The sequence below is a fragment of the Sporosarcina sp. ACRSL genome (assembly GCF_022346605.1).
Lineage (GTDB): Bacteria > Bacillota > Bacilli > Bacillales_A > Planococcaceae > Sporosarcina.
Genome location: NZ_JAKRNT010000010.1, coordinates 115,344 through 173,014, shown reverse-complemented (window position 1 = coordinate 173,014; position 57,671 = coordinate 115,344). Strand labels below are relative to the sequence as shown.

The following is a 57,671-nucleotide window of genomic DNA, read 5'->3' as shown; positions in this document are numbered from 1 at the left end:
CATTTACGGGCACAACGAGGCGGGGAAGACGACGATTCAGCAATTCATATTGCATACGATTTTCGGATTCCCGCAAAAGAATAGTTCGCTGCTGCGATATGAACCAAAATCAGGTGGAAAATTTGGCGGACAAGTTCATTTATTTGATGAGCTGTACGGAAATTGCATCATTGAACGGGTGCAAGGAAAATCGTCAGGCGATGTCACTGTCTATTTTGATGGAACACAAGGCGGGGAAGAGGCAGTCAAAACGTTAATGAGACAATACGACCGGTCTTCCTTCGAGGCGGTTTTCTCTTTTTCACTTCTTCAATTGCAAGGATTTGAGAAAATGGATGAAACCGAATTGAGTCGCACGCTCCTATCTTCCGGGACAACGGGTGTCGACACATTAATGCGTGTCGAAAAAAAGTTGGAGAAGGAAATGGGGGAGCTCTTCAAAAAGACGGGCCGCAATCCGGAAATGAACGTCAGAGTTATAGAATTGAAGGAAATGGAGAAAGAGCTGAAAAACGAACAGGAACGGATTTCGGCGTATTCCCCGAAAATGGACAGGATCCGTGAAATCGAAAAAGAGTACACGGATGCTAAAACAGTGCACGACTCATTGCGTGAACAACATCGGACATTGGAATTGGCGCTTCAATTATTTCCTTTGAAAGAGAGGAAACAGAAGCTCTTCAGCAAACTAGAAGAGGTACGGACAACCGCTTTTCCGTCAGACGGTATTCGTCGTTATGAAACTGTAACTGGAAGACTTATTGAACTAGAAGCAAAGGCACGAAGTCTGGAAGCCGAAATAACGATGATGATCGAAAAGATGCCAAGTCATCCCGTCCCGGAAAAAATTGCCGACATTGAACGGATGTTGGCACTCGAGCTAGAATGGCATGACTGGCGGTCGACAGTGAGCTCGATTCGTGAAAATCGGACTCAATTAAATATGAAGAAGTTACGCCTGCTAGACCGTTTAGGGCTGGATGAGAGTGATGCGATTTTACAATCGGACGTCTCCATTCATCAGGAAGAATATTTATATAGTCAATTAAAAGAATTAGCTGAAATGGAGCAGCAGATTAGTTATTTGGATCGGCAACTTTCCCAATTGGAATATGAGCTCCGGAATATCCGGAATGAACAAATTTCATTGCAAAAGAATGGTCCAAGTGTAGAGGAAAGGAAACAAGCGGATGAATGGCCAGCAATCCGCAGCCAATTAGCCGAAGCGAAAGCGTACCTCCGCTTAAGCAAGTCAAATCAGAATAAAGGAAACTCGCAATTGTTTATGATACTCCTCATTGTGGCAGCAGTTGCTATCATTGCGGGGGTAGTCGTGAACCAATGGATCGTATCTGGAATTGGTGTATTTGTTGCAATCATTGCAATTGTCACTTCCAAAGGTCAGAAGGACAAAGGTCAACCATTTCATGACGCGGAAATGGAGCGATTCGTCGAAACGTATGCCGGACAGGAAGCGATGATGGAAGCGCTCATGAATAAAGTACATGACTATGACCAGAAGGAAAGCCGATTGGCGGATGCAGCTTTAACGGTCCAACGGCAAATGGGGGAGAGGGAAGAAGAGTATGGGACAATGGCACAAGAGAAGGAACGTTTAGACAAGTCATTGACAACATTCTTTTTCCAATATGGCTTACGTAAAATCCCGAACTCCGGTATTCTGCATGAGTTTTTTGGCATGGCACGCTCGTTACAGGAAATGGAGCGCGAGTTGGAAGAGATGGATCGGCAATCCGAATTGATACAGGAAAAAATCCGCGTTAGATACGAAGAGGTGCAACAGCTTATCGAAGCGAATGTTCCTGAACAATCGATCTACGAGGCATTACGAGAAGAATATCTTTCTAGGAAAGAAAAGTTGCGATCGGTGACAACGTTGACCGCTCGGATAGAGGAATTCCAAATGCAGAAACAGGAAGCGGAACAGGTCGTCTCTTCATTGCAAGACCAACGAAATGAGTTGTTTACGGAAGCCGGAGTGGAAACAGAAGAGCAGTATTACGAAGCATACAAGAACTTTCAGGAAACGCAGCGACTGTCGAGTCAAATCGATGATATCGACTCCCAGTTAGCTGTGCATGGTCGTGTCGAGTATGATTCCGATCGTTCAGAAGAGGAGCTTCGGGAAGAAATCCGTTTATCGGAGAGCAATCTATCCGAAATCGAAAACAAGATGAATTCGCTTGTCAAAGAAAAAACAACCTTGGTTATCGAAACGGAGAAGCTGATGACGGATGATTCCTACCAACGAAAGCAGCAGATATTCGAAATGAAGAAAGCTGAGTTTGCGGAGCTTGCGAAACAATGGTCGATCCGCCAAGCGATTGTAGAAGCGATTAAAAACATGATGGAGGAGCTGAAGGAGAAAAAGCTGCCAGAAGTGCTGACGAATGCGGAAAAACTGTTCAGTGAATTGACCGGGGGCGCTTATGTGTCACTTGCCATCTCGGAGAATGGTTTATTCCAGGCGATCGCTCGAAACGGCAAGCGTTATCCGATTATTGAATTGAGCCAGGCCACGAAAGAGCAGGCATACATTGCATTGCGCCTGTCGTTGGCGATCGCAAAACAAAAGTCGGCTCCATTTCCTCTATTATTGGACGATCCTTTTGTCCACTTTGACGAAACGAGATATTCACGTATGTTGGCAATCGTGGAACGGCTCAGCGAAAATCATCAGTTCATCTATTTCACATGCCATGATAATATAGTAGAATACTGGGCAAATGCAACGATACTAAACGTTTCCAACATTGGAAGCGCCAAGGGGGCCATGACAAGGTGAAAAAAATAATGGAACATCAAGTCGGGGAGCCGGTTGATCTTTACTTACTCATTAAACAATCGACGAAGGGCATTACCCAACAGGGCAGCCCTTTCATGACACTTATTTTGCAAGATAAAAGCGGTGACATTGAGGCGAAGCTTTGGGATACGGGAGAAGAACAGGAGCGCCTGTATGCGGCTTCAACTATAGTCAAAGTTGGCGGTGAAGTACACGAATACAGAGGGAAAAACCAGCTGCGCATTAAGAGCATCCGTCCGGCGAAAGAAGAGGAAGGCGTGACAATTTCCGATCTCGTCCCATCTTCCGCGAAAAGCAAAGAAGTGCTCTTTGAAGAGTTGCTGCAATATCTGTTTGAAATGAAGAATCCAAGTATCCAGCGAATTACAAGACATCTTCTAAAGAAACATCAATCAGATATCCTCGTATACCCGGCAGCCACTCGGAATCATCATGATTATGTGTCCGGGTTGCTCGATCATGTCGTTTCCATGCTGAAGCTTGGCAAGGCCATTGCCGAATTATATCCTTCATTGAACAAGGATTTGCTCTATGCAGGCATCATATTGCATGATGTCGGAAAGGTCGTAGAACTATCCGGTCCTATCGGTACGCAATATACGATAGAGGGGAACTTACTTGGCCATATTACGATCATGGTGAATGAAATATCGAAAGCCGCAGACGAACTTGATATCCATGGGGAGGAAGTGATGCTTCTTCAGCATATGGTCCTGTCCCACCATGGAAAAGAAGAGTGGGGAAGCCCGAAACGGCCAATGCTCATGGAGGCGGAAGTTCTTCATTACATCGATAATATCGATGCTAAAATGAATATGCTCGACCGGGCATTGTCCAAAACGGCAAATGGTGAATTCACGGAGAGGATTTTCCCTCTTGATAATCGATCATTCTACAAACCAAATATTGAATAACGAAAAGGGCTGCCGCAAATCGACGATCCATCGATTTGCAAGCAGCCCTTTTACTATTATTTTTCTTCTTTATCAGCTTCTGCTGGTAAATATACGTCCAAAGCAGTTTTAAACTCTTCCACTTTGATGTCGACGTCAGCAGCTTTAATCAGTTCTTGGAGCTTCTCACCGAACTGAATACGTGTCAAATTATCTTCAATTTCCGCTTTTATTTCCTCTTCGGTTTTATCTGTTTCAGCAGGGCGTGTATCGAGCAATTCGATAACGTGGTAACCGAAGCTTGTCTTCACAGGTTCGCTAATTTCACCTTTTTTAAGGGAGTACGTTGCATCTTCAAATTCTTGCACCATCTTACCTGGCCCGAACCATCCAAGGTCGCCGCCTGTTTGCTGTGCAACAGGCTCAGTGGAATATTCCTTCGCCAATTCAGCGAAATCTCCACCTTCATTCAATTTTGTCAAGACTTCTTGTGCAGTATCCTCTTCTTTAACGACGATATGACGAGCATGGACTTCCGTTTTTGCACGTTCCACACCTTTTGCGACATCCTCTTCAGATACTTTCAGTGACTCGATCATTTTCTTCTGAAGCAATTCGGCTTTCACATTCTTTTCAAAGAATCTTTCAGTAATTCCTTGTTGTTGGAGGTAGAGTGGGAAACTTTCTCCAAAAGGCTCTTTCCGAGCTTTGATTTCCTCTTCTAATTCCTTATCTGAAACCTTGTATTCCGTTTCTAACGCACGTTGAAGAAGCATGTTTTCGACAACTTGTACGCCAATGGCATCCTTCATTTCTTCATATAGGTCTTCTTTAGTAATATTTCCGGCTTTTGTAGTAGCGATGATTTCTTCGTCAGCCGCTTTTTGATCATTGTTACAAGCTGCGAGCGCTAATACGGAGGCCGCGATCGTCAATGCAAGAATTGTTTTTTTCATGAGCGTTTTCTCTCCTAACTTTTCTGTACAACAGTTGATACTATACCATAAAAACGATGAGAAAACAAAAAGGTTCCTTACCAAGTGCCTAAAACGTTAAAGAAGGCCAGCATACGATACAAAGAGAGAGGAGGTGCTCCAATGAGTGGATATGGTGGATTTGCAGGCGCTTCTGGATTCGCCTTGATTGTTGTGTTATTCATCTTGTTGATCATCGTCGGAGCTGCATTCTTGTACTAAACCGAAAAAAGCAGCAAAAGTCCAACTCCCTATTGCAGGGGGTTGGACTTTTTTCCTTTATTTACACGTTCAATAGCACTTCAAGATAGAACGAAAGAATAAGGATGGTGATCAATATATTGACCGTACGATATATTTTGGGTTGCTTTTCTTCTGGAATTTCCCGTGATTGACATAATGCATATGTCATTTTATTGATTTGGAATAAATAAAACAATGAGAACATGACTGTAACAATAAGGATCAAATTAATTCCTCCCCTTTTAACCTTACTCCATCATAACAGACTTAAGGGGAAAATGACATTATTTATCTTCAACTGCTTGCAATTCGGGCATCTCTTCTGATTCTTCCTGAGCAAGTCTTAAGGATGCTAAATCGCTATCAAAAGATTCATCGATCCTCTTGAAACCGAGCTCGAAAATTTCCATGAAGTCTTCTCCGTAAATATTCCGTATGACTGACATGACTTCCAAGAATTCCGGAAACTTTCCGTAGATGCTTTTCATTGGAAGCGAGCCTTCAAGGATGCCGTGCTCGGTGTCATAGTAGTTTTCATTCATGTCGTGAAGGAGTTCGATCCCTTCTTCGGTGACTGATACGTATGTATTGCGACGGTCGTCGTCTTTCTTGAAGAATTGCAAGTAGCCTCGCTCTTCCAGTTTCTTTGAGAAATTGAAAGCTGTTGATACATGCATAACACCGAATTTTGCGACATCCGATATCGTTGCTCCTTGCAGGTGATAGGCAATCCAAAGAATGTGGTGTTCATTAATATTTAAGTCATAAGGTTTTATCCACATCTGCCAATCTTTTTCAACTGCTTTCCAAAGAGCTTTTGACATCTGGGCAACGCGTTGACTATAAATCATTGCTTCTTTTTGGGAAAACTTTAGCTCAGCCATGAAATACCTCCAACTTCAAATAGTTATCTTTTTTCATTATAGCAGGAAAGCTTCAAATAAAAAAGTTGAAATTCCAAAAATACTATATATTCATAACCTGGTGTCATTTATTATTGCATAAATGGGTAGATATTCCAATCCAATATTTGCAATAAGAAAGTTAATTGTTCAATAAACGTTGAATTTCCTAACCGATTCGGAAATAGAGGGCAGTTAAGTTGAAGCAGGAGTATTGAACAGAAAGGTAGAAGATGTATGGACAACAATTAAGGAGTTGGTTATGTGAATATACCTTTGCTAAGAGCCGAAGGAATTATCGTTACTAAAGACAAAACAGAAGTTCTTGTGCAATGTGATGTAGATGAAAGTTTTTACCGTCTTCCAGGTGGAAGTATTGAATTCGGTGAAACAGCCGTGGATGCGATTAAAAGGGAGTTGATTGAGGAATATGATTTATCGTTGGATATTGGAAAACTTGCTTGCGTGAGTGAAAGTATTATTCAGTATGATGGGAAGAAAAGACATGACTGTACTTTAATCCATTGGTGTTCAATCGATGAAAAGAATAAGAAAACCTATGTACATAAAGAGAATTCAAAAATAAAACTTATTTGGCGTACAATTTCTCAATTAAGAGAAAGACCATTTTATCCAGAGGGAATCTTGCATATTATTGTTTCAGAAAACAATAATATTAAACATATCAGAAGAGAAAAAGAGTATGATTAAATGGTTAGATATTCCAATCTAGTGCTTGTTATAACAAAGTTAATTGTTCTATAAACGTTGATTTCCGTTTCAGGCGGACGCTTTCCGGGGGGCGGGCGGTGAGCCTCCTCGTCCGCGACGCTGCGCTATCGCTACCTGCGGGGTCTCACCTGTCCCGCTAATCCCCCAGGAGTCGCCGCCTTACACTCCAATCAACTAGTATTTTATAAGAATAAAAACATTCGAGGATTGGAAAAGATCAGAGTAGACAATCATGTGAGTGTTTCATTAGAAGAAAGGATCTAAGATGGTATATATCGAAGTGTTTACTCCATTCTAAGTAGGCACATTAATCAATGAATTAATATGCCTACTTCGTTATGGGATGGAGGTAATTTAGTGTTTCTTAAAAAAGTCTCTTGTATGTTAATTGTTTTTATTATTCTTTTGAATTTTATTGATCGTGGAGTAATTGCTTCAGATGGTGAAATTACGCTAAAAGAAGCGATTGATATCGGATTCCAGCGAGCAAAAGAATGGAATGTAAACGTAGCACTTACTAGTGTAAACAGTGTGGATGAAAAGATGGGAGGCTCGAGAGGAAAAACAGGGAAACGTTTTAGCTGGTTTATGATCTTTATAGTTCCAGGGACAGATGATTATGTACTAATCGGTATCTCAGAAAAGAAAATTACAGTGTTTAGACCGAGTAAGCAATCTCCGGGTCCAACAATACCCTACGATGATATCAAGTTGGATAGCTCTGATGTTCTCCAATTAGCAAAGGAGAAATACGGACTACAGCAAGGAAAGGATTGGGCTACAGGGTATCATTTTACACTTGATAATATCGATGGTATCCCCTTGCTAACCGTAGTTGGAAATGATCGAGATAACCGTTTTGCTCGAATTTCATTCAATGCCAAAACTGGAGATGTGGTCAGTGCTATTCATAAATTACCATACGGCGGTGGATTACTATCCAAACGTAAAGGAACCGATAACCTGACCAAAAAAGGGATGGCGATTACGGGAGTTGTCGCTGGTAAAAACAAATTAGTCGTTTTGGGAGACAAAAAGCCAACACAATTTAGTACAACCAAGCAACCTTTTATTGAAATGAGCAATAACAATGGGGAGTCATGGACAGAACTGAAAGCTAATAATTATGTAACACATGCGTGGTTTGATATGAATGAGCAGTTATATGTAGCAACAGAAAAAGAATTATGGACAGGTATTACATCAAAAAGAAAAGGAAGGAATATCCTTTCGTTAGAACATACGATTGAGCGCGTCGATTATTCTATCAACAATCATATAGCTGTCCTATCAAGCGGAAAAATTTATTATTCAACAAATCAAGGGAAGAGCTGGGAACAAGCAACTGTTCCTAAACCATTTTATGAGATTCAAATTTCGGATAATGGTGATTTGGTAGCGCTCACGGAAGATAGGAAGATCATTCAAAAGATAAATGATGATTGGAATGAGATGGCCCTGCCAAATCATAATGATCTACCTGATGATATGAAAGTGATTCATAATAGGCTATTCATTACCACACAAAGTGGAATTTGGATCCGAAATCTTCAAGAGGAAAATTGGAGAAAAATTCAAGTTGATGAAAGGATAGTGAAGTTTATTAAAAAAAGTGAGAATTTATTCGGATACACACATAGAGGGGAGTCTATTTATTCCGTCAACACGAAAGATGAAAGAAAACCTGAAAAAGTGTTTGATGCAGTTGATTCCATCGTTATGGATGTGGATATCATGGGAGATACGTTATGGATTGCAACTATACCAAATTATTCGTGGGAGGAAATGACGATTCAGCAAAGGTGATAAAAGCTGCTTACTTTTTATTAAACCTTCGAGTTAACACTTAAACAGTGCTTACCCGGGGGTTTTTGATTGGTAATATTATAAAGAAAACATTATATATAGAAGCTAAGTTGCTTGGAGTGCAGGCGCCGACTCCTGCGGGAATAGCATGAGCCTTGAGACCCCGCAGGTAGCGAAGCGGACGAGGAGGCTCAAGCCATGCCCGCGGAAAGCGAGCGCCAGAACGGAAAGCAATGTTTTTATTACAGGAAAAAGACAAACTCAACATATTTTGAGTTTGTCTATAGACATATTCTTTATTTCTGCTGTGCCGCAATGGTTTGTTCGAGTTCAGCGAGCGAGTTTTGGATCGCGGAAAGTTCCTTTTCGAGTTTGAGTCTGTTACTTTCCGTAGAGATTTGCCATTGTTCAATCGATCCTTTAATTCCATTAACGGCTTCCGGAACCAATTCTTTCGCTTCCTTCGTCATATGTGTAATTGAATTTTTCAACTCGGAAATTTTTCCTTTAACGTCATTCAATTTATGCTTCATGTCGGTTGAAGCGCTTTTAACGGACGAGCGGATTTCGCTGCCTGTTTGTGGAGTGGAGAATAACACAGTGACAGCGGCCGTCACTGATCCTGCAATGAGTCCTGCTAGAAACGTAGATGCTTTCATGAAATGCACTCCTTTCATTTTGAATAGTATTCCTTTTCATATATTAATTAAAACATGGCAAACAGTTCTGGGCAAATGAAAAAAGCTTTCCCCCCTAAGGGAAAAGCTTTTGTTATTAGTTGGATAATGCTGTTTTGAATGAGGTACGCTTCAACATTGTCTTGATGATCGGGTAGATGATGAAAAATGCAATCCCGTTCATCGCAACTGCAGGAAGGACGACTGTTACGAACAACAAGCCAAATGGGACTTTCGCGCCCATGACGAAAATGGCGACAGATAGAAAGATTGTTCCGGATAACAGAGTTCCACAGCAAGCAATAATTGTTGAAGTGATCAAATGATTCGCGGCTTTTTGAAGCAGGACGATAACCGCATAGATGGCAAACGCCGTAATGAATTTATCGATAATATTCGGGATGAATCCTCCGGGGAAGCTTGTGAAGATCCCTGAAATGACTCCCGTCGTCGCGCCGAGCAAAAAGACGCTCTTAACATCTGGGAATAAAAAGATTCCGATGAACATCATCGTCAGCATGAAGTCAGGCTTCATACCTTCCCCATAACCAGGGATAACTAAGTATAATGCTGCGCCGACAGCTACTAAAAGCGCCATCAACATAAGATTTCTTGTATTCAATTCTCATCTCTCCTCAACTAGGCTCTATTTTGGCTCTCCTGACGTATCCTCGTGATCGTCAGCGAAAACTTATGAAAAGTATACAGCTAATAGTATGAACTGGCAAGGGGTTATTCATTTCCGAATCGTTTTCGAATCTGTTGTGCGATTTCTTTGATCCGATCTTGAGTAAATTCTTCAACCTTTGGATTCCAATTCGAATGATATCCATCCGTTTCATCATATCTTGGAATGAAATGCATATGGAAATGGAAGACGGCTTGGCCGGCAGGTGCTCCGTTGTTTTGCAGCAAATTCATCCCCGCAGGCTTAAATTCCTCTTTTAAGACGTTCGCAATTTTCGGAGCGACCGAAAATAGGTGGGAAGCCTCTTCTTCGGTAAATTCATAAAGGTTTTCCAAATGTTTTTTTGGAATAAGCAATAGATGCCCTTTCGTCACAGGCATGATGTCCATAAGGGCGATGACGTGCTCATCCTCATAGATTTTCTCGCTAGGAAGGGTTCCTTCAATAATTCTACAATACACACATGATGTCATTTGCGTTCATCCTTTCCGCTTCTTCTTATTGTGTAAATGGGAGAACTACTCATTAATGACACAAGTGTAGCATAATTTCTTGTAACACGTGAAAGATGGACAAAGCATTTACGTTCACAATTTGGTAAAATGAAAGCAAGAATGGAGGATGGTTATGGCAATTCTTGAAGTAAAAGAAGTGACAGGTGGATATACACGTAGACCCGTTCTACATGAGCTCTCATTTGAAATCGGCAAAGGTGAGTTAGTCGGTTTAATTGGCTTGAACGGAGCCGGGAAAAGTACAACGATTAAACATATTATCGGCCTCATGAATCCACATCAAGGCGAAATTGTCGTGAATGGCGTTACATTTCGTGAAAACCCTGAAGTGTATCGTAAAGCGTTCACATATATTCCGGAAACACCGATTTTATATGAAGAACTCACATTGAAAGAGCATCTTGAGCTCACAGCGATGGCGTATGGACTAGACCGTGATGCGTATGAAGCGCGTGCTGAAATACTATTAAAAGAATTCATGATGGAGAAGCGTTTGAATTGGTTTCCGTCGCATTTTTCAAAAGGGATGCGGCAAAAGGTCATGATCTTATGCGCATTTTTAGTGGAACCTTCCTTATATATTATCGATGAACCGTTTGTCGGTCTTGACCCAATCGGCATCCGATCGTTACTCGATCAAATATCCGAAAGGAAAGCGGATGGTGCTTCTATTTTGATGTCCACCCATGTCCTTTCCACTGCTGAAAAATATTGTGACCGGATTATTGTGCTACATGAGGGACGTGTGAGGGCGCAAGGCACGATGGATGACTTGAGGAAAGCGTTCAACATGCCAAACGCCTCATTGGACGAACTCTATATTTCGATGACCGAGGATAATGATCATGAACAGCTTGCGTGAAATATGGGGAAATCGGTTTGTTCATTACATGACGGAACTGCAAAAGTACATGAAATTCGTCTTTACCGGCCATTTGGCAATCGTTCTCCTCTTCACGATCGGTGCGGGTGGTTATGCATATAGTGAATGGTTGAAAGAAGTTCCATCAGATTTTCCTTCTGCTATCATTGCGGCTGTTGTCATCGGTGCTGCGTTATGTATAGGGACACCCGTGACGTTAATGAAACCTGCGGATATCGTCTTTTTCCTTCCGCTTGAGAAAAAGCTCGATGACTATATGAGGCGTTCTTTACGCTATACTTTCTTCTCGCAGTTACCAGTACCGTTATTATTATATATTGTGTTCCTTCCTTTATTATCGGCTACGGGAGCAGGAGGCAAACAACAACTCATTTTGACTGCCGTCGTCATTTTTCTTGTAAAATGGTTGTATGTCGAATCCGAATTCCATTACCGTCGTGCCAATGAAGGGAAAGGGATATGGAAAGATTGGATTGTCCGGTTCGTGTTAGCGGCATTACTTTTATATGTAATGCTAGCGGGCAGCCCTTATTTCGTTCCGCTTATCGGCTTATTAATGGCTGTCTACTATTTATATTGGAAGAAAAGAAGTGCAGCAAATCCATTTCCATACGAGCATTTCATTACAGTCGAACAAAATCGGATGATGCGTTTCTACCGGTTTGCCAATTATTTCACCGACGTTCCTCATTTGAAAGGATCGGTGAGCCGCCGTGCATGGCTCGGATTCCTGATGCGTTCTGCACAATTCGGACAAACGTCACCGCAGCGCTATTTATTGCGAAGAACGCTTGTCAGGACGGATGATATTTTTTGGCTTTGGGTCAGATTGACAGGTTTGTCAGTTATTGGGGTCGCCCTCATTCCGTTCCCGATTGTCGTTTATATTTTTATCGGAGCGTTAGCGTTCGCTTCATCAATCCAATTGGTCCATGCATTACGGGCGGGCGATGATTTCCGAATGGATATGCTTTTCCCGGAAATGGACAATACGAGAGTGCCTGCCATCCGCAAAACGGTCAGCGGCGTTCAATTGCTTCAGGCAATTTTTGTCTTGGCGACAGGTCTTCTCACGATCGGAATTGCAATAACACCTGTCATTTTGTCGGTTATTGTACTCATCGTTTCTGAAGTGACATTACGTGTTTCGAATGGAAAAACAGAAGAAGCTTGAACAATGAACTGAAAAAATAAAAATAGAATATTCTCAAAAACCTTGCAACTGCTCCTGGAATTTATGTATAATGGAAAAAAGGCATCAGGGGTGAGGGAGATGGAAAACAATTATTCATATGCCGAGTTTTTAAAAGCCGTGGGAAAAAATAGTACTTCGCTTCAAGCGGAGAGATTATTAAATGATATTTATATGGATCTATTCCTGAACCATATTCATCGAGAGCAAACGAAAAAACGTCTCTTGAAGCTAATCGATCTCGCACTTGATGAAAAGGACGAGTACGCCTTCAATGAGTTGACGGATGAATTAATGAAGCTAGAAGAAAATTGATCAAATGCAAGCGGGCTGCCCGCTAGTCGTTCCTACGATTAGCTGTGTAGACCCGCTTTTTATTTTTATTTTTTATTCGTTGCTGAGTTGTATGGACTTAGTTGATTGAAAAAAGCCGTCACGAAGAACGGCGTTTGCGAGCACAAGCGCAGCGTTGCGAGCAGGCTATGGCAGGATGCCTTAATTTCTGCAAAGAACGCAGAAATACGGCAAATCGAACTCTTCGTGGTTCAATTGGCTGAAGCGACGCCCGCGGAAAGCGTCCGACTGTAGCGTAAATCAACGGTTTTTATTATATGAAAAACTTTTTAAAACATACGTTCTCTTATTTCTTTGGTCTTTGCACTGTCTATGTTAAAATAAAGATAATTCATTAGGGGAGGGGCTCTTATGGTTCAGAAATTCGATTTACGTGCTCCCTACGTTCCGTTAGGCGACCAGCCTACAGCCATTTCAAAACTTGTAGAAGGCATCAAAGAAGGCAAAAAGCATCAGACACTTTTAGGTGCGACAGGAACAGGGAAGACGTTCACTGTATCGAACGTCGTTAAGGAAATTAATAAACCGACACTCGTCATTGCACATAACAAAACACTCGCTGGCCAATTGTATAGCGAGTTTAAAGAGTTTTTCCCAAATAATGCGGTCGAGTATTTCGTCAGTTTCTACGATTACTATCAACCGGAAGCATATGTTCCGCACACGGACACTTATATAGAAAAGGACGCGACGATCAACGATGAGATCGATAAGCTGCGTCACTCGGCAACGTCAGCTTTATTTGAAAGGAACGATGTGCTCATCGTAGCGTCCGTCTCTTGCATTTACGGCCTCGGTTCGCCTGAGGAGTACGGCAAGCACGTCGTCTCTCTTCGGACTGGGATGGAAATTGGCAGGAATGAACTTCTCCGCCGATTCGTCGACGTCCAATACTCAAGAAACGATATCAATTTCATTCGGGGTACTTTCCGGGTGAGAGGGGATGTCGTCGAAATATTCCCGGCTTCACAAGACGAGCATTGCATCCGTATTGAATTTTTTGGCGATGAAATCGACCGAATCCGGGAAGTGGATGCACTGACAGGAGAAATTTTAGGTGAACGTGAACATGTCGCAATCTTCCCGGCATCCCACTTCGTCACAGGAGAAGAGAAAATGGTGAAGGCAATTGCCAACATCGAAGCGGAATTGGAAGAACGGTTAGCCGTATTGCGTAAGGAAGATAAACTTTTGGAAGCACAACGGTTGGAGCAACGCACCCGGTACGATTTGGAGATGATGCGGGAAATGGGCTTCTGTTCCGGAATCGAAAACTATTCAAGGCATTTGACATTACGGCCAGCAGGAGCAACTCCATACACATTGCTAGACTATTTCCCGGATGATTTTCTCATCGTCATTGATGAAAGCCACGTTACATTGCCGCAAATCCGCGGGATGTACAACGGTGACCAAGCACGGAAACAAGTGTTAGTCGACCATGGTTTCCGTCTGCCATCCGCTTTGGATAATAGGCCACTGATGTTCGAGGAGTTTGAGAGATATGCAAACCAAGCAATCTACGTCTCCGCAACTCCAGGTCCGTATGAAATTGAGCATACACCTGAGATGGTGGAACAGATTATTAGACCGACTGGGTTGCTTGATCCAATTATCGAGGTAAGGCCAATTGAAGGGCAAATCGATGATTTAATCGAGGAAATCAATGAGCGTACGAAACGGAATGAACGGGTATTGATTACTACGTTGACGAAAAAGATGTCCGAAGACTTGACGGACTATTTGAAGGACATCGGCGTCAAAGTTCAATATTTGCATTCTGAAGTAAAAACACTAGAGCGGATTGAAATCATCCGGGAACTCCGTTTAGGTACTTATGATGTTCTTGTCGGCATCAACTTGTTAAGGGAAGGGCTCGATATTCCTGAAGTATCGCTCGTTGCCATATTAGATGCGGATAAAGAAGGATTCCTCCGTTCTGAACGATCGCTTATCCAAACGATTGGCCGGGCGGCTCGTAACTCAGAAGGAAAAGTGATCATGTATGCAGACCGTTATACGGATTCGATGAAAAAGGCGATCGATGAAACTGCAAGACGCCGGGAAATCCAGATTGCCTACAATGAAAAGCATGGCATCACGCCGACGACGATCAAAAAAGAAGTACGCGATGTCATCAGGGCAACTCAAGTTGCCGAGGATGAAAGATCTGCAGTTGAAAAAGTGACGAAGGGCAAGAAGTTGTCGCAAGCTGATAAAGTGAAATTGCTCGCGACTCTCGAAAAGGAAATGAAAGAGGCGGCCAAAGCGCTTGATTTCGAAAGAGCGGCCGAATTGCGTGATACGATATTAGAATTGAAAGCTGAAGGGTGAACATGCGATGAAAAACAAGGAAATCGTCATTCAAGGGGCAAGGGTTCATAATTTGAAAGATGTCAATATCCGCATTCCTCGTGACAAGCTCGTCGTTATGACGGGTTTGTCGGGATCGGGGAAATCGTCCCTCGCGTTCGATACGATTTATGCGGAAGGGCAAAGGCGCTATGTCGAATCACTTTCCGCTTATGCGAGGCAGTTTTTAGGCCAGATGGACAAGCCGGATGTGGATGTGATTGAAGGACTGTCGCCCGCGATTTCCATCGATCAGAAGACGACAAGCCGCAATCCGCGTTCCACGGTCGGAACGGTAACGGAAATCTATGATTACTTACGGTTGCTATTTGCACGGGTCGGAAAGCCGATATGTCCGAATCACGGTATTGAAATTTCATCTCAGACGATCGAGCAGATGGTTGATCGGATCATGCAGCTACCGGAACGCTCCCGAATTCAAATACTAGCACCTGTCATCTCCGGCAGGAAAGGGACGCATGCGAAGCTGATCGAGGACATTAAAAAGCAAGGGTATGTCCGGATCCGTGTCAATGGGGACGTGATCGATCTCGATGATAATATTGAGTTGAATAAAAACAAGAAACACACGATAGAAGTTGTGATTGACCGGATCGTTGTGAAAGAGGGGATTGAAGCTCGGCTGAGCGATTCCCTGGAGTCGGCACTTCGATTGGCAGAAGGAAATGTGATTGTCGATGTAATCGATGTCGAAGAGTTATTGTTCAGTGAGCATCACGCCTGTCCGGCATGTGGATTTTCCATCGGTGAGCTGGAACCGCGTATGTTCTCGTTCAACAGTCCTTTCGGGGCTTGTCCCGATTGTGATGGTCTTGGTACCAAACTTGAGGTCGACCCGGATCTAGTCATTCCGGACAAATCTCTTTCATTAAATGAAGACGCGATTGCACCATGGATCCCGACGAGCTCTCAATACTATCCGGAGCTATTGAAAACGATTTGCAAGCATTTCAAAATACCGATGGATGTGCCGGTGAGCGATTTGTCGGATGAGGATCTTCATATTATCCTTTACGGTTCAAAAGAAGAAAAAATCCTTTTCAAATATACGAATGAGTTTGGAAATACACGTTCGAACAACATCTATTTTGAAGGTGTACTTGCAAACGTTGAGCGCCGGTTCAAAGAGACATCTTCCGATTATATTCGCGAACAGATGGAAAAATATATGGCGAGCCGAGCTTGTCCGACTTGTGATGGTTACCGTTTGAAAGAAGAAACGCTCGCTGTTAAAGTTAACAGCACGCATATCGGAGAAGTGACTTCATTATCCATTACGGAAGCGGATCGCTATTTCAAAAGTCTCGTCCTTTCTGAAAAAGATGCGGAAATCGCAAAGCTCATTTTGCGGGAAATCAGCGAAAGACTAGGATTCCTCGTCAATGTCGGACTCGATTATTTGACGTTATCAAGAGCCGCGGGCACGTTGTCAGGTGGAGAAGCACAGCGAATTCGGCTTGCGACGCAAATCGGGTCAAGATTGACAGGCGTCCTCTATATTTTGGACGAACCTTCGATCGGACTCCATCAGCGTGACAATGACCGACTTATCGGAACGTTGGAAAGCATGCGAGATATCGGGAATACGCTTATTGTCGTAGAACATGACGAAGATACGATGGTTGCTGCGGACTATTTGATTGATATCGGACCAGGGGCAGGTGCTGCCGGAGGACAAATTGTTTCAGCTGGAACGCCAGAGGAAGTGATGGCCGATCCGAATTCATTAACCGGTCAATATTTAAGCGGTAAGAAGTTCATCCCACTACCGATTGAACGCCGTCCGTCAGACGGTAGGGTCGTCTCCATTAAAGGCGCTTCTGAGAACAACTTGAAAAATGTCGATGCAGATTTCCCGTTAGGCCAATTCATTGCAGTAACAGGCGTATCCGGTTCAGGAAAGAGTACGCTCGTCAATGAAGTTCTTTACAAAGTGCTAGCACAAAAGTTGAACCGATCGAAGCAGAAGCCTGGGAAATTTACATCCGTTACAGGTCTCGAGGAATTGGAAAAAGTTATCGATATCGATCAATCACCGATCGGACGGACGCCGAGGTCGAACCCTGCGACATATACAGGTGTATTTGACGATGTCCGGGACGTTTTCGCCATGACGAACGAGGCGAAAGTGAGAGGGTATAAAAAAGGCCGTTTCAGCTTCAATGTGAAAGGCGGGCGTTGTGAAGCTTGCCGCGGAGACGGCATCATCAAAATTGAAATGCATTTCCTTCCGGATGTGTACGTCCCTTGTGAAGTGTGTCACGGAAAAAGGTATAACCGCGAAACGCTTGAAGTGACATACAAAGGGAAAAACATTGCGGATGTTCTATCCATGACCGTTGAAGATGCTCTCGTTTTCTTTGAAAACATCCCTAAAATCAGCAGGAAGCTTCAAACGATTGTTGATGTAGGTCTCGGATATGTGAAACTCGGACAACCAGCAACGACGCTATCTGGCGGGGAAGCGCAAAGGGTAAAGCTTGCATCAGAACTGCATAAACGTTCGAACGGGAAATCTTTTTATATTTTGGACGAACCGACGACAGGTCTCCACGTCCATGATATCGAGAAGCTTCTTGTCGTATTGCAAAGGCTCGTTGATTCAGGAAATACGGTTCTTGTGATCGAACATAATTTGGACGTCATCAAAACGGTTGACCATATTATCGATCTCGGACCGGAAGGCGGGGATAAAGGCGGCCAAATCATTGCGATGGGTACTCCAGAGCAAGTGGCTGAAAACGAGACGTCCTATACAGGTCGTTATTTGAAGCCGATATTGGAACGTGATCAACAACGAATGAAAGATCTAATTGAAAATGCTGCATCGGTAAAAAAATGAAACCTTCTGACAGATGATTCGTATATATAGTTAGTATTGAGGAGTCTCCACGTTACATTAATACGGGGAATCTCTAATGCGTAACGAAGATCATAAGTATTTCTAGGAGGCGGGAAGATGCAAGAAGAGCGTAAACGAATATTGACAATGTTGGAAAACGGAACAATCTCAATGGACGAAGCCTTGACCCTGTTGGAAGCAATGGAAAAAACTCAGACTTCTAGTAATAGTGGCGCTGCGCAAACGGAGGAAAGAGAACATCCAAAGCGCGAGTATTCGAAAGGTAAAGATCAGTCAATGGATGAATTCATTGAAGATATCCGGAAAGATTTCGTAACTGTCGGAGATCGTTTCATGCAGTTCATGCAAACTGCCGTGGAAAGAATGAAAGGGTTCAACTTTGATGCGCCATTTGGAAACAGCTCCACATTCCACCATACGATTGTGAAAGAAGCTAATGACTTCGATGAAATTCTTGTCGACGTCGATAACGGAAGCGTGTCGCTCCACGTAACCGAAAATCCGGAAATCCGCGCGGAGTTTACCGTTAAAACGTTTAACGGTAAATCGGAAGAAGACGCGAAGAAGGAATTTCTAGACAAATTGATTTTCGTGAAGGACGAAGGCAAGCTAAGTTATTTAAGCGATTTGAAATTCAGCCAAGTCTCTGTCGACCTGTTTATCCCGAAACAAGACTACCGTAAAATCGCAGTAAGACTCCTGAACGGGAATTTTACGACGAAAGACATTACGGTCGATCGACTTTATTCGAAAACAGGAAACGGAAAAATTGACCTCGATCGGATTGAGTTCAAAGAAGCTGAGCTTGAAACGGGTAACGGATCCATCCGTTTGAACGATAGCAACGGTGGAAAACTGGAAGCCGAAACGATGAACGGCCGTGTGTACGTGTCGGGGAATTTGAAAGATGTCGATGCAAAATCGCTCAATGGCCACGTCGTTGTTACAACGACTGATGCAAATGCACAAAAAATCGATGCGACAACAGTGAGTGGTTCCGTGGAGTTGTATATTCCATCCGATATTCCTCTACGGGGAGAAATTTCGACGAATATGGGCCGTCTGGACCTTCAGCTTGCTGATGTGACGAAAACGACGGAGCAAGAACAGATCCTACAGCGAAAAATTATCTTCATTAAAGATATGGAAGGCGAGTCAAAGCCTTTCTATATTAACGGAGAAGCGAAAACAGGCTCGGTCATCGTTTGCTATAATGTGAAACATAATTGATCTGCCTGGGAGTAATAAAGATGAAGGAAAATGCTGCATTTTCCTTCATCTTTTTTGTTTTGCGGTAATCTCAGACGTTGTTATTAGGCGAATATGTGGTTGCTTCAGGCGGTTTGGCGAGTTATCAGGCGGTTCCTGTTTGCGGTGAAAAGTTATGCGCGAGTTCCTGTGAGTTTTGCGCGAGTTTGTGCGTGATATGCGCGAGTTTACGTTCGTTTTGCGCGAATTCCAAGTAGTTATGCGCGATTTTTGACTAGTTATGCTCATATTGTGACTTTTGGTTCACTACGCTCTTATAAAAAGCCGCCGTAAATAAGTCAGTCTGACATTTCTGGGCATCCCTATAGAAGTCATGTAAAGTAAAGCCAATTCAATACACCAAAGCTAATGGCTCTTGCACATTGGACGCGGTACGTGTTGGATAGCAACAGATTCGCCTCTTCACGATTCGTCATGAAGCCGCATTCCACTAAGACAGCCGGCATTTTAGTTTCCCGCAACACGGCAAAGTTTGCTGTTTTGATCCCCCGGTCTCTCCGTCCGCATGCAGCAACTAACGAGTGATGAATCTGTTCAGCCAACCGAGAAGTCTGTTTGCCCACTTGCGGGTACGTAAACGTTTCGATTCCGTGTGCCTCATTCCAATTGTTCCCGTAGGCATTTGCATGAATGGAGACGAATGCATCCGCATTCAGCCTGTTGGCGATGGCCGTTCGTTCCCATAAAGGCACATCCCGGCCATACTCGTGGCTGAAGAAGACGTCAATTCCTTCCTGTTGTAAATAAAGCTTCAGCAGTTCCGCCACTGCACAATTGAACTGGAACTCCAATAACGCTCCATCCGGTGATCGTTTTCCCGGCGTCTTCGGGCCATGACCCGCATCAATTATCATCGTTGCCATTGGATCTCCTCCTCGCAAACTATATAGTCTATTTCGAATCGGGAGTGGACAAATTTGGACGAAAACATTTCAATTGTAATTGTTCATGGTAAAATGGTGGATAAGGTGACTTTGCAAATGAAACATCTACCGCTCCTGTAGTGGGGATGCACGTTCAACGTAGAAAGGCGGCGAGGAAATGTCTGATGTAACAGTGGAAGACGTTCAAAATCGTTTTGGACTTGTCATTCTTGCAGGTGAGAAAGGAATTGAACGAAATATCCTTACAAGTGACATATCTCGGCCTGGACTTGAAATGGCCGGATATTTTGATTTTTACTTGGCAACTCGAATTCAAATTCTTGGAAAAACAGAACTTTCCTTTTTCAACAAATTAGGTGACGCTGATCGTCAAGATCGAATGGATCGGCTCTGTTCCAAGGACACACCGGCTTTCATCATTGCACATAATATGCAATGCCCGATTGAGCTTAAGCAAATTGCGGAAGAGCGGGGAATCCCGGTCTTACAGACGGACCTTCCGACGACAAGATTCTCGGGGATGCTGACAAATTACCTCGAAGGTCAGTTAGCTCCTATGACAATCGTTCACGGCGTGCTCGTAGATGTGTATGGAATCGGTGTATTAATTACCGGGAAAAGCGGTGTGGGTAAAAGTGAAACGGCATTGGAACTCGTTAAACGAGGTCATCGTCTAGTTGCGGATGATGCCGTTGAAATAAGGCAAGTGGCAAAAAACGTGTTAATCGGAAATTCGCCGAAACTTCTAAGGCATATGCTCGAAATTAGAGGCGTAGGCATCATCGATATGATGATGCTATTTGGCGCGAGTGCTGTAAAAGATGATAAACGGATTTTAATGGTCATTAATTTGGAAGCATGGAATCCGGATAAAGTGTATGATCGATTGGGCCTTGATGAAAAAAAGATGAAAATCATGGATTCAGAAGTGACAAAGCTCACTGTCCCTGTTAGACCGGGGCGGAACTTATCGGTCATCATTGAAGTTGCTGCTATGGATTATCGGATGAAAAGATTAGGCATCAATGCAGCAGAAACATTTTCAAATAAGCTGAATATGGCGATTAGCCAAGATGCAACGAAATCTGATGAAGAGGGGAAAGAGTAAACGAATGTTTGATTTACTGTCAATAAACCCAATAGCCTTCAGTTTAGGGCCAATCGATGTCCGTTGGTACGGAATATTAATCATTACCGGTATTATTCTTGCATTCCTTGTCGTTCAAAAAGAGATGGTGAAGCGGGGGATGCACCCGGATTTCTTAACGGACCTGCTCATATGGGCAGTGCCGATTTCCATCGCGAGTGCAAGGATTTATTACGTTGCTTTTTCATGGGATTCTTATAAAGATAACCCTGCCGATATTTTTAAAATTTGGGAAGGCGGCATAGCGATCCACGGTGCGTTGATCGGGGCATTTTTAACGACGTATGTGTATACGAAAATGCGCGGCATTTCCTTCTGGAAAGTGGTGGACATAGCGGTGCCGGGCCTATTGATCGGCCAAATCATTGGTCGTTGGGGGAATTTCATTAACCAAGAGGCACATGGCGGTCCTGTTTCGCAAAGCTTTCTGAACAACACATGGATTCCCGATTGGATTATGAATCAAATGACGATCAATGGCGTGACCTATCATCCAACGTTCCTCTATGAATCATTATGGAACTTTGTCGGTCTAATCATTGTTCTTCTGCTTCGGAGAGTTCGATTAAAACGAGGAGAGATGTTCTTCTTCTATTTGACATGGTATTCAATCGGAAGATTCTTTATCGAAGGGATGAGGACGGACAGTTTATACGGAGGAGACATTAGGGCTGCTCAAGTCGTCTCGATCATCGCCATACTATTTTCAGTTACGATGTTCATTTATAGAAGGTATATAAAAAAAATAAAGGTTGTCTATCAAGATAAATAAAAGAGGGATGGGAAATGCAGACGCTTCGTAATGGATTGAAAGCTGGACTGAAGACGACATGGACGTTAGGGAAAGTCATTTTCCCGATCACGATCCTTGTCGTGATTTTACAACATACACCGATATTGCCGTGGGTCGTGGACCTCATTGCTCCGTTCATGGGACTATTTGGGCTAAGCGGAGAAGCCGCGATTCCGTTAGTGCTCGGCAATGCATTGAATTTATACGCGGGGATTGCCGGAATTCTATCACTCGAATTGACAGTGAAAGAAGTATTCATCTTGGCTGTAATGCTAAGTTTTGCACATAATATGTTCATCGAGTCAGGTGTCGCTTTAAAGGTCGGGGTGAAATTGTGGGTCATCCTCGTTGTACGATTCGGTTTAGCAGCATTTTCCGCCATTATTATTAATTTGTTTTGGAAGGGCGGCGGGGAAATCGCAAAGTATGGCATGGCACCCGAAGTGACAGCTGTTCCCGAAGGATGGCTCGAAATCGGATTGCTCGGTTTGCAAAAAGCTTCTTTTGGTGTATTGCAACTTGCACTCATCGTCATTCCGCTTATGATCTTCGTCCAATTTTTGAAAGACCGTAATTACTTACAGAAGTTTTCAGAAAAGATGACGCCAATTACAAAAGTTATCGGTGTCCAACCGAATGCATCGATGACTTTGGTTGCGGGCCTCGTCATCGGCCTTGCCTACGGTGCAGGCGTCATGATTCAAGCAGTTCAGGAAGATGGCGTCAGCAAAAAAGACGCAACGCTTGTCATGATTTTTCTCGTTGCCTGCCACGCAGTCGTTGAGGATACGCTCATTTTCGTACCATTAGGCATTCCAATAGTGCCGCTGCTTATCATCCGGGTCGTCACAGCGTTCGTATTGACGATTGTTGTCGCTTACTTCTGGAAACAGGCAGATCTGAAACGAGAGAAGGAGGTTACAGCACTGAATGGCTAAAATAACAACACTATTATTTGACTTCGACGGAACATTGCTTGATACGAATGAACTGATCATCCAAACATTCCAAACGGTATTGAACGCGCATTATCCGGGGAAATACGAGAGGGAAGACATTCTGCCTTTTCTTGGACCAACATTAAGGGAAACGTTTGAAAGTATCGATCCAGATAAAGCAGATGAATTGATCGATGAATATCGGACGTGGAATTTTGCGAATCACGACGCCTTCGCTACGGAATTTGATGGCGTCTCTGAAACGTTACAACAGTTAAAAAATGCCGGCTTCAAGATGGCCATCGTCTCAACAAAACGTAATGAGATGATTATGAAAGGCTTGCAGCTAATGCCGGTGGGAAACCTTTTCGATACAATCGTCGGTTTAGATGACGTGACGCACGCAAAGCCCCATCCGGAACCGTTGCTTCTTGCGATGGAACGTTTGAAATCGACCCCGGAGGAAACGCTCATGATCGGCGATAATTTACATGATATTGTCGGAGGGAAAAACGCTGGAGTTCGCACGGCAGGCGTCGCTTGGTCGGCAAAAGGCGAGAAGTTCATCCAAGAGTTGGAACCTGATTTTGTCCTTCAACATATTTCAGATTTGCTGTCGATTACAGCAGGAGTGGAAGCTTGAGACGGACGGAGCGTTATCCTGCTAAAGGAAATGCGAACTCCCTTTGGCATATTTATAAGACTGTTCCTTTTTTAAAAGTAGTGAAGAACTTCGTGTTCATACAACTCGGTCGTTATACACCATTCATGCCTTTGAAAAATTTCATCTATCGGACGTTTTTAGGGATGAAGATCGGGAAGAAAACATCATTCGCCTTAATGGTCATGCCGGATACGATGTTCCCTGAACGCATTACGGTTGGGGAGAATTCAATTATTGGATTCAATACGACAATTCTTGCCCATGAATATTTAATAGAAGAATACCGGATCGGTGACGTAGTGATTGGGGATCAAGTAATGATCGGCGCCAATACAACAATCCTTCCCGGTGTAACAATCGGGGACGAAGCCATCGTGTCGGCAGCAAGTCTTGTCAATCGTGACATTCCTGCAGGCGCGATGGCGGGAGGGAATCCCGTTCGGATCATTTACACGAAAGAGCAGATGGAGGAGCGACGGAAGACGGCTCCGAAAGAAGCGTTTCAAGAAAATGAATGACGGGAATAGAAGTTATGATATAATGAAACGAGTTGATGGAGGGACGTGGAAACGTTCCTTCTAATTTTTTTCGGAGGAATTTGATTGGATAAAAAGCATAGGAACATAGATAAGAAAGTCATTTCTTTTATCCCTGACGGTGAATTCTACTATCAAAAGGGCATTAAAGCGATGCAACGTGAACGCTTTGACGATGCCCATAAATATTTGCAGAGGGCGGTCGAACTTAGCCCGAATGATCCACTCATATTGATGCAATACGGTATTCTCATTATGGAAGAGGGCTTGTTTGAGGAAGCTTATGAAATTCTGGCGACCGCTCATGGCCTCGACCCGGAAGAGGAGGATATCATCTTTTATTTAGCAGAAGTCCATGCTCATTTGGGCCTGCTTCGTGATGCGAAAATTTATGCGGAAAAATATATAGCGTTGGCACCGGACGGACCGTTAGCTGACGATTCCATGGAAATCATTGATTTTGCCGAGCAAGAGGAAGCCTTTTTCGTTGATGAGGAAATGCCGGATGGTGAAGTCTATTTCTTGCAAGAAAAAGCAAGGCGATATATGGAAGCAGGCACATTCGATGAAGCCATTGAAATACTAGAGGCTATCATTACCGATTATCCCGACTTTTGGGCGGCTTATAATAATTTAGCGCTTGCTTACTTTTATGTCGGGAAAATCGACTTAGCGAAGGAACTGCTATTTGAAGTACTCGATAAGAATAAAGGGAACCTTCATGCCTTATGTAATCTCGCCGTCTTTTATTATTACGAAAAAGATAAAGAGGAATTGGACTCAATGCTCGAGCTCCTCATGAAAATCAAACCGTATCAATTTGTGCACCGTTATAAATTAGGTGCCACCTTTGCGTTGGTCGGTAAGCATGAAGAGGCGTACGGATGGCTCAGAAGCTTGCAAAAACGTGGCTTTGAAGGGGATGCGGGCTATTATTTCTGGCTGGCACATTCCGCGTATTTCTCTGGCCGTGAACAGGCTGCTAAGGAATCATACGAAAAACTAGTGGAACTCGATCCTTCCAAAGCGGGATTTGAACCGTGGAAAGATGTACATTCAGAGACAAAACCGGAGTCTTATGAACAAGATCGGGAATTTTTATTAAGTAAAATTACGAATAAATATAGAAGTGAAAGATTGTTAGGGTTTTATTTGTTAGGAAAATCAGCACATAAACAAGAAATTGTTTCACATCCTACTTACATTGACCTCGAAAAGTTGAGTGTCATCGAACAATTATTTTTGGCACATAGTCTCGACTATGAATTCACGATGGAAAATGAATTTGACCATTCATTCATGCGAGCGTTGGAGACGACGGAATTGTTATATGATAAATATAAACCGTTGGAACGCCAAGGAACCCATCTTTTTCAAATGTGGTTCACCCTTTGTGAAGTGGGGCTCATCCGGTCTTACCATTTTAGGAATCCGAGCGCATTGGCGGCTGCCGCAGATTATATGTTCCAATCATCCAGGTATAAAGGGGTGACGAAAACGGCAATCGCCCGTAATTATGGCATTGCAGTCGCAACCTTGACGAAATACGTCAATGACCTGATCGAGTTTTTACCTCAATTCAATGCGTAACGGATACCGAGAGCACGTAAGCATATAAATTGATTGACCCCATGGAATCTTATACGATTTAAACAGAGGTAGATATACTGGAGGAGGGTATCAAATGACAACCGAGAAAATATACGACGTCATTATCGTTGGGGCTGGACCAGCGGGAATGACAGCTGCAGTTTATACATCAAGAGCGAACTTATCGACTCTTATGCTAGAGCGCGGAATTCCTGGGGGACAAATGGCGAACACAGAGGAAATCGAAAACTATCCTGGATTTGAGACGATTTTAGGTCCGGAACTTTCGACAAAAATGTTTGAACACGCGAAAGCGTTCGGTGCGGAATACGCTTATGGCGACGTAACCGAAGTCATCGACGAAGGAAATATCAAAACAATCAAATCGGGAAATAAAGAATATAAAGCACGTGCGATCATTATTTCAACGGGTGCCGAATACAAAAAAATGGGCGTTCCGGGAGAACAGGAACTCGCCGGCCGCGGCGTCAGTTATTGTGCGGTTTGTGACGGGGCGTTCTTCAAAAAGAAAGAAATCGTTGTCATCGGAGGCGGAGATTCCGCAGTCGAAGAAGGTGTCTATTTGACGCGCTTTGCAGATAAAGTGACGATCATTCACCGACGCGATGAACTCCGAGCGCAAAAAATTCTACAAGACCGCGCCTTTGCAAACGACAAAATCAATTTCATCTGGAATTCAACGGTCAAACAAGTGAATGAAAAAGATGGTAAAATCGGCTCCATCACGCTCGTCTCTACAAAGGACGGCACGGAAACAGTGTTGGATACAGAAGGAATGTTCGTCTATATCGGCATGGTTCCGTTGACGGCGCCATTTAAACATTTAGGAATTCTGGACGAACAAGGCTATATCGTCACGAACGAAGAAATGGAAACGAAAGTTCCTGGCATCTATGCAGCCGGCGACGTCCGCCAAAAAACACTACGCCAAGTCGTAACAGCAACAGGCGACGGCAGCATCGCAGCCCAAGCATGCCAAAAATACCTCGAAGAACTCGAAGAAAAAATGGCTGCAGAGGTTTGATTATCAAGGAGATCCTGTAAAGGGGTCTCCTTTTATTAACAGGTATTGTAGGATTGTAGCGAAAGGCGGCGACTCCAGTGGGAACAGCACGAGCTGAAAGCCCCGCAGGAACGCAGTGACGAGGAGATTGAAGCCGTGCCCACGGAAAGCGTCCGCCTGTAGCGGAAATCCGGTTCCGCTGGAAAATATTAATCAATCCTTAATCTTCCTGTAACCGTCCTGCAATACAAAAGGGTTATAGTAAGAGTATCAATTGACCCCCCTTTTAATATAGAAACATTTTAAGACGATCTGCCTTTGCCGGCAGGTGGTCTTCTTTTTTTGTCGTTTGCTTTCAAAACATTGTATAATGGTAATATGCGCATTAAGAGAAGTGAGGAAAAAAGTCATGCAACGAATTGCGAATTTACTTGTACTCAAAGACAACCACGTTCTTTTATTGAAGAAACCTAGAAGAGACTGGTACGTGGCCCCCGGTGGCAAGATGGATCCAGGCGAATCAATTTACACCGCCGCCATCCGGGAGTTTCAAGAAGAAACCGGCGCCACACCTGTCGAACCGCATGTAAAAGGCATCTACACAATGATGATCGTCGACAAGGAATCAAAGGAACTGCTAAACGAATGGATGCTCTTCACTTTCGTTGCGCAAGACTTGATTGGGACGCCTTACGAATCGAACAGGGAAGGTCTGCTTGAATGGCATCCTGTTGAAAGCTTGAAGACCTTGCCGATGGCGGAAGGCGATCGAACGAATTTATTATTTGCAGCCTCCCAAATTGGTGTGCAATATGGTACATTTTACTATACAGAAGAGTTTGAACTCTTAGAGGAACACATACAACAATCTACGGAAGGTGACCAGAATTAATGGAGAATGAATTGCCGAACAGCGATGTCGAATTAGTCATCATTACGGGTATGTCAGGGGCGGGAAAAACAGTTGCCATGCAAAGTTTCGAAGACCTGGGGTTTTACTGTATCGATAATTTGCCTCCAGAGTTGCTCGTCACTTTTCTCGATTTGATGATGAAATCGGAAAACAAAATGAGACGGATTGTCGCGGTCATGGATACAAGGGGAGGCGACCTGTTTGACGCCTTAGTCGGTGCCTTGGATAACTTGCTGAACATGGACGGTGTTTCGACGAAGCTCTTGTTCTTAGATGCGGATGATGCGACCCTTGTCAGAAGGTACAAGGAAACGAGAAGGTCCCATCCACTAGCAGTAGGGGGATTGCCACTTACAGGCATACGGAAAGAACGCAATCTCCTAACCGAATTGAGAGGCCGGGCCCGTTTCATTTTCAACACTTCAGAATTAAAGCCAAGGGAATTACGGGAAAAGATCATGTCAACGTTCTCCACAGCAGGAGACATTGGATTCACCCTCAATTTCATCTCCTTCGGTTTTAAACACGGTATGCCCATCGACGCGGACGTTGTCTTTGACGTGCGTTTTCTACCGAACCCCTATTACATCGAAGAATTGAGACCGATGACCGGTTTAGACAAAGAAGTTTATGAATATGTGTTAAAATGGAACGATACACAAATGTTGATTGACAAGTTGACAGACCTGTTCAAATTCATCATTCCCCAGTATAAAAACGAAGGGAAATCCCAAGTAGTCATCGCCTTTGGATGTACGGGAGGACAACATCGTTCCGTGTCGCTTGCGGAATACTTCGGGAATCGGTTCAAAGAAGAATATAAGACAGTCATTACACATCGAGATGTTGAGAAGAGAAAGGGTTGACAGTATGTCGCAATCCGGGGAAAAGAAAAAAATTGTCGTCTTTGGCGGCGGGACCGGATTGTCCACGTTACTTCGGGGATTAAAAGCCTATCCGGTCGATCTTACTGCGATTGTAACGGTCGCGGATGACGGAGGCAGTTCCGGAAGGCTGTTGGATCAATATAATATCCCACCACCCGGAGATATCCGTCAAGTGATGGCAGCGCTTTCAGATGTCGAGCCATTGATTGAGAAAATGTTCCAGTATCGTTTTTCCACTTCAGACGACTTGAAAGGGCACTCGCTCGGAAACCTTATGCTTGCCGCACTGACGGACATAACGGGTGACTTTGCCCGCGCAATAGAAAAAATGGGCATGGTTTTAAATATTAAAGGGAAAGTGCTTCCTGCCGCAAATCAAAAGATCACCTTGCATGCCGAGCTCGATGATGGCACAATTGTAACCGGTGAGTCAAAAATACCGGTTTACGGGCGTAAAATTCAGAAAGTCTATCTGTCTCCGCAAGAGGTCGATCCGTTACCTGAAACGGTGGAGGCGATTCAACAAGCTGACTTGATCATTTTTGGGCCTGGAAGCTTATATACGAGCATTTTGCCGACGATACTTGTAAGGGGCATTCGTGATGCCGTTCTAGCGTGTCGAGCGAAAAAGGTGTACATCAATAACTTGACGACGCAGGAAGGCGAGACGTACCAGTACACTGCGTCTGAGCATGTAAAAGCGTTATATGATCATGCGGGCAGTCAATTCATTGACACGGTATTGTTGAATAAGACGGATTTTCAAAATCTATTCAACGGAGAAGAGCCGACGATTACGCAGCTACCTGTGGAAAATGACGTAGATGTGTTGCAACTGCTCGTACCGACAATCGTCTTAGGAGACTTTTCAACGATTTCGGAAGGAAGAATTATACATGATGCCGGCAAAGTCGCATCGTGGATTATGGGTTATATGGAAGGTACAATCGTTAGCGAGGAGACCTGATCATCACCGAGAGAGAGGGGGAAAATCATGTCTTTTGCATCTGAAGTGAAGAAGGAACTGACACAAATCGATTCCAAAGAATGCTGTGTGAAAGCAGAAATCGCCGCCTTCATCCGAATGAACGGCGCACTTTCATTTTCCAATAAACAATTAAGCTTGGACGTGCAAACAGAAAATGCGGCAATTGCAAGGAGACTATATTCGAATATCAAGAAGTTATATCCATATAAAGTCGAACTGCTCGTACGCAAAAAAATGCGCCTGAAGAAAAACAATGTCTACATATGCCGAATTCGCGACGGAGCGAAGCAATTATTGGAGGACTTATATATTCTGACGGGAACCTTTCAATTTAAAAATGAGATTGTAGAGAAATTAGTGAAAAAGAAATGTTGCCAAAGATCGTATTTGCGTGGAGCATTCCTCGCAGGCGGTTCGGTCAACAATCCCGAAACGTCCTCTTATCATTTGGAAATCTTCTCTTTTTACAAAGAGCATAGTGAAGCATTAGTCGGATTGATGAATAAATACCAATTGAATGCGAAGTCCATTGAACGGAAAAAAGGATATATCGCTTATTTGAAAGAAGCGGAAAAAATATCGGATTTCCTAAGTTTAATTGGAGCCCATGTTTCCTTGATGAAATTCGAAGACGTCCGGATTCTAAGGGATATGCGGAACAGCGTCAATCGCCTTGTCAACTGTGAAACCGCCAACTTGAATAAAACAATCGGGGCGGCACAACGGCAAGTTGAAAATATTAAATTCATCCAGAGTACAATCGGGTTAGATCAATTGCCGGATCGACTACAGGAAATTGCTCAACTGCGCATCGAACACCAGGACGTCACGTTAAAAGAACTCGGTGAAATGGTGAGCGGAGGTGCGGTAAGTAAATCTGGCGTGAATCATCGTCTACGTAAAATCGAAGAAATTGCGGAAAATCTCCGCAATGGAGGAATTGCAAGCAGATAAATAGGAGAATTGGCAGGAAGGAGTCGAGTGAGATGGCGGAAAGAACAGTTGAGGTAAAAATGAAGACCGGTTTACAGGCACGACAAGCTGCATTATTTGTGCAAGAAGCAAATCGATTCATGGCGGATGTATTTTTGAAAAGGGATGACCGTCAAGTGAATGCGAAAAGTATCATGGGTGTGATGAGTTTGGCAGTTGCAAGAGGCTCGCAAGTGACATTGATTGCGGAAGGCGTCGACGAAGACCAAGCAATCGAAACCCTCTCCACACTTGTTGAAAATGAAAATTAATGAATGAAATCAGCCGTTTCACTATGAAGATAGGAAACGGCTGAAAATAAAAAAGCCGTAAACATGAAGATGTTTACAGGCTTCTTACTAAATTCTATTACGCCCTCGGCAGGAGTCGAACCCACATTTCAAGAACCGGAATCTTGCGTGCTATCCATTGCACCACGAGGGCAAACTATTACTGTCAGTAGTAACAGACAAGATTTAGTATACTAAAAAACTTGGATTAATGCAATACCTAATTTTAATGCGTTATATTTGACCTTAATTGACCATAGTATGTATGATAGGAGTACAGTTGAACCAACTGGTTTCAGCAGAACGAAATCCTGACCATTCATAAGGAGGAAATAACATGAATTTAATACCTACAGTCATCGAGCAAACAAACCGGGGAGAACGCGCGTATGATATTTACTCCCGTTTATTGAAAGACCGGATCATCATGCTAGGAAGCGCAATCGACGACAATGTCGCAAACTCCATTGTTGCACAATTACTCTTCCTTGAAGCGGAAGATCCAGAAAAAGACGTTTCCATTTACATCAATAGCCCGGGAGGCAGCATTACAGCTGGTATGGCGATTTACGATACGATGCAATTCATCAAGCCTGACATCCAAACAATCTGTATCGGTATGGCAGCTTCAATGGGAGCTTTCCTTTTGACAGCAGGAACCGAAGGGAAACGGTATGCACTTCCGAACGCTGAAGTGATGATTCACCAACCGCTTGGAGGAGCTCAAGGCCAGGCGACTGAAATTGAAATCGCAGCAAAACGCATTCTCTTCCTACGTGAAAAATTGAACACAATCCTGTCCGAACGCACAGGCCAACCGATTGACGTCATCGCGAGAGACACAGACCGCGATAACTTCATGACAGCTGAACGTGCAAAGGAATATGGACTAATCGACCATATCATTACACGCAGCGACATGAAAGACTTAAAAAAATAATAACAGTATGAGCCGACTCTAATAATGGAGTCGGTTTTTTATGCTTTTTTGATTGGGGGCTCCTTTATTGCGACAAGGGCTCCTTAATTTGATTAAAGGCTCAATTAATCGTTCAAGGGCTCAATTCAACTGGAAATATTTCGTTTAGTTTGAAACCTTTTCGCAAGACATACGATAAATAGTATAACTACCCAGTAGTTTGGGATGCAATGCTGGTGGGGTATTGCAAAATATATTGAATGGAGTGTGAAGAGATGAAAAGAATGTTAGGACCCATAGCTATTATTGTTGTTATTCTTGTAATACTTGGCATTATGTTAGTGCCCAGCTATAACAAATTTGTCAATCTAGAAGAAAATGTCGATCAATCGTATGCACAAGTTCAGAATCAATTACAGCGCAGGCTTGACTTAATTCCAAACTTGGTGAACACCGTCAAAGGATATGCAAGTCACGAGAAGGAAGTAATTGCGGAAATATCAGAGGCGCGTGCAAATCTTGCGGGGGCAAGAGGACCAGAGGAGCAGGCGGCTGCGGATACAGCGCTATCGGGTGCGCTCGGCCGATTGCTCGTCGTTGTGGAAAATTACCCTGAATTGAAAGCGAATCAGAACTTCACTCAATTGATGGATGAGCTTGCCGGGACGGAAAACCGGATCGGCGTAGCAAGAAGAGACTATAACAATGTCGTCTCCGAATATAATAGGCAAATCAAACGGTTCCCGGGCAGAATCGTCGCTACGATTTTCGGGTTTGACGAAAAGGAATATTTCGAGGCAGATCCAGCTGCAGAAAAAGCACCTGAAGTCGATTTCGGGGATGACGGCAAGTGATCCGCAACACGTTTCGATGCATGATCTTATTTTGCCTCAGCTTCATGATGATCATGCCGGTAATGGCGTTCGCAGCTGACGTCCCGGCATGGAATGGAGCGGATTACTATATACAAGATCATGCAAATATCCTGTCAGCGGAACAGAAAGCTGAGTTAAATCGATTAGGTGGAGAGTTGGATAAGGCGACAGGCGCTGAACTAGCGGTACTCACGTTGCCAAGTATCGGAGATGAACCGATTGAAGAATTTGCTGTAAAGGCTCTCAGGGAATACCAACTCGGGAAAAAGGAAGAAGACAACGGTGCATTGCTCATCGTGACGACAACTCCGAATTCGGATAGAAAGAGACATTTCTATCTGTCGACTGGGTACGGACTGGAAGGTGCACTGCCGGACGGAAAAGTAGGCCGGATCATGGATGAAGTCGCTGTTCCGTATTTATCAAATGGACAACCGGATATGGCGATCATGAACGCATACAAGTCGTATTACAATGAAATTGCAAAAGAATACGGATGGAACGGGGAATTTGCCGAAGTGAACACACTCGCTAGCCAAGGTGGTAGTTCAGGGATCGGCATTCCTGCACCGATTATCATATTTATTATCATCTATCTTCTCTTCCGTTTCATGGGTGGCGGCCGCGGAGGTGGCGGCGGTCCGGGAGGTAGAAGAAGACGTAGAGGTGGTATGGTTTTCTTCCCTGGCTCATTTGGAGGCGGTGGAGGTTTCCGTGGAGGCGGCTTTGGCGGAGGCGGTGGCGGCTTCTCTGGCGGAGGTGGATCCGGTGGCGGAGGCGGTGCAGGAAGAAGTTGGTGACCCTAGCGGTGTTTCGCAGAAACTTTTGCGAAACGCCGTTTTACATCTATACTTAAAGAAAACACAAGATTGAGGTGTTCCAAATGCATGTTCAATTTTATACGAAAAAGGGCTGTCATTTATGCGACGAGGCAGAAGCAATGATGAAACTCGTGCAGGAGGATTATCCGTTGACGTGGTCGACAATTGATATCGAAACGGATGATGAAAGCCATGAAAAATATATGCTAATGATTCCGGTCGTTGAGAAAGATGGCGAAGTGTTATTATACGGGTCCATCGGCTATATCGACTTGATTAATTTATTTGAATAAGGGCGTCAAAGTTTGAATTTAGAAACGTCAGGGTATATACTAAAAACGAGAGTTATATTTTTTTGCACTAGGTGGGACAGAAATATAGCAGGTGGGCAATAAATGCCCCTTCATGAAAAGAGGTGCTTTCCGTGATCCCGAAAATAATTGAAGCCCAACGTAAGCTTGTCCCGGAAATGATTGAGTTATTACAACAACGGTACAAAGTTTTAAAGTTCATCGAAATTGCCGGACCGATCGGCAGAAGACCTCTGAGCCAGATGGCATCTATTTCGGAGAGGGAATGTCGAAACGTGATGGAAGCATTACGGACGGAAGGACTTATTCGAATTGCGAAAGAAGGAGCCACTATTACGTCCGAAGGGGCAGCAATCATTGACACACTTGGACCGAGCATCGATATGTGGACGGGACACGGAGTGCAAGCTAAAAAACTGGGAGACCTTTTAGGGATCCAAAGCGTGCATATCGTCCCGGGGGATTGCGATGAGAATCCGGTAGTGAAAAGTCTTATCGGAAAAGAAGCCGCCGTTGAATTTATGAAACAGATCGGTGATGGGCGAATCATTGCCGTTACAGGCGGGAGCTCGGTAGCTGCTATTCCACTGCACATCCATCCATTTGAAAACGCGGAGCAGATGCATTTCATTGCCGCGAGGGGTGGAGTAGGGGAGGATATCGGATTGCAGGCGAATGTCATCGCAGCCTCATTTGCTAAAGCGAGTGGGGGGACATACAGCACTTTCCATTACCCCGAATCCCTTAGCGCCGAAGCGCATGAAATCTTCCAGCGAGAACCGACTGCCATCCAAATGATGGAGCTCTATGAGAAGACAGATTGCGTCCTGCACGGAATCGGAGATGCCCATCATATGGCAAGCTTGCGCAATACGCCTGAGCATGAACGCCTTCTACTGCAGGAAAAAGGCGCAAAAGGTGAAGCGTTCGGCTATTACTTCGACGGAAAAGGAAATGTCGTCCATCGGATCCGAACAGTCGGTATTCAAACGGACCAGTTGAAGAAAGTGCCGCTGATCCTTGCAGTTGCTGGAGGGAAAAGCAAAGCAAGTGCAATACGATCGTATATGGCAAGCGCTCCCCGCCAAACGATCCTTGTTACCGATGAAGGAGCGGCGCGTGCGATGCTCGCGGAAATGGAAGGATAACATGAACGAATTACGTAAATACTTGAAGTGAACTATAGGAGGTCATAAAAATGGCGATTAAAATGGCAATCAATGGATTTGGACGAATTGGTAGAGTGGTCTTTAGGTTAGCAAGACAACATGAGGAAATCGAAATCGTAGCAGTAAATGATTTGACGGATGCACAAATGTTGGCACATCTTCTGAAATACGATTCAGTGCACGGAATTTTTGATGGTGAAGTCGGTTCTGAGGAAGATCATCTCGTTGTGGATGGCAAGAAGATCAAAGTATACGCAGAAAAAGATCCTTCTCAATTGCCTTGGGGCGATCTAGACATCGATGTCGTCATCGAATCAACTGGTGTATTCAGAGATGAAAAAGGGCTTATGAAACATATTGAAGCGGGCGCGAAGAGAGTCATTCTTTCTTCACCGGCTAAAGGCGACGTTAAAACGATTGTCATGGGCGTCAATGAAGATTCGTATAATCCGGAAACTGATAAAGTCCTTTCCAATGCATCTTGTACGACAAACTGCCTTGCGCCTGTCGTCAAAGTGTTGCATAACCAATTCGGCATTAATAAAGGAATGATGACAACAGTCCATTCATACACGAATGACCAACGGATTTTGGATTTGCCGCATTCTGACTATCGACGTGCTCGTGCAGCTGCGGAGTCGATCATCCCAACAACAACAGGAGCCGCTTCTGCAGTAACAAAAGTAATCCCAGAGTTAAAAGGAAAGCTGGACGGCATGGCAGTCCGCGTACCGACACCGAACGTATCACTCGTTGACTTCGTAGCAGAGCTTTCAAAAGAAGTGACAGTAGAAGACGTGAATGCCGCTTTGAAAAAAGCTTCCGAAAATGAATTGAAAGATATTCTTTTCTATAACGACATTCCGCTCGTATCAACGGATTACAACGGAAATACTGCTTCCTCTACAGTAGACGGGCTGTCGACAATGGTATTGGGTGACAACATGGTGAAAGTCATCTCTTGGTATGACAATGAGACAGGCTATTCCGCCCGCTGCATCGACTTGGCTCTTTACATGAATAAAAAGGGCATATAAGCGCATCACCCTCGGCTTTTGTTTAAAACATAGCCATTCTTATGGCGACCCACTATAATAGATAGATGGGTAGGAGGAACGGTGATACCCGTTCCTTCTTTTTTTATCTAGATTCAGCAAAGAACGCTGAATCTAGATATAGCCTCCGGCGGATGTCAGGGATTTTGTAGGGAGTTAATTGCGCAAGCGCAATTCAAAATCCCGACGCAATTACGCCGAGGCGTAATTGATTTACCTCGCCTTTTCTGGCGGTCTAATTTTCGTAGAGGGGTGCAGTCAACATGATAGCCAAACAAACGATCAAAGATATTGAATTGAACGGGAAACGCGTATTTTGCCGTGTCGATTTCAATGTGCCGATGGAAAACGGCGAAGTTGCGGATGATACGAGAATCCGTGCTGCGATTCCGACGATTGAATTCATGGTGGAACAAGGAGCGAAAGTGATTCTTGCAAGTCATCTGGGACGTCCCAAAGGCGAAGTGAATGAAGAGATGAGACTCACGGCAGCCGGTGCAAGATTAGCGGAACTCCTCGGGAAAAACGTGAAGAAGCTTGATTCTTCCATTGGGGAAGAAGTTGAACAAGCAGTCTCCGATATGAAAAATGGAGATATCATCCTTCTGGAAAACGTCAGATTCCATGCGGGGGAAGAAAAGAACGATCCGGAGCTAGCGAAAAAGTTCGCGGCACTTGCGGATGTCTTCGTCAATGACGCTTTCGGAGCTGCTCACCGTGCACACGCTTCCACTGCGAGTATCGCGGAGTACATTCCAGCTGTCAGCGGATTCTTGCTAGAAAAGGAACTGGAAGTCCTCGGGAAGGCGTTGTCAAATCCAGAGCGGCCGTTCACAGCGATTATCGGCGGTGCGAAAGTGAAAGATAAGATTGGTGTCATTGATAATTTGTTGGACAATGTGGACCATTTATTAATTGGAGGCGGCCTTTCCTATACGTTTACGAAAGCGCAAGGATATGAAACAGGCAACTCTCTAGTCGAAGAAGATAAAATTGAACTTGCTCAATCATTCATTCAAAAAGCGAAAGAGAAAAACGTTAAACTCCATTTGCCGATTGACGCGGTCGTTGCGGATTCATTTTCCGACACTGCGAATGTGAAAACAGTGAAGATCGACGAAATCCCGGACGGATGGATGGGACTCGATATCGGACCAGAAACGGCTAAGTTGTACGCAGATATCATCAAGAATTCAAAGCTTATCATTTGGAACGGACCGATGGGTGTTTTCGAAATGGAGCTGTTCGCAGCAGGCACGAGAGAAGTTGCGCTTGCAATGGCTGAAACGGAAGCGTATACCGTGATCGGCGGAGGAGATTCCGCTGCGGCAGTCGAGAAATTCGACGTAGCTGACAAAATGGATCATGTCTCAACGGGCGGCGGAGCGTCATTGGAATTCATGGAAGGGAAAGAATTGCCTGGCGTAACCGCGTTGAATGATAAGTAACGGGAGGTAGGAACATGCGGAAACGAATCATTGCAGGAAACTGGAAGATGTACAAGACAATCGGTGAAGCGAAGAACTTTGCAACAGAAGTGAAAGATCGCTTACCGGAGACAGACAAGTTAGAAGCAGTCATTTGTCCACCTTCTCTTTATTTGTCTGAGCTTGTAAAATTAACGGAAGGTACTCCATTGAAAATCGGAGCACAAACGATGCATGACGTCGATGAAGGTGCATTCACGGGTGAAATTAGTCCGAAAATGCTGGCGGATTTACAAGTGCCGTTTGTCATCCTCGGCCATTCTGAACGTCGTCAATATTTCAATGAAACGGACGAATCGGTCAATCGTAAAGTAGTGGCGGCTTTTTCAAAAGGATTGACGCCAATCGTCTGTGTTGGGGAAAGTCTTGAAGAACGTGAAGCCGGGAAAACAGTCGAAACGGTTGCAACCCAAGTGAAAAAGGCGTTTGAAGGTGTCAACGCGGAACAGGCGAAGGAAGCGATTATCGCGTATGAGCCAATTTGGGCAATCGGAACAGGCAAAACGGCGACTGCTCAAGATGCGAATGAAGTATGCGGAGAGATTCGTACTGAAATCGGCAAGCTATATGATGAGCAGACGGCTGCAGCGATTCGCATCCAGTATGGCGGCAGCGTGAAACCTGGCAATATTGGCGAGTTGTTGTCGATGGAACATATCGACGGTGCACTTGTTGGAGGAGCGAGCCTTGAGCCGGATTCATTCCTCGAAATGATCGGAGTGGCGGCGAATGAATAAAGGGCCTGTCGCATTAATTATCTTGGACGGCTTTGGATGGCGCGAAGAGCGATTCGGCAATGCGGTCGCCCAAGCAAAAACACCGAATTTCGATATTCTTTGGAATGAATATCCGCATTCGACATTGACTGCGTGCGGGGAAGCTGTCGGCCTTCCAGAAGGGCAGATGGGGAATTCGGAAGTCGGCCATCTGAATATCGGTGCTGGGCGGATTGTCTATCAAAGCCTGACACGAATTAATAAATCAATTAAAGACGGAGACTTCATGACGAACCCTGCATTGCTTGGGGCGATTGAACACGTCAAACAGCAAGATTCATCCCTTCATCTGATGGGGTTGCTTTCAGATGGCGGCGTACATAGCCATTATGAGCATCTTTTCGCCCTCTTGCGCCTCGCCAAAATGAATGGAATTACAAAGGTTTTTGTTCATGCATTCCTGGACGGAAGGGACGTAGGTCCACAAACGGCCACAGGTTTCGTCGAACAGATCGAAAAGGTAATGGAAGGGCTTGAAGTTGGTAAGATCGCTACGGTTTCTGGACGATTCTACGCAATGGACCGTGATAAAAGATGGGAGCGGGTGGAGCGTTCCTACCGGGCGATTGTCGATGGCACGGGAGAGAAGTTCAAAAGCGCTACGGAGGGCATCCTCGCGTCGTATGAGAAAGGCGTCCATGACGAATTCGTGGAACCCTTCATCATCGCAGAGGGGAAAGAGCCCGTCGCAAAAGTGAAAGACGGAGATGCAGTAGTGTTCTTCAATTTCCGTCCTGATCGTGCGATTCAATTGTCGAAAGCATTTACAGATCCAACGTTTGACGGCTTCCATACAGGTCCTGAAACGTTCGAAAACTTGAAGTTTGTGACATTTACACATTATAGTGATGAAGTACGTGCAAACATTGTTTTCGGAAATGAAAACTTGGAGAACACGCTCGGCGAAGTGATTTCGAAAAACGGACTCCGGCAGCTACGAATCGCAGAAACAGAGAAATATCCACATGTGACATTTTTCATGAGTGGCGGCAAAGAAGACGAATTTGAAGGCGAGAAAAGGATTCTCATCGCAAGCCCGAAAGTCGCGACATATGACTTGAAGCCAGAAATGAGTGCGGTCGAAGTGACGGAGGCATTGCTCAAAGAGATTGAAGCTGATAGCCAAGATGCCATCATCCTCAATTTTGCGAATCCTGACATGGTCGGGCATAGCGGAATGCTCGAACCGACGATTAAAGCGATCGAAACGGTCGATACTTGCCTTGGACGGATCATTGACGCATTGATGCTCAAAGGCGGAACGGCAATCGTTACGGCGGATCACGGGAATTCGGACGAAGTCGTGACCCTTGAAGGAAAGCCGATGACTGCGCATACGACAAACCCTGTGCCGGTCATCATTACAAAACCTGATATCGAGTTGCGGGAAGGCGGAATACTTTCAGACCTTGCGCCGACGATGTTGAAACTGCTTGAAATCGAACAGCCGGAAGAAATGTCCGGAACACCATTATTCTAATAAAGGGAGAGATTGAAATGCCAATCATTACTCATATCCAAGCAAGAGAAGTTCTTGATTCACGTGGTAACCCTACTGTTGAAGTTGAAGTGTTCACTGAAAGCGGAGCATTTGGCCGCGCTATCGTTCCTTCAGGCGCTTCCACAGGTGAATACGAAGCAGTCGAACTGCGCGACGGAGACGATTCCCGCTATCTTGGAAAAGGTGTTTTGAAAGCGGTCGATCATGTCAATGAAATCATTGCAGATGAAATCGTAGACAATTATTCAGTGCTCGATCAAGTCGTCATCGACAATGCGTTGATTGACTTGGACGGCACGAAAAACAAAGGCAAGCTCGGCGCAAACGCAATCCTTGGCGTTTCGATGGCAGTCGCACACGCTGCAGCGGATTACTTGGACGTTCCACTGTACCAATACCTTGGCGGCGTCAATGCGAAGCAATTGCCAGTTCCGATGATGAACATTTTGAATGGCGGGGAACATGCGGACAACAACGTCGATATCCAGGAGTTCATGGTCATGCCAGTAGGTGCAGAATCATTCCGACACGGCCTTCGCATGGGAACTGAAATCTTCCATAGCTTGAAATCTGTATTGAAATCAAAAGGCCTGAACACTGCAGTAGGTGATGAAGGCGGATTCGCACCGAACTTATCATCAAACGAAGAAGCGCTTGCAACGATTATGGAAGCAATCGAAAAAGCAGGTTACAAACCAGGTGAAGAAGTATTGCTCGCAATGGACGTTGCGTCTTCCGAGTTTTACGACAAAGAAGCGAAAACATACCGTTTAGCGGGAGAAGGCATTACGAAAACGTCTGAAGAAATGGTCGCTTGGTATGAAGAGCTTTGCTCAAAATATCCGATCGTCTCAATCGAAGACGGACTTGACGAGAACGACTGGGCAGGGCACAAACTGTTGACAGAGCGTCTAGGCTCAAAAGTCCAATTGGTTGGGGACGATCTATTCGTCACGAACACAGAAAAATTGGAGCGCGGTATTGAAGAAGGCGTCGGCAACTCGATCCTCATTAAAGTGAACCAAATCGGTACATTGACAGAAACATTCGATGCGATCGAAATGGCGAAACGCGCGGGCTACACAGCAGTCATCTCCCACCGTTCCGGCGAATCTGAAGATACGACAATTGCGGACATCGCTGTAGCGACAAATGCGGGTCAAATTAAGACAGGAGCTCCTTCCCGTACAGACCGCGTCGCTAAATACAACCAATTGCTCCGCATCGAGGACCAATTGGATGAAACAGCAGTGTACCTAGGGGTAAAATCGTTTTATAACCTAAAAAAATAATCTCAAAGATCAGCCGGCGCTAGCCGGCTGATGTTTTATAACTCGAATTTTGTTGTAACAGTGAAAAATGTTTGATAGAATATAAATGTTGTGATGCTCGATTCAGGAGGTGGAACAAAGTGCATGCTTTGTTAATGACGTTACTATTAATCGTATCATTGGCGTTGATCGTAGTTGTATTATTGCAATCCGGAAAAAGTGCTGGTCTATCTGGAGCCATCTCCGGTGGTGCCGAACAACTTTTTGGTAAACAGAAAGCACGTGGATTGGACTTAGTGCTACAACGAGTGACAATTGTACTTTCGATTTTATTTTTCATTTTGGCAATCGCCATCGTAAAATTCTAATCGTAACTAACTAATTGCATACATGACAAACGCCTGGCCACCCGTATGGTCGGGCGTTTTTTCACAATGAAAAAGGGAAAGATAGGATACATAAGCTATTTTTATTTAAATCTACATACATTTTTGTAATGATGGGAATGTAACGAAAGGATGAGGGGCATGAGAATTTCACAACCGAAGCCGTTCTTTTTTGAGGCTGGCAAACGGGCCGTCTTGCTACTGCACGGATTCACAGGAACATCTGCAGACGTCCGAATGCTCGGCCGTTTTCTAGAAAAGAAAGGCTATACATCATTAGCACCACATTATAAAGGACATGGCGTACCACCCGAACAACTTATCGAAACAGGACCGGACGAATGGTGGGAAGACGTCGTTGCGGGCTATGAACAATTGAAACAAGCAGGCTACGAAGAAATCGCCGTCGCTGGATTATCTTTGGGCGGTGTATTTTCATTGAAACTAGGGGTTAAAATGCCAGTAAAGGGTATTGTAACAATGTGCACGCCGATGATAATGAAAACACCGGATAAACTATATGAAGGCGTATTGAAATATGCTTCGGACTATAAACGATATGAAGGAAAAAAGGCAACCGAAATCGAAGAGGAAGTAGATGCGCTTCGAGGGAAAACGATGCCGTCCCTCGCCGAGTTGACACCACTTGTCGACAATGTAAGGGGGCAGCTTCCGGATATCGATGCACCGCTTCTTGTCGTTCAATCACGGAAAGACGGCGTCATCGATCCGGATTCCGCGAACGTCATTTACGAAAATGCCACATCAAGTAAGAAGCAACTCAAGTGGTTTGAAAAATCCGGACATGTCATTACGCTCGGTCCAGAAAAAGAACAGCTTCATGAAGAGATATTTCAATTTCTTGAATCACTTGACTGGAACGTGTGAAAATGAAAACAGTTGACGATAGTGAAGAATGGAGGGATGATAGTGGATTTTATTGACGAAGAGTTACAAACAAGACTGTTGTCTTTTATGAGAGAAGAATCGTATAAACCGTTGACGGTTCAAGAGATCCAGGAGTCGTTAGGGATCGAAGGGGCTGCGGAATTCAAAGAGCTAGTTAAAATGCTCGTCCATCTTGAGCAAAAAGGTGAAATTGTCCGCTCCCGTACAAATCGATACGGCGTCCCAGAGCGCATGAACTTGGTGAGAGGTAAATTCATAGGACATGCGAAAGGGTTTGGATTCGTGACGCCGGAAACGGATGGAATGGATGATATTTTCATTCCGCCACCAGATGTGAACGGCGCGATGAATGGGGATATAGTTCTCGTACGTGTGTCGAAAGGTGATTATGGCGACCGGCGCGAGGGGGCGATCATTCGTATCGCTGAACGGAAAACGACGAAGGTTGTAGGGACATACCAAGATAATCGTGGATTCGGCTTTGTCATCCCAGACGACAAAAAGCTGCCAATGGATATTTTTATAGGAAAAGGGAATTCGCTTGACGCTGTCGAAGGACATAAAGTCGTCGTAGAAATTACAGAGTGGCCAAGCGAGTTGAAATCGGCAACCGGGATGGTCGTTCAAATCCTTGGACATAAAAATGATCCGGGGGTCGATATTTTATCGATCATCCATAAGCATGGCATTGAAGTCGAGTTTCCTCCAGAAGTGATGGAGCAGGCGAATCGGACGCCAGATGTCGTACGGGAACAGGATCTGTTTAAACGCCGTGACCTAAGAGAAGACCTCGTCATTACGATTGACGGGGCTGACGCGAAAGATTTGGATGATGCGATTTCCCTCGTGAAACATGACAATGGAACTTATACATTATCCGTCCATATCGCCGATGTCAGTTATTATGTCGAGCAGAACACACCGCTCGATGACGAAGCGTATGATCGGGCGACAAGCGTCTATTTGACGGACAGAGTTATCCCGATGCTTCCGCATAAGCTGTCGAACGGTATTTGTTCGTTAAATCCTCATGTCGATCGTCTGACGATTTCATGCGAAATGACAATTGACGGCAACGGAAAAGTCATCGATCATGAAATTTTTGAGAGCGTAATACTCTCAAAGGAACGAATGACGTATACGGACGTCTATAAGATCATCGGGGAAGAAAAAGATGAAGAGCTCTTGAAGAAATATGAGCATATCGTTCCGATGCTGAATGATATGGCGGAGCTCGCTTCGATCTTGAGACAGAAACGGATCGACCGTGGTGCCATCGACTTCGATTTCAAAGAATCAAAAGTCATTGTCGACGAACAAGGTTGGCCGACTGATATCGTGTTACGGGAACGTACAGCGGCGGAACGCCTTATCGAGGAATTCATGCTCGCTGCTAACGAAACGGTCGCTGAGCATTTCCATTGGCTGCAAGTACCGTTCCTTTACCGTATCCACGAAGACCCGAAGGCGGAAAAGCTCCAACGATTCTTTGAGTTCCTAACAAACTTCGGAATCGTCGTCAAAGGGACAGGGAATAAAGTGCATCCTCGTGCCTTGCAGGAAATCGTCGAGTCGATCGACGGCATGCCGGAAGAGACAGTCATTTCGACAATGCTTCTTCGTTCCATGCAACAGGCGAAGTATTTCGAAGAAAGTCTCGGCCACTTCGGGTTGTCGACTGATTTTTATACACATTTCACGTCACCAATTAGACGTTATCCTGACTTGATCGTTCACAGGCTCATTCGGACGTATTTAATTAATAAAGACGTGTCTTCAGAGACAATCGCGCATTGGAACGCCAATATGTCTGAAATCGCGCAGCACACGTCGGAGCGTGAGAGACGAGCCGTTGACGCAGAACGCGATACAGACGCATTGAAGAAGGCTCAGTACATGCTCGATAAGATCGGAGAGGAATTCGACGGTGTCATTTCGTCCGTAACGAACTTTGGTATGTTCGTGGAGCTCGAAAATACCGTAGAAGGACTCGTCCATGTTAGCTATATGACTGACGATTATTACCGTTTCGATGACCGTCAAATGATGATGCTCGGTGAACATACCGGCAAGCAGTTCAGAATCGGGGATGAAGTGACGATCCGCGTCGTGTCAGTCAAACCAGAGGAATCCGCAATCGACTTTGAAATTGCGGGGATGAAGCAATCATTCCATCGAACACGGAAGGAAAAGCCGAAAGTCATCCATGCGAAGAAGGCGAGTGGCGGCCGAGGTGATTCCGGGAAGCCTAAAGCTGCGGAAAAGAAAAAAAGTGCCGGGCCAGGCTCGAAGAAAAAGTTTTATGAAGATGTAGCGAAAAAGAAGAAGAAAAGAGCTCCAAGAAAGAGAAAATAATAAAACGAACGGCATTCGTCATTGACGAGTGCCGTGGATTTTATTACTGTATGCCACATAGAAACTGGGGGGATAGTCATGGCAAAAGGACAAGGGAAAGTGATCGCGCTCAATAAAAAGGCGAATCATGATTACGCAATAGAAGAAACGATTGAAGCGGGAATCGTCTTGCAAGGAACGGAGATCAAGTCTGTACGGAACGGAAAAGTACAACTAAGAGATGCTTTCGTGCTCATCCGAAACAATGAGGCATGGATCTCAAATATGCACATAAGTCCATACGAGCAAGGAAACCGATTTAACCATGATCCATTACGTTCAAGAAAGTTGTTGCTTCATAAGAAACAGATTGCTACGTTAGTCGGGCAAGTAAAGCAGGAAGGCTATTCGATTGTGCCACTTAAGATGTACTTGAAGGACGGTTTCGCGAAAGTGTTGATCGGCGTCGGTAAAGGGAAGAAGCTCTATGATAAACGTGACGATCTGAAGAAGAAGGAAGCGAAACGCGAGATGGAACGTGCCTTCAAGGCGAAACAGCAGTATTGATTTTTACGTCAAAATGTTGTATGATACTAGTAGTGATATAGTTCAGAAGCCTTTCAATAGGCATTCCTGACATCCCTTTAAAGGTCTAACAACCTTTTCTAAACGGGGACGTTACGGATTCGACAGGGGTGGTCTGAGCTTGAGCTGCGCGTCGGAGGGCTCGACTCCGTCAGAAACGGCAGTTAATAATAACTGGCAAAACAAACAACAACCTAGCATTCGCAGCTTAATAGCTGATGAATCTGCCTGACAGTTCCATCGCCCATGTGGCATTGTTAGGCTCACCTATTAGTGGGATACGGTGACGGTCGCCTCCTGAGGCCGTTGCAAGAGACTAACAGGATAGCACTCAAGACGCCTTGATTGACGGCATAATGCAGTGCGAATCGCAAGTAGTCAATCTACACGCGTAGACGCTGAAGTATTGGAGCCTTTGGACGCGGGTTCGACTCCCGCCGTCTCCATAATTTTTATGGAAAATAGCACAGATAAGAATGTAACTTTAAGTATATTTTTGCCGTTTTGGCAAGGATATACTTAATTTTATTTTAGGCGTAAAAAAGAATAAGGCATTTTGTATTCAAGCTTTAGTAAAAAACGCTTAGAGATGTGAGCTGCACCCCGATTGTTGGACACCCTTCTGACAATTGGAGGTGCAGTTTTTCTATGACAAAATATTCTTTTGATGACAATTTATCGGATGTTATTTGGATGGTGCAGAAAATTATTCTTCACAACAACGATTGATTGTAATTTTACAACTCTATAACAAATTGATAGTAATCTTAGCATAAAAAGGGGAGGTAAAAATATTTTGGCGGTCATTTTAATTGTTGAGGATGAAATATCAATAAATGATTTGATTAAAAAGAATTTGCAACTTGTGGGACATCAATGCACATCGGTCTTTGATGGGAAAACAGCTATTTTGGAAATACAATCCCATATATATGACCTAATCATTTTAGATATAATGCTGCCTGAGTTAGATGGCTTTGAAGTGTTTGGAAAAGTGAAAGAAACTCCAACGATTTTCTTAACGGCACGTAATAGCTTGTTAGATCGCGTAAAAGGATTATCTATGGGTGCAGACGATTATTTGACTAAGCCTTTTGAAATGCTTGAGTTGCTGGCTCGCGTCGAAGCCGTTTTAAGGCGGACCAAAAAAAATAACAGATGTTTTGAAGTTGGAGCAGTGAGGATTGATTTTGACAGCTATCAGGTATTTTATAAGGGCCAGCATGTGGAATGTACCCCGAAAGAATTTGAATTATTAGAGGTGTTGGTCAACAATCGTAATATTGCATTGTCCAGAGATAGACTTCTGGAACTTGTATGGGGGTATGATTATGAGGGCGATACCCGAACAATTGATGTTCACATCCAAAAGTTGCGAAAAAAATTAGGTTGGGAAAATATGATAAAGACGGTCTACAAGGTAGGTTACCGTCTAGAGGTCAAACTATGAAATACCGAACTTTTTTTACAACGTTACTTCTTTTCCTCATTACCCTTAATCTTGGAATACTTATTATATCCTTTGCTATGTTCAAAGATATGGTTAAACATGCTGAGGAAAGAAGCCTGGCAGATCATTATATTATCACATCTTCGGTTGTAAAAGATTTTAATGCTGTTGAAAGCCGCGGAATCCATATAGAGGAAGCTATTGATTCTCTCCTCCGGCAATATAATAATTTTTCAGGAGATCAAAAGGTTGGATTGGCTCTATATCAGAATGATCAGTTTGTCTATTCAAATCGACAGGAAAATGCATGGATGAGCGAATTACAGAAGCCGCTGGATGATGGTAATCGGATAGTTTCGTTTCAAAAATCAGACCAACGTACTTATGTCAATGTTTCTGGAATGCTACCTGCACCATATGACACTTATACAATGGTTTATCAATATGACGCGACAGATGCTATCACAGCATGGGAAAAGATGAAAAACATGTTGTTTTTAGTGGGGCTCATTCTTTCCATTTTGCTTGCTTTAGGCCTTGTTTTACTGCTTAACCGTATATTCAAGCCTTTGGCACAAATTTCGCAAACATCCCGCAATATTGCTGCTGGCGCTTACGAAACTAGACTTCCGGTATTAGGAAATGACGAGCTGTCTGAAATGGCGCAAAGCTTCAACTATATGGCGGTGGAAGTCCAACATCAGATGGCGGAGTTAACTACCGCAGCAGAGAAAAAGCAGCAGTTCATAGATAATTTTGCCCATGAGCTCCATACACCCCTAACTGCTATTTACGGGTACGCGGAATACTTGCAAAAGGCAGTCATGACTGAAGACGACAGGATGTCTGCAATCAGTTATATTATGTCGGAAAGCCGGCGTATGCAAGCATTGGCTAATCAATTGCTCGATCTGGCAAACTATAGAAATGATCAACTCGCTTGGGGAGAACAAAACATAACCGATCTCTTTCAGTCTGTCAAACAGACCCTACATAAAAAGGCGATGGAAAAAGAAATCCAAATCGAATTTTATAGTGAAATTGAGGTCATTTGGGGCGATGGATACTTGTTGAAAAGTCTGTTTGTCAACCTAATGGACAATGCAATCAAGGCGTGTGGATCGGGAGGACACATCATCGTAAATGCTGTCATGGAAGCAGGAAAGAGTATTATCAGCATCAAGGATAACGGTAAAGGGATGCCTCCTGATATAATCCGGCATATTACAGAACCCTTTTATCGCGAAGAGAGATCACGAAACCGCAGGGACGGCGGTGCCGGATTAGGCCTTGCCATCTGTCAACAGATTGTCTTGCATCACGGGGCGGAGCTAGAATTTATGAGCCTTCCCGGCGAAGGAACGACAGCAAAAGTAATCTTTACAACTTCATAATAACTTGATGATGGTTCTATAATCCGGCCATCTTATACTACGTATTGTGATCACACACAAAACGATGAAGGAGAGATTCAGATGAAAGTAAACAGATTGGAAGGAAAAGGATTAAAGAAAACCGTATTAACGGCTGTAGTAGCCATTGGGGCAAGCGCAATTCTGTTTCAGGGAGTTACATTGGGGATGACGGAGGCGGAATTCAAAAAAACAAATACGATCCCTACAAGCTATGCGAATGTTACAGCCAGTTTACCTCAAGCGGCACCAAACAGCTTGCCGGAAGGCTATACCAAAGCAAATTATACGGTGGGTGCACATAACAATGAATGGTACCACACCCAAATACCAACAAGTAAAGACATGACAAAAGAAGATGCATCTGAAATAGGCGCACAGGCCCTTTGGGAGATATTTGACCTGAACCTAGAAGGTCAGGTGATTGAAATGGGCTATCAACAGCCAAGCGAAGGTTATTCCCGTTCGATCTGGACCGCCGAAGTGATGATCAACGACGAGCGCAGTTATTTCTTCACTGTGGACTCTGTAACCGGAGAATTAATTAGCATTGGCCGATTCCAAACGCTGGATAGAAAGGCTATCCCAGCCGTTGATGCGGCGCTTGAAAAAAATCCACAGGAATATGTTGCGCTAGCAAAGAAACTAGCGGAGAAATATAACGTCGTTCACAGCACAGTTAAGTCGGTTGCATACGACGGCCAGGGTTACGCGACCAATGGTCAAGGCAGCTATGCACCTCAGATTGACGTTGAAATCACAGGCGAAAATGGTGAAGTTGCTTTGATGATTTTCTCTCGAGATGATGGGGCATTGGTCCAGATCAATTTTAATCGTGAATTCAATGAAAAGTTCATTAAGTAGGGGCAGTAAAGAGCCGAAGAGCTTGAGAAGTCAGCTCTCCCTGCCAAAGAAAACGAAGCACCCACTCTGAGGGGGTTGGATTTGCAGTGAGACATTTTCGTGCATTGTTCAAATAAATTTCAGCCCTTAAGCCGCCACAACGTTGGCGGCTTTTTTAACCATAGAGTCCAATATGGTGGAAGGAACAAAAGATTATATATTATTTCCAATTAGCGACTTACATTTTACTCAAAGATTCCAATTTTAGGAGAAGATTATTATGAATAAGAAAAATAACAAGAGTATTACATTATTGTCAATAGTAGTAATAGTTTTTATTAGTTTAATCAGTTTAACTGGATGCAGTTTTGTGACAAACGATGAAGCAAATAATGATACTGGTACTAAAGAGCAAGTTAATACTGGTGTTGTAACTAAGCCTAATCAAGTTGCTCCAGAGTCGTACTATGGTGAGTGGATTATAAATCAAGTTCAAGCTTATGGAGTAGGCACATATAGTCGTGAAGATGCAGAAAGTTTATTAGGGAAAACATTAATCTTTACGGCTGACAAAGCAAGTTATTTTGGAGATCGACCCTCAGCTATAGAAAAGGTGGCTACCAATCCTATTTACACCGAAACGATTATTTCAGAAAGTGATTTCGTAGAAAATAATCGTATCCCTTTTGATATTTTAGGAATTAAAGGACCTACTATTACAGAAATTAATGTTTCAGGTTCAAATGGCCCTGTTTCTACATTCTTCATAAAAGATGATAATACATTAATTATATCCGGTGGAGGCACATATTTTGAGCTTATTAGGAAAGCCTCAAAGAAACAGTAGGCAATGTTGTAGATTCTGAGAACAAAACAATTACAGTAGATTAGGTAGAACTTCTTTTCTTAACAGATGAAAAGAGACTAAATGAGCTGTTAAGAGCGGTCTTCCTAGTTGGAGAGCAAGAGCCTTTATTACAAATTAAACAAAGAGGAAGAACTTTTCGTAAACATAGATGCTAGAAGAACGCCATTCGACACGCAGAGGAAAACAGTGTTATAACCATTAGCATCGAGCAGAAATATGCCAAAAAGGTAGTCATAGTAATCGAGAACACAGGACCTCCTATTGCAGAGGGCGATTTGAGAAGGTTATGGGACCAATTCTACTGGGTTGAGCATTCCCTGGGGCGTAGATCTGGAGGAACCGGTCTAGGACTCGCGATCGTCAAACATATACTGGAGCTTCATGATAGCGAGTTTGGTGTGGAGAATACCTACCAAGGCGTTGCATTTTCTTTTACCTTAAATGAAAGCGGAGGAGAACTACATGAATAACAAGAAATTTATCTATATCATTTCAGCTCTATGCACGCTGCTTATGATAAGCGGTTGTGCCGGAAAATCACAATTTGGCACATCAGATACCGTTAACGCACAGCCAGCTGAAACCACTCAAGACGACAGCACCACATTAGATGATGATTCAGCAAGTACCGACGATGAAATATTAATTATTATAGATCAGACCCCCAAACCGATAGAGGGAAATAGTTTTGATTTCGTAGTGAAACAGGTCCCAGAAGGGTTCGCTCTAGCCGAAATGCAGTGGATTACCCCGCATACCATTATTGCAGATTCGGTTCAAGATGCCATTGAACACGGAGCTAATGGGGAACATGGATTTTACATTAGTGGGGACGGGCAATTCTCCGGCTTCATGTATCTGGATTATATGAGAGGCGAGGAAGGCCAGGTTGTATTTCTATTTAAAGATGCTCAAGGCAATGAGTTGACTTGGAAAAAGGAATTAACTTTGAGTCAGTCAGCAAACTGATGTTTTTACATGAGATAAAAGACAAGGGGATGGTCAACATGAAAAAGTTAAAAATTTCAGTATTTGCTGCGCTCCTATTTGTCTTATCTATTCTTACTGCTTGCAGCATGCAGCAGGTGGAAAGTAGGACAGAGATTCAAGAGCCGGTTGATAGCAGTACCGATATTGAAAACAAAAACACCGAAACCGACTCACCCTCAATTTCCATTGAAAAAATCGATAAATATGAGGGAATGGAAATTACTGATTGGTTAAATGAACAGACTGTTGTCCTTTCAAAGGAAAACGAAGAGCTTGAAAAAATGAGCCTCTTAGAGAATTCCGAATTCTACCCCAGAAGCATATACTTGTATAATCTGGATACCAAAGAATACAAAACAGTAAAAGCCCAAAAGAATATGTTTCTCGGCGGGGCGACATTGTCTCCTGACAAAAAATACCTATTGTACAATGAATACTCTATTGGAGATGTCGCCTATTTTCTGATGAGTATGGACGCCCTGGAACAATCTACCGTGCCGGAGGACAATCTCGGTGTCGCCTATACGGCCGAGTGGACTGACGATCAACATGTAATCGGTGCTTCCTATCACGGTGGCGCATATTTGGCTGATTCGAGTAGGAATCTTACTCAGATTGCCGAGCTGCAGGAGGATCAATTGCTCACGGTGCAAAAAATGCAGGATAAAATCTACTATATAACCACCGACAGCCCGTCTTTCCAGTTATATATGCTGGATCTGGTGACCAAAGAGAAAAAGAATCTGAAGGTCGATAATGCGGATGGAATCATTCCCTCGCCCGATGGGAAGCTAATGTTGATTTCTCAAGGAACGGAATCTACGAGAAGGCTTCTTCTTGTTGATGCAAAGGGAAATATCTTAAAGACAATCACTGAGGGTTCTGAGGTGACAGGTGCTTCCTGGTCTCCCAACCAGCTGATGATCGCATACCAACTCAAATCTGTCATCAATGGCGTAGAGAATAGCGGACTCTATCTGTATGATGTATTAACTGATAAATCCGTACAAGTTGCAGCGAATGTCGGAAATGCTAACATCAGATGGAGCCCTTCCGGTAAAAAAATTGCCGTTACAGAACTAGATGAAAGAAACTATAGCAGTAGTATCATATATTTGAAATAGTAATCACTGCTAGTGTTGGGTACCAGGTTCTAAACACTTGACTGAGCTTGAGCTGCGCGTCGGAGGGCTCGTCTCCGTCAGAAACGGCAGTTAATAATAACTGGCAAAACAAACAACAACATAGCATTCGCAGCTTAAGCTTGTGAATCTGCCTGACAGTTCCATCGCCCATGTGGCATTGTTAGGCTCACCTATTAAGGGATACGGTGACGGTCGCCGCCTGAGGCCGTTACAAGAGACTAACAGGATAGCGCACACGGATAGCCTTGATTGACGGCAAACGTGCGCGCGAATCCAAGTAGTCAATCTACACGCGTAGACGCTGAAGTATTGGAGCCTTTGGACGCGGGTTCGACTCCCGCCGTCTCCATAGTTTATATTGGAAACAGCAAAGATAAGAAGCACAAATTCTCTGTATGGGGAATTTGTGCTTCTTTTATGTCAAAAAAATTAAATGACGTAATCAACTCGGAAAAATCATTGCTAATAGTGGAAGAAAATAATAAGTATTCTATATGACGCTTGCATCTGCACAACTTTATTATGAAACAGCAAAAATTAAAGGCTATAAGATAAACTTTGTGATAATATGATATCAATTGAAAGAATAATATTAATTTTCAACCATTGTTTCTTAAAGAGGGGGGACAAGGTCATAGAATCGATTCATTAAACGCAATATCGCTCATAAAGTGGTAGGGAAGATGATTGAATGACGTTCATTAATTAAAAGGGGGAGTTCATCAATGAAAAATGAAGTAAGCGTCAGCGAAAAATTGAGTGAAGCGCACACATTGCCATCTTGGCTGTATACGGATCCGGAAGTGTTGGACTTCGAATTGAGGGAAATCTTCAGTAAAACCTGGCAGTACGTTGGACATGTTAGCGAATTCAAAAAGACGGGCGATTATATTACAACTGAAATCGTAGGCAAGCCGATTTTTGTGACATTGGGCAACGATGGGGAGATTCGTGCCTTTTATAATGTCTGCAGCCACCGTGCTGCGAAGCTGCTCGAAGGGGAAGGGAATAAGCGCATCATCACTTGCCCGTACCATGCTTGGTCTTACCGGCTGGATGGGTCGCTCAACAACGCTCCAAATATGAAAGGTGTCGAGAACTTTGATCCATCCGCCTTTTGCTTGCATGACGTCAGATTGGAGATTTTCGAGTCGTTCATCTTTGTGAATCTCGATCCGGATGCAGAACCGATGGCAAAGATGTTCGACGGATTATTTGAACATGTGAAAAAAGACAATTTGGATCAATTCAAGAAAACGCGGGTGAAAGAAACAGTCTGTCATTCGAATTGGAAAATCGGTATCGATAATTATCTGGAATGCGATCATTGTCCGGGTGTCCATAAATCACTCGTCTCCAAAGTGGATATGAAGCAATATGAATCAAAGCTTTACGACAATTACGTTTATCAAGCGACACCTCTAAAAGGACAAACCGCTGATTTCGAAATGGGACAGGGGGGGAGATACTACTGGCTTTATCCGAATATGTGGTTTTCGTTTGACCCTGGCCCACCTAATGTATCCATTCACCAGTCGATTCCAATTGATCATAAAACTACGAAGTACGTCTATACGACTTTTTTCATGAACGATACGATCACGGAAGAGGAAGAAGAGCTAATGGCCGTCGATCAAGACGTGCGCCGGGAAGACAAGGAGATCTGTGAGGTTGTCCAAAAGGGGATCGAAACGGGTGTGTACAAACAAGGCAGGTTTTCGCTCACTGAAAACTGTGTCCACCATTTTCATCTGCTTATGCAAAAAAGATTAGAACCGATTTTGCCATTGAAGAAAGTTGAGGTCTGAATTTTTGTAAACGCTTTCATTTGCAGGCGATCAAAGTCTAGGAGGAGGATGGTGGTGGAGATGAAGACGATACAAGAGAGTCCGCAAAAGCTTAGGCGGGAGATGAAGAGCAGACACCTATTCATGATTTCCCTCGGGGGTGTCATTGGAACCGGCCTGTTTATCGGTTCGGGGTATGCCATCGGGGAGGCCGGGCCGATCGGTACAATTTTAGCTTATCTGGTAGGTGGACTCCTCATGTATCTGGCCATGGTATGTCTAGGGGAGTTATCCGTCGTCATGCCGGTTTCAGGTTCTTTTCAGGCGCATGCGACGAAGTTTATTGGTCCTGCATCAGGATTCGTCATCGGATGGGTGTATTGGCTGAGTTGGGCGCTTTACGTCGGTCTTGAATTTATCGCGGCGGGCTTGTTGATGGGCAGATGGTTTCCGGATGTCCCCATATGGATTTGGTGTGCAGTATTCGTCGTTCTCCTGTTCACCATCAATTCGCTTAGTACAAAAAAATTCGCCGAAACGGAATATTGGTTTGCGGGTATAAAAGTATTGGCAGTTATTCTGTTTATCGGTATCGGCTTGTGTGCGATGTTCGGTTTGATCACAATGGATGGGACGTCGGCTCCTTATCTATCAAATATCATCGGAGATGGTGTTTTCCCTACAGGGCTGACCGGGGTTTTCATCGTCATGATGACTGTCATTTACGCATTCCAAGGCTCTGAAATCATGGGGGTGGCAGCGGGGGAAACAGAGGAACCGGAGAAAAACATCCCGAAGGCCATCCGCAACATCGTTGTGCGTATCCTAGTGTTCTACGTATTGGCGATTTTTGTCCTGTCGGCAATCGTCCCATGGAAAGAAGCGAGTGTTCTGGAAAGCCCATTCGTCACTGTTTTTGATATCGTCGGGATTCCTTACGCCGCGGATATCATGAACTTTGTCATCTTAACGGCCATCCTTTCCGTCGGGAACACGGGACTATTCGCTTGTACTCGGATCCTTTATTCATTGTCCAACGACGGGATGGCGCATCCGATGTTCGGAAAGTTGAATAAAAACGGCGTTCCGATAAATGCGCTACTAGTTACTCTCGGATTTGCACTTCTTTCCTTGCTGACCAGTGTCATTGCGGAGACCACACTCTTTGTCGTCCTTCTATCGGTCAGTGGAATCGGGGGGACAATTACGTGGATGGCCATCGCAATTTCCCAATATCGTTTCCGGAAGCAGTATGTGAAAGAGGGAGGAAAGCTTGAAGATCTGAAGTTCCGGGTTCGCCTGTTTCCATTCGTACCGATCCTTTGTATTGCAATTTGCGCATCGTTATTCGTTTTCGCCGCAGTCGATCCGACGCAGCGGTTATCACTCGCTTTAGGGTTCGGTTTTATCGGGGCGTGTTATTTGTATTATTATTTGAGGTATACGCGAAAAAGGAATACTGTTCTTTCTCAGTAAGAAGAGAAGGATATTCGAATGAGTGAGTTTCAGCAATAAATCAATACTCTTCTCTACAGTTCTCCCGGGACGGGTTCTAGAAGAATTCGCGATATCAGTAAGATATATTAAAATACAGCCGAATGGAGGAGGTGAACCTCTCTCATCCGGCTGTTTTTCATACGATTATTTACTTTCAAAGTCACAGTCCTTCAATGGAATCAACTTTGTTTTGTGCTTAACTTTATAAATCAGCCAAACGATCAAGAAGAGGGGGAGGCCGATATAGGAAACGAGCGCGCCATTCCAATCGATTTCGCCGCCCGTAAAGGCTTGGAAGTTTTGGCCGGCAATGATGAAGATACATAGGACCAGGGCCAATAAAGGGCCGAATGGGAACCATTTTGCGCGATAAGGAAGATCCGACAGATTACCGCCTTGCGCAATATAGGCCCTTCTGAAACGATAATGGCTGATGGCAATCCCAAGCCATGTAACAAATCCAGCCATCCCCGAAGCGTTCAACAACCAGACGTATACCGTACCATCCCCGAAGAAAGTGGATAGGAAGGCAAGGGAGCCAACTAATGTCGTGGCGATCAACGCATTGACCGGCACGCCTCTCTTATCCAATTTTCCTAAAAACTTCGGTGCATTCCCACTACGTGCCAAATCCCAAAGCATACGCGTTGAAGCATACATCCCTGAATTACCCGCAGATAATACGGCAGTCAAAATGATGGCGTTCATGACAGAAGCGGCAAAAGCAAATCCAGCCCGTTCAAAGACGAGTGTGAATGGACTGACAGAAACCGACTCACTCAATAATCGTGCATCCGTATACGGAATAATCATCGCGATGACGAAAATCGAAAAGACGTAGAAAAGGAGGATGCGCCAAAATACGGAGTTCACCGCTTTTGGAATCGTCTTTTCCGGATTTTCACTTTCCCCAGCGGCGACTCCAAGCAATTCCGTACCTTGGAATGAAAAGCCCGCTGCCATGAAAATGCCCAGGATGGCAAAGAATCCTCCGTTGAACGGTGCATCGCCAATCGTGAAGTTCGTAAAGCCGACTGCTTCGCCGCCCATGATGCCAAAGATCATCATAAACCCTGTAATGATGAAAATGATGACCGTAACAACTTTAATAAGTGAAAACCAAAATTCCGCTTCGCCAAAACCTTTAACGGACATATAGTTGAAGCCGAACATGATCAGAAGCGCAAGTCCGCTCCATAAGAACGAAGGACTTTCCGGAAACCAGAATTTCATGATCAGCACAACCGCCGCCAGTTCCGCGGCAATCGTGATCGCCCAGTTGTACCAATAATTCCAGCCAATCGCAAACCCGAATGCCGGATCGACGAAGCGAGTAGCATATTCTTTGAAGGAACCTGCTACCGGCATATAAGCGGCCATCTCCGCAAGACTTGTCATTAGGAAGTAAACCATGATTCCGACAGCAACATAGGCGACCAATGCCCCTCCTGGTCCTGCAGTATGAATCGCCCCGCCACTTGCCAAGAAAATCCCAGTTCCAATCGAACCTCCAAGGGAAATCATCATCAGATGGCGAGCTTTCAATGTTCTTTTCAATTGGGGTGTATTCGTAGATGTTAAATTGTTCTCCAAGTTGTCCACTCCTTTTTGTCACGGAAGGGCACATAAAAAACAGCCATCGAAGAAAATCGACGGCTGTTGGATAAGTGCGTTAATCCTTCCGAAGATAGTTCTCCACGTCGAAAAACGTGACAGTGATGCTCCTATTCGAAAACATCACCAGCATGGATATCCAATGATCTATCCACACTTCGGCAACTCATCCTTTCAAACGGAGTCAACAATTTCAGAGAATCTCGTCCGTCCTACTCTTATAAGCTGCAGCCTCTATCCCATCGGTGAATGGGAGTATTAAATTAATGTGTAAATTATAGTAGAATATTATTCATAATTCAATGGTAATCATTACATATTCATTGTCTTTAGGAGTATTGAAAATGTAACTTCTGCTACATAATAATTTTAAGATCTGTTTAAACTCTTTCGCATCAGCCGTTTCCAACAATTCATAAACCGTCAACGCTTGTGCCGAGAATACCAAGTGCCTTCATCTTCTCTAGTCCAAGTTGTTTATTTGCCAGAGTGCCGGAAGATATGGCATCTTTAACGACTTGTACCTCACATCCAAAACCGCAAGCAGCTGATCAGCTTCCTAATTATCGATTAACGTCTCAATGTCACCATTCTCGCCAGTTTCCCTTGCACATTTACTAATACAAATACTTACCTAGTACTTCAATTTGTTCCGTATACTCCCATCTTCTATAAGCAATTTTACTCTATCCGGATTCCCAAATGCATTGCCTTCCTTAAACTATCTATTAGAGCTAAAAGTGGTTATTAAATTAAATTCTTCTAATTAAATTAATAGTTTGATAATATGGAATGGATCATCTTAAAAAGAAAAGGGAGAGATTGGTTGACGTGGGAAATATGATTAGG

At 44.0% G+C, this 57,671-nt stretch carries 54 protein-coding genes, 1 tRNA gene, 2 other RNA genes and 1 riboswitch (1 of these 58 only partly in view); of the genes, 48 read left to right on the top strand and 9 right to left on the bottom strand.

The window, feature by feature from the left end:
- Both MHZ92_RS15850 and yhaM read left to right on the top strand, forming a co-directional pair.
- On the top strand, positions 1–2,806 hold the 3' portion of the coding sequence (locus MHZ92_RS15850) for an ATP-binding protein (RefSeq protein ID WP_239432689.1). 80 nt of this gene lie to the left of the window's left edge; 2,806 of the gene's 2,886 nt are visible here — the last part of the coding sequence; the start codon falls outside the window, past its left edge; it ends in the stop codon at positions 2,804–2,806.
- Positions 2,807–2,814: 8 nt separating this feature from the next.
- Positions 2,815–3,741, top strand: a complete 927-nt coding sequence (gene yhaM, locus MHZ92_RS15845; protein WP_255723615.1) for a 3'-5' exoribonuclease YhaM — start codon at positions 2,815–2,817, stop codon at positions 3,739–3,741.
- Positions 3,742–3,797: 56 nt separating this feature from the next.
- On the opposite strand, the gene MHZ92_RS15840 is transcribed toward yhaM, so the two are convergent.
- Positions 3,798–4,676 carry a peptidylprolyl isomerase gene (locus tag MHZ92_RS15840; protein ID WP_239432687.1) on the bottom strand — a complete coding sequence of 293 codons (879 nt, stop codon included), beginning with the start codon at positions 4,674–4,676 and terminating at the stop codon, positions 3,798–3,800.
- Between the two features lie 141 nt (positions 4,677–4,817).
- Here MHZ92_RS15840 and MHZ92_RS15835 point away from each other — a divergent pair, with 141 nt between their 5' ends.
- Positions 4,818–4,916 carry a YjcZ family sporulation protein gene (locus MHZ92_RS15835; protein WP_239432686.1) on the top strand — a complete coding sequence of 33 codons (99 nt, stop codon included), beginning with the start codon at positions 4,818–4,820 and terminating at the stop codon, positions 4,914–4,916.
- 61 nt (positions 4,917–4,977) lie between these two features.
- Here the strand turns inward: MHZ92_RS15835 and MHZ92_RS15830 are convergent, their stop codons facing one another.
- Entirely contained in the window at positions 4,978–5,163 is a 186-nt protein-coding gene (locus MHZ92_RS15830; RefSeq protein WP_239432685.1) for a hypothetical protein, read from the bottom strand.
- A gap of 58 nt (positions 5,164–5,221) precedes the next feature.
- Positions 5,222–5,821 carry an HTH-type transcriptional regulator Hpr gene (locus MHZ92_RS15825; protein WP_239432684.1) on the bottom strand — a complete coding sequence of 200 codons (600 nt, stop codon included), beginning with the start codon at positions 5,819–5,821 and terminating at the stop codon, positions 5,222–5,224.
- A 282-nt stretch (positions 5,822–6,103) separates the two neighbouring features.
- Here MHZ92_RS15825 and MHZ92_RS15820 point away from each other — a divergent pair, with 282 nt between their 5' ends.
- Both MHZ92_RS15820 and MHZ92_RS15815 read left to right on the top strand, forming a co-directional pair.
- Complete coding sequence (locus MHZ92_RS15820; RefSeq protein ID WP_239432683.1) at positions 6,104–6,550, top strand: NUDIX domain-containing protein; 447 nt, start codon at positions 6,104–6,106, stop codon at positions 6,548–6,550.
- A gap of 378 nt (positions 6,551–6,928) precedes the next feature.
- Complete coding sequence (locus MHZ92_RS15815; RefSeq protein ID WP_239432682.1) at positions 6,929–8,377, top strand: WD40/YVTN/BNR-like repeat-containing protein; 1,449 nt, start codon at positions 6,929–6,931, stop codon at positions 8,375–8,377.
- 296 nt (positions 8,378–8,673) lie between these two features.
- Here the strand turns inward: MHZ92_RS15815 and MHZ92_RS15810 are convergent, their stop codons facing one another.
- The 3 genes from MHZ92_RS15810 to MHZ92_RS15800 all read right to left on the bottom strand — a co-directional run bounded on the left by MHZ92_RS15810 (position 8,674) and on the right by MHZ92_RS15800 (position 10,215).
- A complete protein-coding gene (locus MHZ92_RS15810; RefSeq protein ID WP_239432681.1) occupies positions 8,674–9,036 on the bottom strand; it encodes a YtxH domain-containing protein in 363 nt (120 codons plus the stop codon).
- 115 nt (positions 9,037–9,151) lie between these two features.
- Positions 9,152–9,676 (bottom strand): tryptophan transporter, encoded by a 525-nt coding sequence (locus MHZ92_RS15805; RefSeq protein ID WP_239432680.1) that lies wholly within the window; start codon positions 9,674–9,676, stop codon positions 9,152–9,154.
- Between the two features lie 110 nt (positions 9,677–9,786).
- On the bottom strand, positions 9,787–10,215 hold the full coding sequence (locus MHZ92_RS15800; protein WP_239432679.1) for an HIT family protein: 429 nt from the start codon (positions 10,213–10,215) through the stop codon (positions 9,787–9,789).
- Between the two features lie 154 nt (positions 10,216–10,369).
- On the opposite strand from MHZ92_RS15800, the gene MHZ92_RS15795 reads away from it, so the two are divergent.
- From MHZ92_RS15795 to MHZ92_RS15770, 6 genes are all read left to right on the top strand, one after another.
- A complete protein-coding gene (locus tag MHZ92_RS15795; protein ID WP_239432678.1) occupies positions 10,370–11,119 on the top strand; it encodes an ABC transporter ATP-binding protein in 750 nt (249 codons plus the stop codon).
- Positions 11,103–12,314: an ABC transporter permease gene (locus MHZ92_RS15790; protein ID WP_239432677.1), complete on the top strand. Its 1,212-nt coding sequence runs from the start codon at positions 11,103–11,105 to the stop codon at positions 12,312–12,314. Before MHZ92_RS15795 ends, MHZ92_RS15790 begins: the two co-directional genes overlap by 17 nt.
- Before the next feature lie 99 nt (positions 12,315–12,413).
- On the top strand, positions 12,414–12,647 hold the full coding sequence (locus tag MHZ92_RS15785) for an IDEAL domain-containing protein (RefSeq protein ID WP_239432676.1): 234 nt from the start codon (positions 12,414–12,416) through the stop codon (positions 12,645–12,647).
- Between the two features lie 390 nt (positions 12,648–13,037).
- Positions 13,038–15,020, top strand: coding sequence for an excinuclease ABC subunit UvrB (gene uvrB, locus MHZ92_RS15780; RefSeq protein WP_239432675.1), 1,983 nt, complete (start codon positions 13,038–13,040; stop codon positions 15,018–15,020).
- Positions 15,021–15,027: 7 nt separating this feature from the next.
- Complete coding sequence (gene uvrA / locus MHZ92_RS15775) at positions 15,028–17,901, top strand: excinuclease ABC subunit UvrA (RefSeq protein WP_239432674.1); 2,874 nt, start codon at positions 15,028–15,030, stop codon at positions 17,899–17,901.
- Positions 17,902–18,018: 117 nt separating this feature from the next.
- Positions 18,019–19,152, top strand: coding sequence for a DUF4097 family beta strand repeat-containing protein (locus tag MHZ92_RS15770; RefSeq protein ID WP_239432673.1), 1,134 nt, complete (start codon positions 18,019–18,021; stop codon positions 19,150–19,152).
- A gap of 350 nt (positions 19,153–19,502) precedes the next feature.
- On the opposite strand, the gene MHZ92_RS15765 is transcribed toward MHZ92_RS15770, so the two are convergent.
- Positions 19,503–20,054 (bottom strand): N-acetylmuramoyl-L-alanine amidase family protein, encoded by a 552-nt coding sequence (locus tag MHZ92_RS15765; protein ID WP_239432672.1) that lies wholly within the window; start codon positions 20,052–20,054, stop codon positions 19,503–19,505.
- A 178-nt stretch (positions 20,055–20,232) separates the two neighbouring features.
- Here MHZ92_RS15765 and hprK point away from each other — a divergent pair, with 178 nt between their 5' ends.
- From hprK to MHZ92_RS15705, 12 genes are all read left to right on the top strand, one after another.
- A complete protein-coding gene (hprK, locus tag MHZ92_RS15760) occupies positions 20,233–21,183 on the top strand; it encodes an HPr(Ser) kinase/phosphatase (RefSeq protein WP_239432671.1) in 951 nt (316 codons plus the stop codon).
- 4 nt (positions 21,184–21,187) lie between these two features.
- The gene (gene lgt / locus MHZ92_RS15755; RefSeq protein WP_239432670.1) at positions 21,188–21,994 is read left to right on the top strand and encodes a prolipoprotein diacylglyceryl transferase; all 807 of its coding nucleotides are present in this window, start codon (positions 21,188–21,190) and stop codon (positions 21,992–21,994) included.
- Between the two features lie 14 nt (positions 21,995–22,008).
- Positions 22,009–22,953 carry a nucleoside recognition domain-containing protein gene (locus MHZ92_RS15750; RefSeq protein WP_239432669.1) on the top strand — a complete coding sequence of 315 codons (945 nt, stop codon included), beginning with the start codon at positions 22,009–22,011 and terminating at the stop codon, positions 22,951–22,953.
- Positions 22,946–23,596 (top strand): pyrophosphatase PpaX, encoded by a 651-nt coding sequence (ppaX, locus tag MHZ92_RS15745; RefSeq protein ID WP_239432668.1) that lies wholly within the window; start codon positions 22,946–22,948, stop codon positions 23,594–23,596. Before MHZ92_RS15750 ends, ppaX begins: the two co-directional genes overlap by 8 nt.
- Positions 23,593–24,135, top strand: a complete 543-nt coding sequence (locus tag MHZ92_RS15740) for an acyltransferase (protein ID WP_239432667.1) — start codon at positions 23,593–23,595, stop codon at positions 24,133–24,135. Before ppaX ends, MHZ92_RS15740 begins: the two co-directional genes overlap by 4 nt.
- Positions 24,136–24,219: 84 nt before the next feature.
- Positions 24,220–25,743, top strand: coding sequence for a tetratricopeptide repeat protein (locus MHZ92_RS15735; protein WP_239432666.1), 1,524 nt, complete (start codon positions 24,220–24,222; stop codon positions 25,741–25,743).
- 94 nt (positions 25,744–25,837) lie between these two features.
- Positions 25,838–26,788 (top strand): thioredoxin-disulfide reductase, encoded by a 951-nt coding sequence (gene trxB / locus MHZ92_RS15730; RefSeq protein WP_239432665.1) that lies wholly within the window; start codon positions 25,838–25,840, stop codon positions 26,786–26,788.
- Between the two features lie 388 nt (positions 26,789–27,176).
- The gene (locus MHZ92_RS15725) at positions 27,177–27,659 is read left to right on the top strand and encodes an NUDIX hydrolase (protein WP_239432664.1); all 483 of its coding nucleotides are present in this window, start codon (positions 27,177–27,179) and stop codon (positions 27,657–27,659) included.
- Positions 27,659–28,546 (top strand): RNase adapter RapZ, encoded by an 888-nt coding sequence (gene rapZ, locus MHZ92_RS15720; protein WP_239432663.1) that lies wholly within the window; start codon positions 27,659–27,661, stop codon positions 28,544–28,546. The genes MHZ92_RS15725 and rapZ overlap by 1 nt, the downstream gene beginning before the upstream one ends.
- Positions 28,547–28,550: 4 nt before the next feature.
- Positions 28,551–29,534, top strand: a complete 984-nt coding sequence (locus MHZ92_RS15715) for a gluconeogenesis factor YvcK family protein (RefSeq protein ID WP_239432662.1) — start codon at positions 28,551–28,553, stop codon at positions 29,532–29,534.
- 27 nt (positions 29,535–29,561) lie between these two features.
- A complete protein-coding gene (gene whiA / locus MHZ92_RS15710) occupies positions 29,562–30,509 on the top strand; it encodes a DNA-binding protein WhiA (protein ID WP_239432661.1) in 948 nt (315 codons plus the stop codon).
- A gap of 32 nt (positions 30,510–30,541) precedes the next feature.
- Positions 30,542–30,799 (top strand): HPr family phosphocarrier protein, encoded by a 258-nt coding sequence (locus tag MHZ92_RS15705; RefSeq protein WP_239432660.1) that lies wholly within the window; start codon positions 30,542–30,544, stop codon positions 30,797–30,799.
- 100 nt (positions 30,800–30,899) lie between these two features.
- On the opposite strand, the gene MHZ92_RS15700 is transcribed toward MHZ92_RS15705, so the two are convergent.
- Positions 30,900–30,971, bottom strand: a tRNA-Arg gene (locus MHZ92_RS15700).
- Between the two features lie 183 nt (positions 30,972–31,154).
- Here MHZ92_RS15700 and clpP point away from each other — a divergent pair.
- The 25 genes from clpP (at position 31,155) to MHZ92_RS15575 (ending at position 55,187) form a co-directional block, all read left to right on the top strand.
- Positions 31,155–31,757 (top strand): ATP-dependent Clp endopeptidase proteolytic subunit ClpP, encoded by a 603-nt coding sequence (gene clpP / locus MHZ92_RS15695; RefSeq protein WP_239432659.1) that lies wholly within the window; start codon positions 31,155–31,157, stop codon positions 31,755–31,757.
- 254 nt (positions 31,758–32,011) lie between these two features.
- A complete protein-coding gene (locus MHZ92_RS15690; RefSeq protein WP_239432658.1) occupies positions 32,012–32,590 on the top strand; it encodes a LemA family protein in 579 nt (192 codons plus the stop codon).
- A gap of 20 nt (positions 32,591–32,610) precedes the next feature.
- Positions 32,611–33,411 carry a TPM domain-containing protein gene (locus tag MHZ92_RS15685; RefSeq protein ID WP_239432657.1) on the top strand — a complete coding sequence of 267 codons (801 nt, stop codon included), beginning with the start codon at positions 32,611–32,613 and terminating at the stop codon, positions 33,409–33,411.
- An 83-nt stretch (positions 33,412–33,494) separates the two neighbouring features.
- Positions 33,495–33,725, top strand: coding sequence for a glutaredoxin family protein (locus MHZ92_RS15680; RefSeq protein WP_239432656.1), 231 nt, complete (start codon positions 33,495–33,497; stop codon positions 33,723–33,725).
- 131 nt (positions 33,726–33,856) lie between these two features.
- On the top strand, positions 33,857–34,891 hold the full coding sequence (locus MHZ92_RS15675; RefSeq protein ID WP_239432655.1) for a sugar-binding transcriptional regulator: 1,035 nt from the start codon (positions 33,857–33,859) through the stop codon (positions 34,889–34,891).
- A 50-nt stretch (positions 34,892–34,941) separates the two neighbouring features.
- Positions 34,942–35,949: a type I glyceraldehyde-3-phosphate dehydrogenase gene (gene gap, locus MHZ92_RS15670; RefSeq protein ID WP_239432654.1), complete on the top strand. Its 1,008-nt coding sequence runs from the start codon at positions 34,942–34,944 to the stop codon at positions 35,947–35,949.
- Between the two features lie 284 nt (positions 35,950–36,233).
- Positions 36,234–37,415: a phosphoglycerate kinase gene (locus tag MHZ92_RS15665; RefSeq protein ID WP_239432737.1), complete on the top strand. Its 1,182-nt coding sequence runs from the start codon at positions 36,234–36,236 to the stop codon at positions 37,413–37,415.
- Between the two features lie 14 nt (positions 37,416–37,429).
- Positions 37,430–38,191: a triose-phosphate isomerase gene (gene tpiA, locus MHZ92_RS15660; protein WP_239432653.1), complete on the top strand. Its 762-nt coding sequence runs from the start codon at positions 37,430–37,432 to the stop codon at positions 38,189–38,191.
- A complete protein-coding gene (gene gpmI, locus MHZ92_RS15655; protein WP_239432652.1) occupies positions 38,184–39,710 on the top strand; it encodes a 2,3-bisphosphoglycerate-independent phosphoglycerate mutase in 1,527 nt (508 codons plus the stop codon). The genes tpiA and gpmI overlap by 8 nt, the downstream gene beginning before the upstream one ends.
- 17 nt (positions 39,711–39,727) lie before the next feature.
- Entirely contained in the window at positions 39,728–41,023 is a 1,296-nt protein-coding gene (gene eno / locus MHZ92_RS15650; RefSeq protein WP_239432651.1) for a phosphopyruvate hydratase, read from the top strand.
- 119 nt (positions 41,024–41,142) lie between these two features.
- On the top strand, positions 41,143–41,370 hold the full coding sequence (gene secG / locus MHZ92_RS15645) for a preprotein translocase subunit SecG (RefSeq protein WP_239432650.1): 228 nt from the start codon (positions 41,143–41,145) through the stop codon (positions 41,368–41,370).
- Positions 41,371–41,529: 159 nt separating this feature from the next.
- The gene (locus MHZ92_RS15640) at positions 41,530–42,276 is read left to right on the top strand and encodes an alpha/beta hydrolase (RefSeq protein ID WP_239432649.1); all 747 of its coding nucleotides are present in this window, start codon (positions 41,530–41,532) and stop codon (positions 42,274–42,276) included.
- Between the two features lie 87 nt (positions 42,277–42,363).
- On the top strand, positions 42,364–44,652 hold the full coding sequence (gene rnr, locus MHZ92_RS15635; RefSeq protein ID WP_441347714.1) for a ribonuclease R: 2,289 nt from the start codon (positions 42,364–42,366) through the stop codon (positions 44,650–44,652).
- Positions 44,653–44,730: 78 nt separating this feature from the next.
- On the top strand, positions 44,731–45,198 hold the full coding sequence (smpB, locus tag MHZ92_RS15630; protein ID WP_239432648.1) for an SsrA-binding protein SmpB: 468 nt from the start codon (positions 44,731–44,733) through the stop codon (positions 45,196–45,198).
- Between the two features lie 104 nt (positions 45,199–45,302).
- Positions 45,303–45,665: a transfer-messenger RNA gene (gene ssrA / locus MHZ92_RS15625) on the top strand.
- Positions 45,666–46,012: 347 nt separating this feature from the next.
- Positions 46,013–46,666, top strand: coding sequence for a response regulator transcription factor (locus tag MHZ92_RS15620; protein ID WP_239432647.1), 654 nt, complete (start codon positions 46,013–46,015; stop codon positions 46,664–46,666).
- Positions 46,667–46,755: 89 nt separating this feature from the next.
- Complete coding sequence (locus MHZ92_RS15615) at positions 46,756–48,060, top strand: sensor histidine kinase (protein ID WP_239432646.1); 1,305 nt, start codon at positions 46,756–46,758, stop codon at positions 48,058–48,060.
- A gap of 81 nt (positions 48,061–48,141) precedes the next feature.
- On the top strand, positions 48,142–48,942 hold the full coding sequence (locus tag MHZ92_RS15610) for a hypothetical protein (protein WP_239432645.1): 801 nt from the start codon (positions 48,142–48,144) through the stop codon (positions 48,940–48,942).
- A gap of 259 nt (positions 48,943–49,201) precedes the next feature.
- Entirely contained in the window at positions 49,202–49,768 is a 567-nt protein-coding gene (locus MHZ92_RS15605) for a hypothetical protein (RefSeq protein ID WP_239432644.1), read from the top strand.
- 185 nt (positions 49,769–49,953) lie between these two features.
- Positions 49,954–50,259 (top strand): ATP-binding protein, encoded by a 306-nt coding sequence (locus MHZ92_RS15600; RefSeq protein ID WP_370644766.1) that lies wholly within the window; start codon positions 49,954–49,956, stop codon positions 50,257–50,259.
- Positions 50,252–50,758: a hypothetical protein gene (locus tag MHZ92_RS15595; protein WP_239432643.1), complete on the top strand. Its 507-nt coding sequence runs from the start codon at positions 50,252–50,254 to the stop codon at positions 50,756–50,758. Before MHZ92_RS15600 ends, MHZ92_RS15595 begins: the two co-directional genes overlap by 8 nt.
- Positions 50,759–50,796: 38 nt before the next feature.
- The gene (locus MHZ92_RS15590; protein WP_239432642.1) at positions 50,797–51,903 is read left to right on the top strand and encodes a TolB family protein; all 1,107 of its coding nucleotides are present in this window, start codon (positions 50,797–50,799) and stop codon (positions 51,901–51,903) included.
- 17 nt (positions 51,904–51,920) lie between these two features.
- Positions 51,921–52,276, top strand: a transfer-messenger RNA (tmRNA) gene (gene ssrA / locus MHZ92_RS15585).
- Between the two features lie 373 nt (positions 52,277–52,649).
- Positions 52,650–53,732, top strand: coding sequence for an aromatic ring-hydroxylating oxygenase subunit alpha (locus MHZ92_RS15580; protein WP_239432641.1), 1,083 nt, complete (start codon positions 52,650–52,652; stop codon positions 53,730–53,732).
- 60 nt (positions 53,733–53,792) lie between these two features.
- Positions 53,793–55,187, top strand: coding sequence for an amino acid permease (locus tag MHZ92_RS15575; RefSeq protein WP_239432734.1), 1,395 nt, complete (start codon positions 53,793–53,795; stop codon positions 55,185–55,187).
- Positions 55,188–55,352: 165 nt separating this feature from the next.
- Here MHZ92_RS15575 and MHZ92_RS15570 read toward each other — a convergent pair whose 3' ends face one another.
- On the bottom strand, positions 55,353–56,810 hold the full coding sequence (locus MHZ92_RS15570) for an amino acid permease (protein WP_239432640.1): 1,458 nt from the start codon (positions 56,808–56,810) through the stop codon (positions 55,353–55,355).
- 78 nt (positions 56,811–56,888) lie between these two features.
- Positions 56,889–57,067: riboswitch (Lysine riboswitch) on the bottom strand.
- Positions 57,068–57,671 lie beyond the last annotated feature (604 nt).

Bases quoted from the DNA above. Each gene is read 5' to 3' on its own strand.
- MHZ92_RS15575 (WP_239432734.1), top strand. From the start codon at position 53,793: ATGAAGACGATACAAGAGAGTCCGCAAAAGCTTAGGCGGGAGATGAAG.
- tpiA (WP_239432653.1), top strand. From the start codon at position 37,430: ATGCGGAAACGAATCATTGCAGGAAACTGGAAGATGTACAAGACAATC.
- MHZ92_RS15840 (WP_239432687.1), bottom strand. From the start codon at position 4,676: ATGAAAAAAACAATTCTTGCATTGACGATCGCGGCCTCCGTATTAGCG.
- smpB (WP_239432648.1), top strand. From the start codon at position 44,731: ATGGCAAAAGGACAAGGGAAAGTGATCGCGCTCAATAAAAAGGCGAAT.
- MHZ92_RS15790 (WP_239432677.1), top strand. From the start codon at position 11,103: ATGAACAGCTTGCGTGAAATATGGGGAAATCGGTTTGTTCATTACATG.
- hprK (WP_239432671.1), top strand. From the start codon at position 20,233: ATGTCTGATGTAACAGTGGAAGACGTTCAAAATCGTTTTGGACTTGTC.
- MHZ92_RS15610 (WP_239432645.1), top strand. From the start codon at position 48,142: ATGAAAGTAAACAGATTGGAAGGAAAAGGATTAAAGAAAACCGTATTA.
- MHZ92_RS15785 (WP_239432676.1), top strand. From the start codon at position 12,414: ATGGAAAACAATTATTCATATGCCGAGTTTTTAAAAGCCGTGGGAAAA.
- MHZ92_RS15685 (WP_239432657.1), top strand. From the start codon at position 32,611: ATGATCTTATTTTGCCTCAGCTTCATGATGATCATGCCGGTAATGGCG.
- MHZ92_RS15605 (WP_239432644.1), top strand. From the start codon at position 49,202: ATGAATAAGAAAAATAACAAGAGTATTACATTATTGTCAATAGTAGTA.
- gpmI (WP_239432652.1), top strand. From the start codon at position 38,184: ATGAATAAAGGGCCTGTCGCATTAATTATCTTGGACGGCTTTGGATGG.
- MHZ92_RS15825 (WP_239432684.1), bottom strand. From the start codon at position 5,821: ATGGCTGAGCTAAAGTTTTCCCAAAAAGAAGCAATGATTTATAGTCAA.
- MHZ92_RS15680 (WP_239432656.1), top strand. From the start codon at position 33,495: ATGCATGTTCAATTTTATACGAAAAAGGGCTGTCATTTATGCGACGAG.
- uvrB (WP_239432675.1), top strand. From the start codon at position 13,038: ATGGTTCAGAAATTCGATTTACGTGCTCCCTACGTTCCGTTAGGCGAC.
- MHZ92_RS15690 (WP_239432658.1), top strand. From the start codon at position 32,012: ATGAAAAGAATGTTAGGACCCATAGCTATTATTGTTGTTATTCTTGTA.
- yhaM (WP_255723615.1), top strand. From the start codon at position 2,815: ATGGAACATCAAGTCGGGGAGCCGGTTGATCTTTACTTACTCATTAAA.
- MHZ92_RS15765 (WP_239432672.1), bottom strand. From the start codon at position 20,054: ATGGCAACGATGATAATTGATGCGGGTCATGGCCCGAAGACGCCGGGA.
- gap (WP_239432654.1), top strand. From the start codon at position 34,942: ATGGCGATTAAAATGGCAATCAATGGATTTGGACGAATTGGTAGAGTG.
- MHZ92_RS15595 (WP_239432643.1), top strand. From the start codon at position 50,252: ATGAATAACAAGAAATTTATCTATATCATTTCAGCTCTATGCACGCTG.
- MHZ92_RS15590 (WP_239432642.1), top strand. From the start codon at position 50,797: ATGAAAAAGTTAAAAATTTCAGTATTTGCTGCGCTCCTATTTGTCTTA.
- uvrA (WP_239432674.1), top strand. From the start codon at position 15,028: ATGAAAAACAAGGAAATCGTCATTCAAGGGGCAAGGGTTCATAATTTG.
- MHZ92_RS15580 (WP_239432641.1), top strand. From the start codon at position 52,650: ATGAAAAATGAAGTAAGCGTCAGCGAAAAATTGAGTGAAGCGCACACA.
- MHZ92_RS15800 (WP_239432679.1), bottom strand. From the start codon at position 10,215: ATGACATCATGTGTGTATTGTAGAATTATTGAAGGAACCCTTCCTAGC.
- MHZ92_RS15715 (WP_239432662.1), top strand. From the start codon at position 28,551: ATGTCGCAATCCGGGGAAAAGAAAAAAATTGTCGTCTTTGGCGGCGGG.
- MHZ92_RS15770 (WP_239432673.1), top strand. From the start codon at position 18,019: ATGCAAGAAGAGCGTAAACGAATATTGACAATGTTGGAAAACGGAACA.
- clpP (WP_239432659.1), top strand. From the start codon at position 31,155: ATGAATTTAATACCTACAGTCATCGAGCAAACAAACCGGGGAGAACGC.
- MHZ92_RS15795 (WP_239432678.1), top strand. From the start codon at position 10,370: ATGGCAATTCTTGAAGTAAAAGAAGTGACAGGTGGATATACACGTAGA.
- ppaX (WP_239432668.1), top strand. From the start codon at position 22,946: ATGGCTAAAATAACAACACTATTATTTGACTTCGACGGAACATTGCTT.
- MHZ92_RS15705 (WP_239432660.1), top strand. From the start codon at position 30,542: ATGGCGGAAAGAACAGTTGAGGTAAAAATGAAGACCGGTTTACAGGCA.
- MHZ92_RS15810 (WP_239432681.1), bottom strand. From the start codon at position 9,036: ATGAAAGCATCTACGTTTCTAGCAGGACTCATTGCAGGATCAGTGACG.
- eno (WP_239432651.1), top strand. From the start codon at position 39,728: ATGCCAATCATTACTCATATCCAAGCAAGAGAAGTTCTTGATTCACGT.
- rapZ (WP_239432663.1), top strand. From the start codon at position 27,659: ATGGAGAATGAATTGCCGAACAGCGATGTCGAATTAGTCATCATTACG.
- MHZ92_RS15640 (WP_239432649.1), top strand. From the start codon at position 41,530: ATGAGAATTTCACAACCGAAGCCGTTCTTTTTTGAGGCTGGCAAACGG.
- MHZ92_RS15750 (WP_239432669.1), top strand. From the start codon at position 22,009: ATGCAGACGCTTCGTAATGGATTGAAAGCTGGACTGAAGACGACATGG.
- rnr (WP_441347714.1), top strand. From the start codon at position 42,364: ATGAGAGAAGAATCGTATAAACCGTTGACGGTTCAAGAGATCCAGGAG.
- trxB (WP_239432665.1), top strand. From the start codon at position 25,838: ATGACAACCGAGAAAATATACGACGTCATTATCGTTGGGGCTGGACCA.
- MHZ92_RS15835 (WP_239432686.1), top strand. From the start codon at position 4,818: ATGAGTGGATATGGTGGATTTGCAGGCGCTTCTGGATTCGCCTTGATT.
- MHZ92_RS15615 (WP_239432646.1), top strand. From the start codon at position 46,756: ATGGTTAAACATGCTGAGGAAAGAAGCCTGGCAGATCATTATATTATC.
- MHZ92_RS15725 (WP_239432664.1), top strand. From the start codon at position 27,177: ATGCAACGAATTGCGAATTTACTTGTACTCAAAGACAACCACGTTCTT.
- whiA (WP_239432661.1), top strand. From the start codon at position 29,562: ATGTCTTTTGCATCTGAAGTGAAGAAGGAACTGACACAAATCGATTCC.
- lgt (WP_239432670.1), top strand. From the start codon at position 21,188: ATGTTTGATTTACTGTCAATAAACCCAATAGCCTTCAGTTTAGGGCCA.